Genomic DNA, 56,281 nt, shown 5'->3' with positions numbered 1-56,281 from the left:
GGTGCTGGCGGTGCTCGCGATCACCGGTGAGTACTCGACCGGGTCGATCCGCTCCACCTTCGCCGCGGCCCCGCGGCGGATCGGCGCGGTGCTGGCCAAGGGCGTCGTCGTCCTGGTCGTCGCGTTCATCACCGGTGCGCTGGCCACCCTGCTGTCGTGGGCGCTGATCACCCCGTCGCTCGGCTCCGAGTACGGCATCGACCTGTCGGACGAGATCCACCGCCGGGTGCTGATCGCGATGCCGCTGTACCTGATGGGCGTGGCGTTGTTCGCCTTCGCGATCGGTGCGCTGCTGCGGGTCTCCGCCGCGGCGCTCGCCACGGTGTTCGGTGTGTTCCTGGTGGTCGAGACGCTGTTCGGCGCCTTCCCGAACATCCGCTGGATGGCCGAGGTCAGCCCGTTCCTGCCGTCGAGCGCCGGGTCGCGGGTGCTGTCGACCTCCACCGAGTCGATCGACGCGCTGCGGGCCGCCAGCGACGTGACGGTCCTGACGCCGTGGCAGGGCTACGGGGTGCTGATCGCGTGGGGCGTGGTGCTGCTGGGCATCGCCCTGGTGCTGCTCCGCAAGCGCGACGCCTGAGCCATCGGCGATGACGACCACCACGACGCCCGTCCCCGAGCCCACCGGCTCCGGGGCGGGCGTCGTGGCGTCCCCGGGCGCGGACTTCACCGAGTTCGACGCCCGGCGGATGAACCGGCTGCGGCGGTTCTTCGCCCGGAGACCGCGCGCCTCGGACGTGCTGGTCTGCGTGATCGTGCTGATCGACACCGGCACCACCGTGGCCTTCGACTCCGACGGGCTGGCGGTGTGGCGGATCGCGGTGGCCGGGTTGCTCGGTCTCGCCGCGATCGGGACGCTGTGGTTCCGCCGGCGGTCCCCGGTGGTGGTGCTGGGTCTGCTGGCCATCCTGGCGGCGGGCAACGTGGCGGTCACCGGGCGGATCGGCGGTTTCGCGCTGGCGATCGGCTTCGGCGTCTACGCCGTCGCCGCGAGCCGGACCGCGCGGATGACCTGGTGGATCGTCGGAGGCGCGCTGCTGCTCGCCGGCCTCACCCTGGTCGCGGCGGACGGGAGCGCGGTCACCGGGCAGCACACCGACGGCGCGATCACGTTCGGCGCCTCCCAGGACCTGCGGGTCGACGCCACGACCGACATCTCGAACCTGGTGTTCACCAGCCTGATCGCCCTGGTGATCGGCACCAGTGTGAGCAGTCGGCGCACCCACGTGAACGGGCTGCTCGCCCGGCACCGGGAGCTGATGGCGGCCGGTGAGCAGCAGGCCACCCTCGCCGCCGCCACCGAGAAGACCCGGATCGCCCGGGAGATGCACGACGTGGTCGCGCACGGCCTGACCGTGATGGTGGCGCTGTCCGACGGCGCCCGGACCGCCATGCGCCGCTCGCCCGAGGACGCCGACCGGGCGCTGGAGCTGCTGTCCGAGACCGGGCGCACCGCGCTGACCGACATGCGCCGGATGCTGGGAGTGCTGCGCGGCAGCGACGCGCCGCTGGAACCGCAGCCCCAGGACCTGGACGAGCTGGTGCAGTCGTTCCGGATGGCCGGGATGACCGTGCACCTGACCACCTCCGGCCCGGCGCTGCCCGAGGACCCGACCCTGGCCCTGACCGTCTACCGGGTGGTCCAGGAGTCGCTGACCAACGCGCTGCGGCACGCCGGGACGCACACCCGCGCCGAGGTGATCGTGGCGCGCACCCGGCAGGAGGTGCTGATCGAGGTCACCGACTCCGGCCCGGTCGGCCTGCCCGGCGAGCCGCTGATGACGCCCCGCTCCGAGCGCCTGCGCGCCCGGCTCTCCGGGGACGACGCCGTGCTGCCGGTCCCGCCCCGGCCCGGTCGTGGGCTGGTCGGCATGCGCGAGCGCGCCGCGGTCTACGGTGGCACCGTCTCCGCCGGGCCGCACCAGAACGGCTGGCGGGTGCAGGTGCTGGTGCAGATCGACGATGCCGAGGAGGACCGGTGAGCGCGATCCGCGTGCTGCTGGTGGACGACCAGCCGCTGCTGCGGATGGGCTTCACGCTGGTGCTGCAGGACGAGGACGACCTGGACGTGGTCGGCGAGGCCTCCGACGGCGCGGAGGCCGTGGCCCAGGTCGCCGCCCTGCGCCCCGACGTGGTGCTGATGGACGTCCGGATGCCCGGGACCAACGGCATCGAGGCGACCCGGCAGATCGTGGCCTCCGGCGCCGACGCGCGGGTGCTGATCCTCACCACCTTCGACCTGGACGAGTACGCGTTCGCCGCCCTGCGCGAGGGGGCGAGCGGCTTCCTGCTCAAGGACGCCCGGCCGGGTGATCTGATCGCGGCGATCCGGTCGGTGGCCAGCGGGGACGCGGTGATCTCACCCCGGGTGACCCGGCGGATGCTGGAGCTGTTCTCCGGGGAGATGCCCGGGGTGGGACAGACCGCCCCGGCCGTCGCCGACCCGAAGCTGGAGTCCCTGACCGCCCGCGAGCGGGAGGTGCTGCTCGCGGTGGCCGAGGGCCTGTCCAACGCCGAGGTCGCCGAACGGCTGTTCCTGTCCGAGGCGACGGTGAAGACGCACGTCGGGCGGATCCTGACCAAGCTCGAGGTGCGGGACCGGGTGCAGGCGGTGGTGCTGGCGTACCGGTCGGGGCTGATCGAGGGCTGAGGCTCAGACCTCCCCGAGCGCCTCCTCCGGCGTCAGCTCCGCGGTGCGGGCGGCGGCGTCCGCCTCCCGGCGCGCCCACGGCAGCGACTCCCCCACCGCGTGCGCCATCCCGTGGCCCTTCCAGACGAACGCGACCACGCCGATCACCAGCACCCCGGCGCCCACCCAGAACGGCAGCACGTCGCTGACCGGGTGCAGCAGGCCGGCGATCACCGGTGCGGGGGCGGCGAGGCCCCAGCGGACCAGGTTGAACGCGGCGGTCGTGGTCCGGCGCTCCTGGCCGCCGATGCCCAGTGCCAGGTCGGTCAGGTTCGCGTTGGCGATGCCCATGCAGACCCCGGCGAGCACCAGCACGACGATCGACTCCGCGGTGCCGACCGAGGTGGCCAGCAGCACCAGGGCGACCAGCAGCCCGCCGAGGGCGGTGCCGACGGTGGCGACCGCGCCGATCCGGTGCGCGAGCCGGTGTCCGATCACCAGGATGCCGAGCGCCAGGCCGATGCCCCAGGCGGTGAACACCAGGCCGAGCGGGATCACGCCCAGGCCGAGGAACACCGGGGTGTAGCCGAGCACCACGAAGAACACGAAGTTGTAGGCACCGGTGACCACGCACAGGGTGCGGAACGCCGGGCGGCGGAACGGGGTCATCACGTCCCGCAGGGTCAGTGCGCCGGGCGCCTCCGCCGGGTCCTTCAGCCGGGTGATCGACACCGCGAGCGCCACGATCATGAACAGCCCGCAGGCCGCGAACGGGATCCGCCAGGAGATCCGGCCGAGTAGACCGCCGAGCAGCGGGCCGACCGCGAAGCCGAGGCCCACGCAGGTCTCGAACAGCTCGACCACCCACTCGCGGTCCTGGGCGAGGGCGACCAGCAGCACCATGGCGGTGGCGAAGAACATCGCGTTGCCCAGACCCCAGAGCCCGCGCAGTACGGACAGCTCCAGGATGTTGCCGGAGAGCGCGGCCAGGATCGCCGCGACCGCGACCACGGTCACGCCCGTGGCGAGGATCTTGCGGTAGCCGAACTTCCCGGTGGCGATCACGGCGGGGATCATGCCGACCGCCATCACCAGCAGGTATGCGGTGAACAGCAGCTCGATCTGCCAGGTGGAGGCGCCGATCTCCTGACCGATGACGGGCAGGATCGGGTCCACGATGGCGATGCCGGCGATGGCGAAGAAGGCGGTCAGCGCCGTGGCGTAGATCGCCGTCTTGTTCGGTTCGGGATGACGGCTGGGCACAGCTCTCCTCGGAAACGCGACGGTGGGATTACCTGCATCATACAGCTGTTATGCCAGGATCGCGTGTCAGACTTGGCCCGACAGGGGCCCGAAGCCGCCACGAGGGAGATCATGTCGCCGACCGAGGACGCCGTCAGCACCGTCGAGGCCGAGGTCGCCATGCTGCTGAGACTGGCCGAACGCAGCCGCCGGTCGTCGCCCCGCCGACTCCACGAGCTCGACCGCTCCGCCTACCTGGTCCTGGGCGTGCTGACCGCCGACGGGCCGTGCAGCGTGAACTCCATCGCGGACGCCCTCCGGCTCGACCCCTCCACCGTCACCCGTCAGGTACTGGCGATGGAGCGCGCCGGGCACGTGTCCCGCAGCGCCGACGACGCCGACCGCCGGGTCACCGTGGTCTCCGCCACCGACGCGGGGCGCGACGCCCTGGCCCGGACCCGGGAGATCCGCGGCGGCATCTACCGGGAGGTGCTCGCCGGGTGGACCGATGCCGAGCGGAGCACCCTCGCAGCCGCCCTGCACCGGCTCAACGCCGACCTCGACGACTGGGGCCGTGCCCACGCCGGCTGATCCCGGTCCGGATACGCATCCACACCCGCATCCGCATCCGCACCCGCATCCGCATCCGCATCCGCCGAGAGTGCACGAATGCCGGCCTCCCGGGCGCTGAGGTCGGCATGCGTGCACTCTCGACCCGCCGGGTCCGGGTGCGCGAGGTCACAGGGGCGCAGTCGGGTAAGGGTGACCTAAGGTGGACCGGCGGCCGGGACGGCCGTGACCACCGAGGGAAGGGAAGCGTGGATGAGCGCGCCCACGCAGCAGAGCACCGGACACCGGGGCGGACCCCGTGGCCCGCGACCGGGGATGCCCGCGACCGTGCTGACCAGCGAACGCCTGACCCCGGAGATGGTCCGCCTGACGCTCGGCGGTGAGCCGCTGCCCACGCACTACCGGCCGGACCCGCACGCGGACTCCTACGTGAAGCTGCTGTTCGTGCCCGGGTCGACCGACCGCACCGGTGCCGAGCTGCTGTCCGCGTGGACCCAGCCGGACGGACGGATCGACCTGGACGCGGCCCGCGAGGCGCTCCCGGCCGAGCAGCAGCCGCGGATGCGGACGTACACCGTGCGTGACTGGGACGGCACCCGGATGGTCGTCGACCTGGTGGTGCACGGCACCGAGGGTCTCGCCGGACCCTGGGCGGACGTCGCCGCCCCTGGTGACGTGGTGATCGTGGTCGGCCCGGGCGGCGGCTACTCCCCCGACCCCGACGCGGACCACCACCTGCTCGCCGGGGACGCCAGCGCGCTGCCCGCCATCGCGGTCGCGTTGGAGCGACTGCCCGAGGACGCCCGCGGCGACGCCGTGATCGAGGTTCCCGGCCCGGCCGAGGCCCAGTCCCTGACCGCTCCCGCCGGGGTCCGGCTCCACTGGGTGACCGGGGAGCCCGGCGCGCCGGGTGCGTCCCTGATCCGCACGGTGCGCGACCTGGTCTGGCCGGAGGGCCGGGTGCAGGGCTTCGTGCACGGCGAGGCCGGAGCGGTCCGCGAACTGCGCCGCTACCTGCGCGTCGACCGGGCCGTGCCGATCGCGGATCTGTCCATCTCCGGCTACTGGCGACTCGGCGGCGACGACGAGGCCTGGCGCGCGGGCAAGCGCGAATGGCTGCGCGCCATCGAGGAGGCCGAGGCCGAAGCCGGTCTCTGACGCCCGCTCCCGGGCCGCCACTCGTCGAGAAGCCAATTCGCGTCGGACAAACCGCCCGCCGAGCGACAGCACGTGGCTTCTCGACGACGGTGGCCGTCGCGATGGCGGCGGGTGGCGAGGGGCGAGGGTCAGGAGGTGGCGGTCAGGGGGCGGTGCGCCAGGGCGAGGCCGGGTCGGTGTCGCGGGGGTCCGCGACCACGCGCACCGCGTAGGTCGGGATCGCGCCCGGCACGGTGCCGAGGTACTCGTGGCCGGTCATGTGACACCACACCGGCAGGTCGATCGGGGCCACCGGGTCGACCGTGCTCAGATGCACCACGTCGCCGGCGGGCAGGTCGGCCACCCGGGCGCGCAGCAGGATCAGGAGCCTGGCGCAGCCGAGGTCGCCGCCGTCCAGCCGATGGGTGGTCACCGCGTGAGGGTATCCGTCCGCGGTGACCACCCGGCGGCTCAGGCCCGGGCCAGCAGCACCTCGTGCACCGCCGACAGCACCGCCTCCGGCAGGTCCAGCGCCGCCAGATGGGCGAGCCGGACGTGCAGCGGTCGGTCGGCGACGGCGACCCGGTAGGCCTGGGTCTTCAGGTCGTAGCCGATCCGGGCGACGTCGAGCACCCGGAACAGGGTGGTGTCGACGTCGGGGGCGGTCAGCGCGACCCGGGTGCCGGTGCAGAGCTCCAGCACCGCGGCGGCCGGGACGTCGCGGACGGTCAGGCGCGGTCGACCGGACTCGTCGTGGTCGCGTTCGACCGGGACGGGGACACCGTCCGTCCGGGCCCAGTGCTGGACGGCCGCTGCGTCGACCACGGCGTCACCCTCGGCCGTCCGGCCGACCGGACCCGCCGGACGCGCCGAACGCGCCGAGCTCGACGGACCCGCCGGACCCGCCGGACCCGCCGGACCCGCCGCGTGCAGCGTGAGCGTCCAGTCCCGGCGCGCGGGCAGCAGACCGACCTCGCCGGAGGCACGCACGGTCAGGGTCCCGGTGGCGTCCGACCAGGTCAGCGACGTCCGGGCGACCGCACCGTCCGGCTCGCCGTCGTCCTCGACCAGGACGAACCGGCCGTCCGCACCGGGCACCACGTGCAGGTCCAGGCCGACCGGTGCCACCGGGTCGTTCGCCGGGAGGTCGGCGGCGTCCAGCGGCACGATCGCCCCGGGCGCGGCCAGCACCGGCAGGGTGTCCAGGTCGCGGTGCAGGTCGAGCAGGCGTCCGCCGTCGTAGACCCGGTCGGTGAACAGGTCGACCCAGGTGCCCTCCGGCAGCCAGCTGCGCACCGCTGCGGTCCGGGTCACCGGGTCGGCGGGCCGGGTGATCGCGGCGACCAGCAGCTCGGTGCCGAACAGGTACTGGTGCCGGGCGGAGTAGGCCTCGTCCACCTCCGGCCAGCGGTGGTAGAGCGGGCGGACCAGGGACTCGGCGTGCTCGGCGGCGCGGTGGTTCATGGTGTGCAGGTAGGGCACCAGACGGTGCCGCAGCCGCAGGAACCGGGTCTGCACCCGCTCGGCGACCTCGTCGAAGGACCAGGGCTCCTTGCTGGTGAACGGGTTGTCCGAGGAGTGCAGTCGCATGATCGGGGAGAACACCCCGAACTGGACCCAGCGGGTGGCCAGCTCGTCGTCCTTGGTCCCGCCCATGTGACCGCCGATGTCGTGGCTCCACCAGCCGTAGCCGATGTTCGCCGCGGTGGCGGTGAACTCCGGCTGGAAGTCCAGGGAGGCCCAGCTGATCGTGGCGTCGCCGCTGAAGCCGACCGGGTAGCGGTGGCTGCCGGGCCCGGCGTAGCGGGAGAAGGTCAGCCGCCCGTTGTCCAGGAAGTGGAAGTGGTTGAGCATCCAGAGCGGGTCGATGCCGGCGACCCGGCTGTGCGGTCCGGACTGCCAGTCGACCCACCAGAAGTCGACGCCGTCGGACTCCAGCCCGCGGTGCAGCACGTCGAAGTAGGCGGCGAGGAACTCCCGGTCGGTGACGTCGAAGGCCACCGGGTCGCCGTCCGGCTCACGGCCGAGGGCGGCGCACATCGCGGCGTAGGCGTCCTCGTGCGCGCGGACCCCGTCGGCGGGGTGCACGTTCAGCGTGACCCGCAGGCCGTGTGCGTGCAGCCAGTCCAGCAGCGCGCCGGGGTCCGGGAACAGATCACGGTTCCAGCTGTAGCCGGTCCACCCGGAGCCGAGCGCGGGGTCGACTTCGGTGACGTGCCAGTCCATGTCGATCACCGAGACCGAGAACGGCAGCCCCGCGGCGGCGAACCGCTCCATCAGTGCGCGGTAGCCGTCCGCGGTGTACCGGTGGAACCGGCTCCACCAGTTGCCCAGCGCCCAGCGCGGCAGCAGCGGGGCCGGACCGGAGACCGCGTGGAAGGCCCGCAACGCGGCGGCGTAGTCGTGGCCGTAGCCGAAGACGTACAGATCCGCGCGGGAGCCGTCCCGGGGGGCGACCCAGCCGTCGTCGGTGAAGACCATCGAGGACGAGTCGTCCAGCACGGCGTAGCCCTGGCGGGAGATCACGCCCCCGTCCACCGGCACGGCACCGTCGGCGAAGTCCAGGGTGCGGGCGGTGCCGCCCAGGCCGTCGGCGGGCTCGCCGTAGCGCCAGACCGAGTGGTACGCGCTCAGCCCGCCGAGGACCTCGACCTGAAGGCCGGCGGTGCTGAACGGTCCGCGGTCGTAGGTCAGGCGCAGGCGGCTGGTCACGACCTCCAGCACCGCGCCGCGGTCGATCACCCGGAAGTCCGGCACCGGCAGTTCGCGGTGCTGGGCGAAGGTGCTGGGCCGGTCCTCGAACACCCCGTCGCCCGCGTACTCCAGGCGCAGCAGCCCGTCGGTGAGCACGGTGATCCGGAACCGGTCGCCCTGGATCGTGGCCCGGGGGTCGGCCACGGACTCGACAGCGAGCGCGGTCATCCCTTCACCGCCCCGCCCATCCCGGCCCCGCGCAGGAACATGCGCTGGAACACCAGGAAGATCAGCACTGGGATCAGCGTCGAGATCGCCAGGGCGGCCAGGAACACGTCCAGCTCGATGTAGTCGGCCAGCGCGGGCAGTCGCACGCTCAGCGGCTGCCTCGTCGGGTCGGGGAGCACCAGCATGGGCCACAGGAAGTCCTTCCAGGCGGCGATCACCGCGAACACCGAGACCACGCCCAGGATGGGCCTGCTCATCGGCAGGACGATCGACCAGAACAGCCGGAACGGGCCGGCGCCGTCGACCCGGGCGGCCTCGAAGACCTCCCGGGGCAGATTGTCGAAGAAGCGCTTGACCAGCACCAGGTTGAAGGCGGAGGCACCCGCGGGCAGCCACACCGCCCAGAACGAGTTCAGCAGCGAGCGGCCGAGCAGCGGCGGGTCGAGGATCGTGAGGTAGAGCGGGACCAGGAGCACCACGGCGGGGACGAACAGCGTCGCCATCACCAGTGCGTTGATCACGGCTCCGTAGCGCGGGCGGAGCACGGACAGCGCGTAGCCGCCGGTGGTGGCGACCAGGAGCTGCATGAACCAGGACCCGGCGGCGATCACCACCGTGTTGCCGAAGTACCGGCTGATCTCGACCCGGGTCCAGGCGGTCGCCAGGTTGGCCCAGTCCGCGCCGTGCGGGAAGAAGGCCAGGGGCTCGCGCAGGGTGTCCTGGGTGGGGGTGATCGCGGCCTTGGCCAGCCAGAGTAGCGGCGCCAGCCCGATCACCAGCAGGGCGATCAGCAGGACGAACTGCACCACGGTCATCCCGCGGCGGACCGCCGGTCGGCGCCAGTCGGCCTGGGACAGGATCCCCCGGTCGTCGGGGTCGGCGGGCCGCGGGCGGCGGGTCCGGGTCAGGACGCCGGCCTCGGCGGAGGTGGGACCGGTGCTCCAGCGGCTCATGACGCGCTCCAGGATCGGGTCAGGCGCAGGTACACCGCGGACATCACCGCGAGGAAGGCCGCCAGCATCAGGCTGAGGGCGGTCGCCGCGCCGTAGTCGCCGCCCAGGCTGTTGCCGAAGGCGTAGCGGTAGATCAGCAGCAGCACGGTCAGCGTCGAGTTGGCCGGACCGCCGTCGGTGAACAGGAACGGCTCGAGGAAGACCTGCGCGGTGCCGATCACCTGCAGGATCAGGGTGATCAGCAGGATGCCGCGCAGCTGCGGCAGGGTGATGTGCCAGATCTTGCGCCAGAGTCCGGCCCCGTCGACCTCGACCGCGTCGTAGAGCTCGGTCGGCACCCCGGTCAGCGCGGCCAGGTAGATGATCACCGTGCCGCCGGCCGCGGCCCAGGTCGCCTCCAGCACCAGCGAGGGCATGGCCCAGCCCGCGTCCTGCAACCAGGGGAACGGCCCGAGGCCGACCCAGCCGAGGATGGTGTTGAACACCCCGGTCGGTGAGGCGTCGTAGAACACCTTCCACAGCAGCACCGCGACCACCGGCGGGATCACCACGGGCAGGTAGGCCAGCGCGGAGAACAGCCCCTTCATCCGCTTGACCTCGCTCATCGCCACCGCCGCGATCAGCGGGATCGGGTAGCCGAACAGCAGCGCCAGCACCGCGAACCAGGCCGTGTTCCTGATCGCGGTCCACAGCAGCGGGTCGTCCAGCACGTGCCGGAAGTTCTCCAGCCCGACGAAGGTCGGCGCGGTGACCAGGTTGGTCTGCTGCAGGCTCATCACCACCGACCGGCCGATCGGGAACCAGCTGAAGAAGCCGAAGACGATCACCAGCGGCAGCAGGAACACCAGGGTGCTCAGACCCCCGCGGCGCACCCAGGTCACCGGGGAGCGGCGACGACGGGGCGGTGGCGGGGTCTCGTCGGTGGGGGCGCGGTGCTCCGCGCGGGTCAGGGTGGTCACGGGTGGTCCTTTCGACCGGGTCCCGGGGCCGGTGTGCGGCCGGCCCCGGGACACGAGCTCACTGCCGGGCGAGGATCGACTCGACGGAGGTCTGCGCGTCGGCGACCAGCTGGTCGATGTCCGCGTTCTCCTGGGTCAGGACGGTCTGCACCACCGGGTCGAGCGCGGCGTAGACCTCCTGGGTGGCGACGCCGGGCTCGGCGAGCAGCGGCTGGTCGAAGATCGCGTCGGTGTACGGCGTCATCTGGTCCAGCGGGACGTTCACGTACTCGGAGATCCAGCCCTGCTGCTCGTCGTAGGTCGCCTGGTCGAAGATCGGCAGCTGCGGGGCGCCGACCGGCTGGCCGGACTCGGCGGTGGTCTTGGCGTCCAGCACGGCCGCGTCCTGGTCGGTGAGCTTCTGCATGTAGTAGAAGTCGATCCACCTCACCGCGGCGGCCTGCTCGGCGGCCGACGCGGTGGCGGAGACGGCGGCCAGCGTGCCACCGCCCAGCACCCCGGCGTCGTCGCCCTCCAGCGGGATGACGGTGACGCCGTAGTCGTCCGGGTTCATCGCGTTCTGGGTGAACAGGTTGCCGTAGTTGCCGCCACCGGAGACGTACATGCCGATCTTCCCGGCGGCGAAGTCCTGGTTGATCGAGGACCAGTCGTACAGGAAGTTCGCGCCCATGGAGTCGTCCTCCCAGCGCAGGTCGTGCAGGTAGGTCAGCGCGTCCTTCATCTGGTCGGTGTCGACGGTGGCGGTCACGGTGTCATCAGCCCCGTCGCCCCCCACGTCTTCCACCCGGCCGCCCAGCGCGTACACCAGGGTGGTGAGGATCCACCCGCCGGTGTTCGACTGGGTCATCTGCGCGTACCCGGCCTGGCCGGTCGCGTCGGCGATCGCCCGGGCGTCCTCGCGGACCTCGTCCCAGGTGGTCGGCGGGGAGTCGGGGTCCAGGCCGGCCTGGGTGAACAGCGTGCGGTTGTAGTGCAGTCCCTGGCCGTAGGCGGCGATCGGCACCGCCCACTGGTCGCCGTCGGCGTCCTGACCGGCCTCGGCGACGTTCTGGTTCAGGCCGTCGGCCCAGGGCAGCTCGTCCACCAGACCGGAGACGTCGGCGATCTGGCCGCGCTCGATCAGGCCGCGGCCGTCGGTGAACGGCACCACGAACACGTCGGGCAGCGTGCCGCCCGCCAGCTGGGCGGCGAAGGTGGTGCCGGTCCAGGTGTACTCCTGGGTGGTTACCGTGATGTCGGGGTTCTCGTCCTCGAACTGGGCGATCCGGTCGTCGATCGCGGCCAGGGCGTCGGCCTCCAGGCCCTCGTCGATGGAGACGGTGAGCTCCACGGGCCCGTCCGACGCCGCGGCGTCGTCGCCGTCGCCGGAGGAGCACGCGGTCAGGGTCAGAGCCAGTGCGAGCGGAATCGCGGCCAGGGCCGCCGTACGGGTGGACGTCATCGTCACTCCTAGGTCGGGTCCGGCGCGGGGTCCGCCGGTGGCAGGGATTACATTTAGCGCTAAACCTCGTAGGGTGTCAACGCCCCACCCGCCCGTCACCCACCCGCGGAGCACACCGGTGAACCACGTCACCCTCAAGGACATCGCCCGCGAGGTCGGCGTCAGCGTGATGACCGTGTCCAACGTGGTCAACGGCAATCGCGGCCGGGTCTCCCCGGCCACCACCGCCCGGGTCGAACGCGCCATCGCGGAGCTCGGCTACGTGCCGAACGCCGCCGCCCAGTCCCTGGCCGCCCGGCGGACCCGACTGATCGGCCTCCTGCTGCCCACCGGGACCGACGAGGCGTCCCTGCTGGCCAGCCCGCACGACGTGGCCGTGACCGGCGCGGTCGAGGCGGCGCTGCGGCACCGCGACCACCACCTGATGCTCCGCGGGGTGGGCACCGCCCGGCAGGTCCAGGACTCGGTACGGCGATGGAGTCTGGACGGCATCGTGCTGATGGGCTTCACCGACGACGAGGTGGGCGCGCTGGCCCTCCCCGCAGGCCTGCCCGCGGTGGTGGTCGACGCCACCGCCGGCGGGCCGGTGGCCCACGTCCGCTCCGACGACCGCTCCGGCGGGCGCCTGGCCGGCGAGCACCTGACCGGCCTCGGCCACACCCGGCTGCTGATCTGCGGCCCGACCGGCACCACCAGCCGGGTGGTCAGCGAGCGCGTCGCGGGCTTCCGGGCCGCCGCCGACCGCGAGGTCCGGGTGGTGGACGCCCAGACCACCTACGACGACGGCGTCGCGCTCGGCCTCCGGCTCGCACCGACGGTCCGCGCCGGGGACGTCACCGCGATCTTCGCCACCGCGGACATCCTGGCCGCCGGGGTGATCCGCGGGCTGACCGACCAGGGACTGCGGGTGCCGGAGGACGTGTCCGTGCTCGGCTACGACGACGCCGACCTGGCCCGGTACGTGACGCCCCGGTTGAGCACGATCGCCCAGGACACCACCCGCAAGGGCCAGGTCGCGGCCGAACTGCTGCTGGAGCTGGTCACCGGCGAGGCCGCCGGGCCGCGGTCCGAGCTGATCGCGGTCTCGCTGACCGCCCGCGAGTCCACCGGGCCCGCACCGGCCTGACCCGTGCACACTGGGGCGATGAACGCGCGCCCGACCAACGTGTCGATCACCATGCCGCCGGAGCAGGTCACCGGGGTGCACGCCGACTTCGTGTCCGCCTGGCACACGCCGGACGTGTTCGTCCTGGACTTCGCGGCCATGGTCGGCCCGGGGCGGCCGGGCGAGGGCGCGGACGGTCAGCCGGTCACCCAGGTCGACGCCCAGGTGATCGCCCGGGTGAAGCTCCCGCCGAGCCAGGTGTTCGAGATCATGAAGGCTCTGGAGCAGCAGCTGTCCGCCTGGGAGTCGGAGACCGGCCGGCGCCCGACCGAGCCGTCATAGCGACTCCTCGCGTGCCGCGATCACCCGGTCGATCGCGTCCCTCTCCTCCTCGGTGAGGCTGCCGAGCCGGGTGCGGACCACGTCGACGTCGACCCACAGGTCCAGGGCCAGCTCCTCCTCGCTCATCGCCCACACGATCGCCTCGGCCAGCTGGTCCAACGACACCAGCTTCGCCGCGGCGACCTCGTCGATCCGGCGCTCCACCGCGGGGCTCTGGCACCCCGTGTCCCCGGCGCTCAGGTGCTCGAGCTCGTGCGCGATGGTCGAACGCCGCTGGGCCTGACGTTGCCGCCGGTCCATCCACACCGTCTCCCCGTCACCGAGCGCGAGCACCCCGTCCGGGAGCTCCACCCACTGCACGTCGACGTGCGTCATCGCACGCAACGCACGCCACGGGTGGTACATCTCCATGGTCCCGACGTTATCCCCGTGCTCCGACATCACCGCTGGTCAACCGGTCACTCCTGGGTGTCGGCCGGCCGGTGCAGCGAGCCGCGGCGGGCCGCGGCGGCGCCGACCTCCGGCACCGGCTTGCGACGCCGGGCGTCCAGCTCGTCCAGCAGCGCGGGAGCCGGAGCGGCGCCCGGCGCCCGGGCGGCGAGCCGCTGCGCGAGCTCGTGCAGCAGATCCTCGTCGGAGACCCGGGACGCGTCGTAGACCACCACCGTGCGGCCGACCGGGATGCCCATCGCCTCGCCGATCACGCCGAGCAGCACGTCCCGGTCCACCGAGAGCGCGGCGGCCAGGCCGTCGACGGTCTCCCGCGACGGGAGCATCCGGAGCTCGTCCCGGTCGTCGTTGAGCAGATTGCTCAACACCTGCTTGGACACACCGGAGCGCTTCGCGAGGTCGACCGGCTTCCAGCCGCGGCGGTCCATCTCGCCCTGGACGTACTGACGTAGCGCGTGCATGGGGTTTCCTTCCCTGGGACTCGACCGGCGACCGGGAGAGGACCGGGCCGGACGGCGCGAGGGCCCAGGGTAGTCAACCCCGGACGATTCCTCGTCAAGCAGTGTGCGACCGGGCTCATCGGCTGCACGGAACCCCACTGTGCCCGATCGGCGCGATGCGCGTCAACCGTAGCGCGACGACTGGTCCTGTGCTGATTGACATGGCGGCGGTCGCGGCGGTGCAATGGAGCCCTCAGCCGTACCGACCTCAGGGGGCACGTCATGCACCTGCGCGACCCGCGCCAACTCACCCGCTACCTCGACGCCGGGGGATACACCCAGGCCGACCTCGGCCGCCGCGCCGGCGTCTCGCGCCAGTTCATCCACATGCTCACCACCGGCAGTCGTCGCGGATGCTCCGAGCCGGTGGGGGCACGCATCGAGGAGGCGCTGCACGTGGTGCCGGGCACCCTGTTCGCGCGCACGCAGTCGCCCGATGCGCGACCGACGGTCAACCGATGAACCCGCAGCTGCAGCCCCGGGAGGACGACGAGCCGTGGCAGCACCACGGCGCCTGCGTCGGCCGCTCCCCCGCCCTGTTCGAACCGGACGACCGTGGCACTCCGCATCCCGGGGCGTGGGAGCTGCCCCGACGGATCTGCGCGAGCTGCCCGGTGCGGGAGCTCTGCCTGGCCGATGCCCTCGACCCCGAGCGCCGCGCCGACCACGGCATGCGCGGCGGACTGACCCCGACCGAACGGCGCGCACTGCGCACCCCGTGACGACCCACGACCCACGACCTCTGGGAGGACCCATGACCCCGTGCCTGACCGGCTGCCGGACGACCGGCGCGCACCACGAGACCTGCCCGGGCACCGACTGCGCCGGTTGCCTGCCCCGACCCGCCGTGCACGGCCGCCTGTGCGGCTGGTGCTGGTCCCGGCTCACCGAGGCGATCGACCGGGTGCCCGCCCTGCTCGCGCACCTGCGCGAGATCGGGGAGCCCTCCGCACGCTCCCGCTCCTACGACCGGCCCACCCGCGGGCACGCCGACCCCAGCACCCTGACCGTGCTGCCCGCCCCCTGGCTGGCGGCCGACGACCTGCTCGGACTGCTCGAGTCGTGGGCCGGTCTCGTCGCGGACGAGCACCCGCGGACGACCCGGCGCACCGGCGACGCGGTGAGCTGGCTGACCGGGTACCTGCCCTGGTGCGCCGGGCAGGAGTGGGCCGGCGAGCTCCGTCGGGAGGTCTGCGAGACCGTCGACGCGCTGCGGCACCGCTACCCCGCCGCGGACGAGCCGGTGCGCGCCCAGCAGCTCGACCGTCCGTGCCCCGCCTGCGGACTCTTCGCGCTCTACCGCACCCCGCCCCGGGCCCCGGGCGATCCGGTACGGGTGGAGTGCTCCGACCCGGACTGCGCCCGGGTGTTCTCCGAGGACGAGTGGGAGGCGATGTGCCGGTGAGCGAGCAGTGGGCACGGGTCGACGACGCCGCCCGGGCGGTCCGGGTGCTGCCCGGCACCATCCGGGTCTGGGCCAGCCGCGGGAAGGTCCGCAGCGACGTCTTCGCAGGTCGGAGGGTGGTTCACCTCGGCGACGTGCGGCGGGCGGAGAAGAATTGGCGTGATCGGATCGCCGCCCCGTAATGTCGATCTCACGCGGAGCTCTGCCCGCAGGACGATCCCCCGAAGCCCCGACCTCGACTCCCGAGGCCGGGGCTTCGTCGTACCCGGATCCGTCCACCCGGACATGCGCCCGGCGCATGTCGCCCACCCACACCCACATCAAGGAGGACGCCTCCATGGCCACCCCCGAGTACATGCAGACGAACAACACCGACCTGGTCCGCCTGGTCAAGAACGGCGCGATCTTCATCCGGAAGGCGGGCAGCGCCACCGCGCCGACCGGCGTGAACTGGACCCCGACCGAGGACGACGGCCGCCTGGGCTACTACTCCGACGCCGGGTTCACCCTGTCCGCGGTGCCGGGCGACGAGACCACGATCGCCGCACACAACGGCGACAGCGTCTTCGCCGAGTTCGCCCCGGGCTACTGGACGCTGACCTTCTCCGGTCTGGAGGCCAACGCGCAGAACGCCGAGGCCTACTTCGACACCGAGGTCGCCGCCGACGGCTCGCTGGAGGTCACCTCGGCCGCCGCGTCCCGCCGCTACGACATCGTCACCGTCGGCCTGGACCAGAACGACGCGCTGGTGCTCGTGCACTACCCGAACGTGCAGATCAACGCCCGTGAGGACATGGCGTTCAACCGCACCACGCTGCTCGCCTACGGGATGACCTTCCGGACCTTCGCCGGTGCCGCGGACGCGCCGTACCACTTCAAGGCCTGGGGCTTCGTGCAGGAGCAGCCGGAGACCACGCCCGAGGGCTGAGCTCCGGCCCCGACCCCGCCGGGCCGGCTGACGGCAACCAGCCGGCCCGGCGGACCCGTTGCCACGTTGCCAGCACCCCAGGAGCACCCCATGACCGAGTACCTCGAGATCTCCCCCGCCAACGACATCGTGTCCGGTGCCGACCCGTTCCGGTTCGCGATCGACGGCGAGCGGTTCGAACTGCCCGCCCTGATGTCCGCGGACATCCCGCTGGGCCTGATCCCGGTCGTCCTCACCCTGCGCACCGAGTCGGCCGCGGACTCCGACACCCAGTTCCGGGTGATCGGCGCCTTCGTCAGCTGGCTGCAGGAGGACCAGCCGAAGATCTGGCAGGTGATCAAGCGTCAGCAGACCCCGCTGGCCTGGGTCGGCGGCCTGATCGAGCAGTGGGCGCAGCACTCGCGCCTGGACCCCTCGCAGCCGGTCTCTGGGCGCTGATCCGAGACCACAGACCGGCGCTCGAGTACGACTGGCGCAGCCGCTTCGGCCTGGGCGTCTCCGCGTTCCTACGACGGGAGATGACCTGGGCCGAGGCGTGGGCGCTGACCTCTCAGATCCTCCGCGACCCCGACTCCCACACCGTGGCGTCGCTCCTCGACTGGTCCTACGTGCCCGGCCCCGCCCGGCAGATCGGCGTGGACCTGTTCGAGGGCTACCTCAACGCCCACCGCGGCAAGCACACCCGGCCGCAGACCCTGCCCCGTCCGTGGGCCGCCGGCACCACGCCGGCCACCGGGCCGCTCCGGCCCCTCACCGAGGAGGACCACGCACAGCGTGCCCTGCTCGACGACCTGCTCTTCGGCCGTGATGCCGCGGGGCCTACCGACCACGACGGCCACGACGCGCCGTCGTCACACTGACTCAAGGAGGGCGGAGTGAGCGAGAAAGCCGCGGTCACCAGCCAAGACATCTTCCCACGCACTGTGTCGAAGGAGGTGGAAGCCGAGGTCGCCGGGTCCTTCGACCGGGCGGTGAACTCCGCCAAGGACCACTTCACGAAGCTGTTCAACGACATCCCGAACGGGGCGAAGCAGGCGGCCAGCTCGATCCAGACCCTGGTGCCGCAGGCCGCCGAGGCTGCCGTACAGCTGAGCGCAACGGCCTTCTCGAAGCTGGGCGACCTCGCCTCGGCGGGCTTCGGGACGGCGCTGGGCGGGTTGTCCACGCTGGGCAGCAAGGTCTTCGCCGACGTGTCCTTCGGGGACGCGTTCTCGGGTCTGGACGAGTCTCTCAGCCGGATCGGCACCAACCTGACCTCCGGGCTGATGCCCGCCGCGGACGCGGCACTCGGCGGGCTGGTCGGGATGCTCGGACCGGTCGAGGACGCGGCCAAGAACGTCGGCGACCAGTTCGCCGCACTGGGCTCCGGGGCCCCGATCGGCGACGTGCTGCCCCAGGTGGTCGAGTCGGTCTCCGCCGCGCTGCCCGGGCTGGCCTCCGCGGCGACCGAGATGGTGAACACCCTGGCCGGCACCGTCTCCGAGATGGCGCCGGCGTTGCTCACCGCGATCTCGGACCTCCTGCCGCAGGTGGCGACCACGCTGATCGGGGCCCTGCCCGGACTGGTCACCGCCGGGCTCGATCTGTTCAACGGGCTGGTCACCGCGCTGGTGGACACCCTGCCGACCCTGATCGACACCCTGGTCGGCGACGTGCTGCCGCAGCTGATCACCACCCTCGGCGCGATGCTGCCGCAGCTCCTGGAATCGGCGCTGACCCTGTTCACCGCGCTGGTCACCGGGCTGACCACGATGCTTCCCCAGCTGATCGACTCCCTGGTGAACGACGTGCTGCCCACCCTGATCGACACCCTGGTGAACGTGGTGCTGCCGGGCCTGATCGACACCCTGATCACGATGCTCCCGCAGCTGATCACCGGGGCGATCTCCCTGTTCCAGGCCCTGGTCGACGGGCTGAACACCGCCCTGCCGATGCTGATCGACACCCTGCTCACCGTCGGGCTGCCGACCCTGCTGGACACGTTGGTCACGATGCTGCCCCAGCTGATCCTCGGCGCGATGGACATGTTCCTCGCGCTGGTCACCGGGCTCACGGACATGCTGCCGACCCTGGTCGACACGCTGCTCACCGTGGTGCTGCCGAACCTGCTGACGGCACTGGCCGCCATGCTGCCGCAGCTGATCGTCGGAGCGGTGACGATGTTCTTCGGGCTGATCGACGGGCTGGGCCAGGTCGTGCCGCAGCTGCTCCAGGCCGTGATCGGGATGCTGCCGCAGCTGGTGACCTCGTTGGCCACCGGCGTGGTCCTGATGCTCGCCGCCGGTGGCGATCTGATCCGCGGCGTCCTGCAGGGCGTCGAGGACGTGTGGCCGACCGTCCGGGACTGGTTCACCGGACTGCCGGACCGGATCCGGGGCTTCGTCGGCGATGCCGGCGAGTGGCTGAAAGAGATCGGCATCAAGATCGTCGAGGGCCTGATCAGCGGGGTGACCGGGGCGTTCGACCGGGTCAGGGACGCCTTCGGCCGGCTCACCGACATGATCCCGGACTGGAAGGGCCCGGTCAGCCGGGACAAGGTCCTGCTGGTCGGTGCCGGGCAGCTCATCATCACCGGCCTGGTCGACGGCCTGGAGTCGGAGTACGGCGCCGTCCAGCGCTCGCTCGGCCGGCTCACCGCGTCGATCAGTCCGACCGTCGAGGCCTCGCTCGGGGCCGTCGACACCCGTGCCTGGGGGCGGAACGCCAACCGCGCCGGCACAACATTCAACATCACGACGCCGGACCCGCTCGCCGCTGCCGCGGCCGTGGCGCGCCGGCAATGGCTGCAGGAGGTGTGATGCGACCGCTCTCGCGTGAATACGTGACCATCGGGGATCTGGTGATCAGCGGCCGGGACGACGAGGCCGGGGTCAGCATCGTGCTGGGCGACCTGGACGGGGCCGCGGGCTCACCCGCACCGACCCTGGCCGCCACCCAGCGCACGCTGGGCCACGGGGTGTGGACCGGCGGGTCCTTCCTGGGCGGCCGGAGCATCGCCGTCTCGGGCTGGATCCACGGCGACGACCCGGAGGCCGCCGCGGCAGGCCGGGACCGGCTGAAGTCGGCGATCACCCTGGACCGCACCGAGCTGGTGCTGGTGGACGGGACGGACCGGCGGGCCAGCACGGTCCGCCGTGACGGCGAGGTGATCATCACCCGGATCACCGACCGGACGTTCAGCTGGTCGGCCCAGGTGATCGCGGAGGACCCGCGCTGGTACGGAGCCGAGCAGGAGCGGTCCACCGAGGTCGCCTCCTCCAGCGGCGGACTGGCGGTGCCGTTCACCGTCCCGTTCTCGATCGCCTCGACCGTGTCGAGCGGCGAGGTGTCGCTGACCAACGACGGGACGATCGCCGCACCCGTGACGGTGCGGTTCGACGGTCCGCTGACCGGGCCCTCGGTCCGGCACGCGCAGACCGACCGGACCGTGGCGCTGTCCTCGGCGCTCAGCCTGGCCGAGGGCGAGCACCTGGTGGTGCAGATGGACGACCGCCAGGTGCTGGCGCAGGGCACCGCCTCGCGCTCCCGGCTGCTGACCCGGCGGGAATGGTCCGAGGCCCTGCCGGGCCGGAACACCTGGGTGTTCGGCACCGCCACCGCCGGGCCCGGCGCCCGGATGACCGTGACCACCCGATCGGCCTGGGAGTGAGCATGGGACACCAGTGGATCGCCACCGAACTGCGCACCGGACGGATCATCTGCGACCTGCCGGGCTTCTCGGTCGGATCGGTGGCCGTGCGGCTGTCCGACTACAGCACCGCGAACGGCGTCCTGCCGGTGAGCGGCGCACCGACCGAGTGGGAACGGGCCACCACGCCGCTCGGCTCCGCGCTGGTGCTGGTGGACGACGACGGCGACCCGGTCTGGGGCGGGCTGGTGCTCAAACGGCTCCGGACCGCCGGGGACGAGGTCACGATCACCCTCGGCACGATGGAGACGTACCTGGGGCGGCGTTACCTCGGCACCCTGAGCTACACCGCCCGGGAGCAGTGCGCGCTGGCCGCGGACCTGGTCACCCGGTCCGTGCTGGACGGCAGCATCGCCCTGCGGGTGCAGACCCGGCCGGGCAGCACCACGCGGACCCGGAGCTGGACGCACGACTCCGACACCACGGTGCTGGACGCTCTCGACGATCTGTCCTCGGCCTCCGGCGGACTGGAGTACACCGTCGGCTGGAGCAAGGAGGCCGAGACCGACGGCGCCCTGCGCTACGTCCCGGTACTGCTGATCGCCGACCGGATCGGCACGTCCGCCGGCGCACTGCCCCCGGCCGCGGTGCTCGACCTGCCCGGGGTGCTCACCGCCCTGGAACTGGTCGAGGACTGGGCCGACGGCAAGGGCGCGAACCGGGTGATCGCCACCGGGACGAGCTCGACCACCGGCGGCGCCCGACCGGAGTCCGCCGCCCAGGTGCACCCGGATCCGGACCGGCCGACGGTGGAGCACCGGTGGTCACCGGGCAGGACGACCTCGACCGCCGTGCTGGACGAGGCGGCCGCCGGGGCCCTGGCCGTGCTCCGGGACGGCGCCCAGTCGTTGGCCCTGACCGCCCGGGCGGATCGGGCCCCGCTGCTCGGCGTCGACTGGGCGCTCGGCGACGACATCGGCTACCACGTCGATCCCGGCGTGCCGTCCTTCCCGCGCGGGCTGGACGGGGTGGCCCGGTGCATCGGCTGGACGCTCGACCTGGATCCGGCCGCCCCCACCGTGGTGCCGGTGCTCGCCGACACCGAGGCCCTGATCACGATCGAGGAGGACTGACATGCCGGGCGGAATCGCCGCACACCACCCACCGGGCGAGGACCATCTCACCCGGCAGCTCGCCGCCCTGCGCGCCGAGCTGCGACGCCTGCGGGCGGGACCGGGCACCACGACCGGGACCGCCACGGTGGCGACCACCGCCCGGTTCGCGGCCCTGCCGACCGAGGTGCGTCTGGACTCCGTCGATCCGGGCGCCGGCGACGGACTCGTCGGACCGGTGCTGTCGCTGCCGGCCGACGGCCCCGTCCGGGTCACCGTCGACTGCGACCAGGTGCTGATCGATCCCCGCGACGGCACCGCGACCGCCGGGCTGGCCTGGGGCGTCGAGGACTCCCCGACCGCACCCCTCGTGGCGGATCCGGGGCCTCGCTCCGCCCTGCTGCGCACCGACGGCGGCACCGTCGGCGGATCGCTGCACCGCTCCGGCACCGCCGAGGGCGGCGTGATCGTCGCCCAGGCCTGGGTCCGTCGCACCGACCCGGCCGCCGCCGTCTCCTTCGGCCCGTGCACCCTGCGGGTCGAACCGCTCTGACCCACCCGTTCCCCCACATCCTCAGGAGGTTTTCCCATGGCACACGCCTGGCCGCTCGACTCCACCGACGGCATCACCCCCACCTACACCGGCCGGTCGCTGCGACTGGCCCAGGTCTCCCCCTTCCTGGCCGGCGCCACCGCCGACCGCCCGTTCGGCGTGCGCTCCGGCGTCCGCCCCGGCACCTCGCCGGACACCGTGACGGTCAGCGGCTCGACCTGGACCGTGCACCCCTGCGCGGGCGTGATCGACCCGCACCTGTCCGCCTCCGCCGGGCCGTACTCCTGGGCCGTCGCCGAGCCGGAGTCCGGCACCGTCCCCGCGGCGTCGCAGGTCTACACCCGCTGGGACCAGGTGTACCTGGTGATCGACGACCCCGCGGAGACCGACTCCGAGGTCACGCCGACCGCCCGGATCGAGTACCGGGTCGGCGAGCCCGCCGCCACCCCGGCCCGGCCCACCGCACCGGAGCGTTCCCTGCTGCTGGCCCGGATCATCGTGCCGCCGGCAGGCGCCGCGCCGAGCGTGGTCTGGGAGGCCCTCTACCTGGCGGCCGCGAGCGCACCGATCCGGGTGCGCTCGACCACGGAGGCGAACCTCCTGGTCTCCACGCTCGGCGCCTCGAAGGAGAATCCGCTCTGGGTGGAGCACGTCGGCGACAGCAACACCGCGAACGGCCAGATGTGGCGGCACGACGGCACCGGCTGGTCGGTCCAGCCGGTTCTCACCTCCTCGCAGGCCAAGCGGATCGTCGGTCCCATGGGCGGCACGTTCACCCGGGTCCTGACCGCTGGCTCCGGGTCCTTCACCCAGAGCTTCGGCCCGTTCGCCGTCCAGTCCACGGTGCTGGTCCAGAACGGCGACGCGGGAGCCCAGAACTCGATGTACGTCGTCGGGACCGCTCTGGCCAATCTGGTGCCGTCGACGGGTAGCACGGTCACCATCCGCTACGCCGGCGCCGGCGCCGGCAGCGCTCGCTTCAACTGGATCGCCGTGCCCTACGGCAGCTGAGCCACCACAGGAGGGACGTCATGACCACCGACCCCCTCCTGGCCTCCTTGCTCACCGCGCTGCTCGGCGCCGGGGGGCTCGGTTCCCTCGGCGCCGTCGCGGGTGCCCGGTGGCAGCGTCGCCGCTACCAGGCCGACGCCCGTCTGGTCGAGGCTCAGGCCCTGGCCACCGAGGAAGAGACCAAGGACGCGCACTGGGAGCGCCAGGTCCGCATCCTCACCGGGCACATCATCGAACCGCTGCGCGCGGAGGTCGGCGGCCTGCGGGCCGAGGTCCGGCAGCTGCGCGCGGAGGTGGACGTGGTGCGCACCCGGTACTGGCGCGCCATCACCCACATCCGGACGCTGATCGCCTGGGCCGGGGCACTCGGCCACTCCTCGGAGGAGCTGCCCCCGCCGCCCCCGGAGATCAGCGCCGACATCTGACCCCGAACCCTCGCACGGCCCCGCCCGGTCCTCACCGGCGCGGGGCCGTGCCGTGTCTGGAGGAGACATGAGCTGCACCCCGATCGACACCTGGCCCTTCGACCCCGACGGCCCCCAGCCGCAGGTCCCGCAGGATCCGGACTGGACCCCCGAGGAGGAGGCATGACCACCGCCGCGCAGGTCCTGACCGTCGCCCGTTCCCAGCTCGGCACCGTCGGCGGCGCGGTGTACCAGCGCGCGCACGGCGTGAGCAGCGGTGCCTGGTGCGCGTACTTCGCCACCTGGGTGCTGCGCCAGGCCGGACTGGCGGAGCACCCGTGGACCGGCTGGACCCCGAACCTGGTCAGCTGGGCCCGAGCCCGCGGCCGGTGGAAGAGCGCCGACCCCCGGCCAGGGGACCTGGTGCTGTACATGTGGCCCGGGGTGTCCGCCGCGGGCCGGGGCGTGCCGGCGGTCTGCCACACCGGCATCGTGGAGTCGCGCACCGGCTCCGGGATCTTCGCGATCGAGGGCAACACCTCGGCCGGGACCGCCGGGTCCCAGTACAACGGGAACCGGGTCGCCCGACGGGCGCGCTCGTCCGCCATCGTCGGGTACGTCGACCTGCAGAACCTCTACGACGGTTCGCCGGGCCCCACCGTGAGCGCGTCGATCGCCGAGGACGGGGTGCGCGGGCCCGCGACGGTCACGCGCTGGCAGCAGGTGCTCGGCACCCCGGCGGACGGAGTGGTCTCGCGGCCGGTGTCCACGCTGATCCAGGCGGACCAGCGGTTCCTGAACTCGGCGGTCCCGGCCGGCAACATCCGGGACCTGACCGGTGGCACCGCCCTCGCGGTGGACGGCATCGAGGGCTCCGCCACCATCCGGGTCCGCCAGTTCTGGCTGTTCAACACCCAGGGTCAGTCCCCGACCGCCGCCGACTTCGACGGGATCGCCGGACCGACCACCACCCGCCTGCACCAGCGTGCGCTGAACCGGGCATCGATCGCCTCCGGGAGGTACTGATGAAAGAACTGCTGCGCCGGATCGTGGCGCTGGAGCCCGTCGCCGTGCAGGCGGTGGCTCGGGCGGTGTTCGTGCTGGCCGCCGCGATCGGGCTGGGCGTCTCCGCCGAGGTGCAGGGCCGGGTGCTCGCCGTGATCGCCGCGCTCTACGCGCTGATCGAGGCGGTCACCACGCTGTGGGCGCGGTCGAGGGTCAGCCCGGTGGACCGGGTTCAGGGCTGAGTCTCCAGCAGCACCAGGTCACCGGTGGCCCGGGTCATCGCCACGTACCGGTCGACGGCTCCCTCGACCCCGGCGCCGAACCGTGCGGGGTCGACGACCACGACCAGGTCGAACTCCAGGCCCTTGGCCAGGGCCGGGGACAGTGAGCTGACCCGGCCGTCGGTGGAGCGGTACCCGGGGGCGCCGATCACTGCGGCTGTCCCCTCGTGCGTCGCCAGCCACTCGTCGACCATCGCGCCCAGTCCCGCCGCCGGCCCGTGGCGGACCGGGCGCCCGGTCTCCCGCACCGAGGTCGGGACATTCGCCTCCGGCACCGCCTCCCGGATCGCCCGCTCGGCCTCGGCCATCACCTCGGCCGGGGTGCGGTAGTTCACGGTCAACGCTGCCACCTCGACCCGGTCGAGCCCCACCCGGTGCAGGCGGTCGGCCCAGGACTCGGCGAAGCCGTGCCGGGCCTGGGCCCGATCGCCGACCACGGTGAGGCTCCGGGACGGACAGCGGGAGAGCAGCATCCGCCACTCGGCGTCGGTGAGCTCCTGCGCCTCGTCCACCACCACGTGCGCGAACGGCCCGGCCAGCCGGTCGGGTTCGGCGACCGGCAGCACGGTGTCGTCGACCAGGGCGTCGCGCAGGTCGTCGTCGCGGAGCATGGTCATCACCCTCAGCGTGGAGTCGTCGGCGGCGATCAGGTCGTCGATCACGTCGGACATCCGGGCGCGCTCGGTGGCGACGGTGGCGTCCCGCGCCTCCTGGTGGGCGGACTGCTCCGGGTCGCCGAGCCGCATCCGGGCCGCGTCCAGCAGCGGCAGGTCCGGCACCGTCCAGGCCCGCGGGTCGGCGCGACGCAGCACCGCCCGCTGGTCCGCGTCGAGCCAGGGCGCGCACAGCCGCAGGTAGGCCGGGACCTCCCACAGGTCGGCCACCAGGTCGTGCGGGTCGAGGATCGGCCACCAGCGGTCCAACCCGGGACGCAGTGCCTGCCGCGCCCGGGTCACCGAGACGTCGGCCCGGTCCCGGACGACGGCGACCAGCGCATCCCGCACCTGGTCCCGGGCCTCGTTGTGCGGAGTGCCCGGTTCGACACCGTCGATCGCCTCCGCCCAGTCGGCGGGGCTGAGCCGGACGTCGTCCAGCACGGTGGTGCCGTCCTCGGGCGGGCGCTCGTAGAACCGCACCGCCGGCTCGATCGCCGCCACCATCCGGACGTCCGCCTTGAGCCGGGCCGCCTCCGGGTCGAGCTCCTCGAGCGCACGAGCCCCCTCGGGCACCAGGTCGCGCAGCGTGCAGGCGGTCACCCCCTCCTCGCCCAGACCGGGCAGCACGTCGCCGACGTAGGACAGATACGGCCGGCTCGGTCCGACGAACAGCACCCCGCCGCGTCGATGCCCCCACCGCGGGTCGGCGTACAGCAGATACGCGGTGCGATGCAGGGCGACCACCGTCTTGCCGGTGCCCGGACCGCCGTCCACCACCAGCGCCCCCTGAGAGCCTGCGCGGATGATCGCGTCCTGATCGGCCTGGATGGTCCCGAGCACGTCCCGCATCCGCGCCGACCGCGACCCGGCCAGGCTGGCGATGAACGCCGACTGGTCGTCCAGCGCCGCGTGGTGGTCCCACTGGCCGGCGTCGAAGACCTCGTCCCAGTAGTCGGTGATCCGGCCCTCGGTCCAGCGGTACCGGCGACGACTGGCCAGGCCCATCGGGTCGGCGTGCGTGGCCCCGAAGAACGGCTCGGCCACCGCGGACCGCCAGTCGACCAGCAGCCGCCGACCGTCCGGGTCGGTGAGCCCGATCCGCCCGATGTACACCGGAGCGGAACCGTCGGCCGGCACCATCCGGCCGAGGCAGAGGTCCAGCCCGAACCGCCGCAGCAGCCGCAGTCGGGCATTGAGCCGGTGGATCTCCTGGTCACGTTCCAGGGCCGCGGTGCCGTGCCCACCGGGAGCCCGGCGGGCGGCGTCCAGCCGCGCGGTCAGGTCGGCGATCGATCCGGTGAGGGTGTCCTCGATCGCGGCGAGGCGACGCTGGTCCTCGGCGATCAGGGCGGGGTCGGACTTGGCGGCACGGATGGCGGGCAGGTCGAAGACAGCGGACACGGGTTCCTCCGGTCGGACCGCGCCACGGTGGCGGGTCCGGCCGGAGAGTCTGGACCGGCAGGGGGGCCTTGCCGCAAGACCCCTGCCGCGCTATAGCTTGGTAGTGGCGGAGGTGCCCCCGGTGGGGTTCGAACCCACACTGGATCGGGTTTAAGCCGACTGCCTCTGCCGATTGGGCTACGGGGGCGCGCACTCATCCTGCCGCAGACACGACGACGCCCCGCACATCACCGGGATGTGCGGGGCGTTCGAGCGCAGGTCAAGCCTTGGCCGGGGCCTTCGCCTCCGTGCCGGGGACCGGGCTGTGGTCCTCGGCCGGGGCGGCCTTCGGCTTCGGCGGCACGGACGCGGCGCGGAACTCCGCGCGCGGGTCGTGGATCGACCCCAGCGGGACGACCTCGCGGCGCCACAGCAGGTTGGCGGTCCACCCGGCCATGATGTTGATCTTGCGGTTCCAGGTCGGCATGGCCATCACGTGGTACGTGCGGTGCAGCACCCAGGCGAAGAAGCCGCGGACCTTGATCTTGCCGAACATCTGGGCGACGCCCTTGTACATGCCGAGCGAGGCCACCGCCCCGACGTTCTTGTGCTTGTACTCGGTCGGCTGCGCGGAGCGGAGCACCAGCGCGAGGTTGTCGGCCAGGTGCTTGGCCTGGCGCAGCGCGTGCTGGGCGTTCGGCGGGCAGAACGCGCCCGGGTTGTACAGGTCCGGCACGGCGGCGCAGTCACCGGCGACGTAGGCGTCCGGGACGATGTTGCCGGTCTCGTCGGCGATCTGCAGGGTGGCCAGGGCCGTGACGCGGCCCAGCTTGTCCAGCGGCAGGTCGGAGTTGGCCAGCACCGGGTTGGCCTTCACACCGGCGGTCCAGACGATGGTCTCGGAGTCGAACTCGGTCTTGTCCGAGAGCACCACGTGGCCGTCGACGCAGGAGTTCAGGAAGGTGGACAGGAACACCTCGATGCCGCGCTTGCGCAGCTGCTCCAGGGTGTAGCCACCGAGCTCCTCGGACACCTCGGGCAGGATGCGGCGCGAACCCTCGACCAGCACGAAGCGCAGGTCGGACTCCTCCAGCGAGGCGTACTGGCGCACGGCGTCGCGGGCCATGTCCTCGACCTCGGCGATCGCCTCGACCCCGGCGAAGCCGCCGCCGACGAAGGTGAAGGTCAGCATCCGCTTGCGCAGGTCCGCGTCCCAGGTGGAGGACGCCAGGTCGATCCGGCCCAGGACGTGGTTCCGGACCGCGATGGCCTCCTCCACGTTCTTGAAGCCGATCGCCTCCTCCGCCAGACCGGGGATCGGCAGGGTGCGGGCGACCGAGCCCAGGCCGACGATCAGGTGGTCGTAGGTGACCCAGTACGGGTCGCCCTCCTCCGGGGTGATCTGCACCGTGCGGTCGCCGTGCTTGATCTCGGAGACCTTGCCCTGGAGCACGTCCACGCCCTTGAGCGCCCGCACGTGCGGCGCGACGACGTGGCGGGCGTCGATCGACCCCGCGGCGGCCTCCGGCAGGAACGGCGCGTAGGTCATGTACGGACGCGGATCCACCATCACGATGGCGGCCTCGCGGTGGCCGAGACGCCGGCGCAGGCGCTGGGCCGAATAGAGCCCGACCGTCCCGCCACCGAGGATCAGGATGCGGGGCACCTTGCGCGGCTTGGCGCTCGCGGACGCAGAGGACTGAGGCATGCCTTCTACGGTAGTTCCGCGGATGTGCCCGGGTCGACTCAGGACTGCGTGATTCTGGGCACAAAGTCCTACGGGTTGCCCACCGCCTGCGCGAGAGCCGTCGACTTGGGCGACGTCACGCCCGCGAATGTAGGACTTCAGTCCCTGGTGAGCTGGGTGACCTCGGGCGCCTTGGCGAACGGAATGGGCGGCTGCTGCAGTTCGGCACCCGCAACGAGCGGGAAGCTCCCGTTCTGCAGATCCCCGCCGTAGTCGATCGCGGAGTCCGGGGCCCCGTTCAATGGGTAGACGTTCCACCGGTTCCGGCCGTCGAGGTCCTGGCTCGGGTAGAACGTCCACGCCTCCGGCACCCCCGGCAGCGCCAGCTGGGCGGCGTAGGCGTACCGGTTGGCGTTGGAGGGGTCCGCTGGTGCGACGAGGGTGTCGTTGAGCCCGCCGGGGAACGCGAACGGAGTGTAGGCCTGCGCGACGGACTGCTCGGTCACGTGCGCACGAAGCTGCCTCACCATGGGCGCGTCACGTGCCTCAGTGGATCTGCTCCAGCAACAAGGTCGTACGAGGAGACAGGATCATGTTCCATAGTGCCGACCATGGAAAAGTAGTCCGAAGGTGCGTTGTCGTCCCGGCAGCAGCATCGATGGTCAGCGGAGGCGAGGTTGTCCAGTCCATCTTCGTCTGAACCTCGTGGACGCCCGGCTCGACCTCAAGCTCGACGGTCTCTCCCGGTCGGACGTAGCCGGCCGTTCTGCCGTCGACCAGGACCTGCACCCGCCGAATACCACCGGCGGTGTCGTCGGTCCGAGAGATTGCCAATCTTGCGTTTTCCATGTCAGCCATCATGACGTAACCAAGCTCGCGCCGGCGGCACCCGCGATTAACCCGCTGACTCCCCACTGAGCGCCGGCGGCTCCGTCAGCGGCGCGTCCGCCCGGTGTCGTCTTCGTGCTGGAACAAGCACCTGTCGTGAACCCGGCCGCCAGCGTGGAACCGACTGATCCGCCTATCACCGCTCCTCCGGGACCATCGGTCAGCCCGATTCCTGCAGCGAGTCCTGCAACGTTGCACCTGACGCTCTCTGCCCGGTGGGGTCGACGTAGTTGACGGGGTTGTTGGTGGCGTAGGCGCACCGGTCGGCGTTGGACGGGTCCTAGGGAGCATCCGGGGGCGTCCATCTGCCACTGGTCACTATCGTCGGTCCGGCGAGAGCTGCTCCATCGCCCGCCGAACGATCCATCAGCGCTTGTTGCTGGAGTTCTCGACCTGTCGGCGTATTCCGCTTGAGAGGTTCCACGCACCGACGCTCGTCACAGACAGCCCGATGATCCGTAGGAGCAAGGGCTCCGCCTGGACGCACAGCGAGACGCCAGCGATCAGGACGAGGAAGCCCACAATGATCTGAAGTGCCCTCACAGCGACCTCCGCGGTCCGCGGTCGGGATGTCGGTCTTCGTCTTTGACGTTCAGTTCTGCGCTTGCTGGATCTATGCACCGTAGACCGCTGACAGGTGGCGGGCGTCCCTCAGCTCGTGCTCATCAGCGCAGGGCCGGAGGCGGCGGCACCGGCACCAATGAGAGCCCATCCTGCTCCTGCGAGCCCGTCCAGCGCTCTTCCGCCTCGTGTTCGTCGCGTGCTGGAGCAAGCCCCCTCAACAAAACCAGCGCCTATCCCGGCACCGAGAGCCCCTCCGACGCCGATTCCACCTACACCTGCAGCTGCACCAAGTCCCGCTCCGACGATCCCTCCCAATAGCCCGCCCGCGATCCCTGCGCCAGTGCAGCGGATAGAGGCGAGCCCGGTGGGGTCGGTGAAGTTGACAGGGTTGTTGGCCGCGTAGGCGTACCGGTTGGCGTTGGACGGGTCCAGTGGCGCGTCCAACGTGTCCATCTGTGTCCAGCGTCCCTCGCCGGCGTCGTAGTACCGGGCGCCGTTGAGGGTCCACCCGGTGACCCGGTCGTTGAGCCCGCCGGTGAACGCGAACGGGGTGTAGGCCTGCGCGACGGACACCCCACCGAACTTCCTGCGCTACTTCTTGCCGCGCCCCTTGATGAACAACCACAAGAATGAACCGACGACAACAAGCAAGAAGACAGTAATTGTCAATACCGGCCAGCGACCAGCTGCGGAAGTCATGGCAAATTCTCCATTCAGCCGTTGGCGGCAATACCGGCGCCGATTCCAAGAGCAGTGTAGCCCGATTCGACTCCCAATGCCGCCGCTCGGGAGACGCCGAGGAAGTGGCCAGCTGCCCCGAAACCAGCGGTAACTGTTCCGAAGACCCCAGCAACGACCGCTCCTCGCTTGTTGCCGGCGACGAGGTTGGATCCGACGTCTGCAGCGGTACCGATCGCCGAGAGTGCGGCACCCGCGGCGAGGGGTGCACCCAATCCTGTCGCGGCGAGTCCGATGACGCTCGCTGTAAAGCCAACGGCGCTCAGGACGGCCGATGCGGAGATCCTGCCGGTGGGGTCGACGTAGTTGACGGGGTTGTTCGCCGCGTAGGCGTACCGGTTGGCGTTGGACGGGTCCAGTGGCGCGTCCAACGTGTCCATCTGGGTCCAGCGTCCCTCGCCGGCGTCGTAGTAGCGGGCGCCGTTGAGCGTCCACCCGGTCACCCGGTCGTTGAGCCCGCCGGTGAACGCGAACGGGGTGTAGGCCTGCGCGACGGACTGCTCGGTCAGCTCGGCGACACCGTAGGGGTCGTAGGCCCAGGCGTCGGTGGTGGTGTTGGACTGGGTGACGATGGTCAGCGGGGAACCGAGGTTGTCGTAGATGTACATCGACTGGCCCTCGAGGTCGCCGCTGGCGCCGCGCATGAGCAGCGGGGTGCCGTTGGCGTCGTTCTCCAAGTAGACCCGGGAGCCGGAGTGGTACACGGACTCGATGACCGGCTTGCCCTGGGCGTTGGTGCGCCCGTAGGCGTACCGGTAGGTATAGCCGCCGTTGGGGTCCTTCTGGCCGACGAGTTCGTTGTTGCCCAGCCCGGCGTACTCGTAGGTCGACACTCCGTCGGCGTTGTCCACGCTGGCCAGCTGGCCGCCGGGGGTGTACTCGAGTTCCCCTGCCTCGGGGTCCTCGATCAGGTTCCCGGCGCCGTCGTAGACGAAGCCCGCGGTGGTGGTCTGGCTGGCGGCGTTGTAGGTGCGGGTCTGGGTGCCGTCGGGGCCGGTGGCCGTCAACCGGTTGCCGCGCGCGTCGTAGGTGTAGGAGTACACCTCGGCGGGGATCGGGTTGCCGTCGGGGTCGGTGCCTGCCGAGACGTTCACACCGGTGAGCCGGTTGGCGGCGTCGTAGGTGTAGGCGGCGGCCTGGCCGGTGAGGTTGTCCCGGCGCCACTGGATCAGCGAGCGGTCGTCGGCGGGTGCCCCGGTGCAGTCGGGAGCGGCCGTTCCCGCGGTGTGGCAGTAGGTGATGTCGACGACCGGCGTGATGTCGCTGCCCCACAGCGCCGACTCGGCCGTGATCCCGCTGACCCGCCCGGCGGCGTCGTAGTCGGTGTGCGAGTGCGCGGCCCAGGCGGTGTTGTCCTCGTTCGTGCGCATCCAGGTGTCGGTGCGCCGGCCCTTGTCGTCGATCGCGAACCGGGTCCAGGCCTCGTCGCCGTTCAGGCGGGTGACCTGGGCGATCTGCACCCCGGCGTCGTCGTAGAGGTACTCGGTGACGCCGCCGTCGCTGGTCGTGGTCTTCAGGCGGGAGGACTTGTCGTACCCGTACTCCACGGTCTCGTCGTCCATCGAGTGCACCCGGGAGGTCAGGCGGGACAGCCCGTCGTAGGAGTACAGGGTGGTGCCCGAGACGTCCTCGCGGTAGCTCAGCCGACCGGCGGCGTCGTAGTCGAAGGCGATGTCGGGATGCTGGGTGGTGCTGGCGTAGTCCACGCCGAGCAGCAGATCGAGGTCGTCGTAGCTGTAGGTCGTGGTCTCCCCCGCGCCGTCGGTGGCGGTGGCCAGGCGCCCGTAGGCGTCGTAGGTCATCTCCCGGACGCCGAGGGTGGTGCCGGTGGGCGGGGCGATCGAGATCAGCTGGTGGTCGGCGTCGTAACCGTAGCTGGTCGGGTTGCCGGTGTTGCCCGGGGCGGTGGCGGTGGCCACGGTCCCGTCGGGGTTGTAGGTCAACGTCGCCTCGGCGGCCAGCGCGTCGGTCGAGCTCAGCTGGTTGCCGGTCCCGTTGTACGTGTACAGCGAGGAGTTCCCCGCGTCGTCGGTCATCGCCGACGGCGAGTACTTCGACGCGGCATCGGTGTTCGCGTACTCGTACGTCGTGGCCGCCCCGCCCTGGGTGGTGACATCGGTCAGCGACTCCCCGTCGTTGGCGTCGTAGCCGTAGCTGGTGGTCTGCGCCCCGGTGCCCGAGCCCTGCACCTGCGTGGCCGGGTCGATGTTCGGCGTATAGGTGGCCGACCGCTCACGGCCCTCGGCGTCGACCGTCTTGGCCACCCGGCCGAGCATGTCCGAGGTGAGGGTGTACGTGGTGTGCGGGCCCGCCTGCGGGGATCCCGGCCCGTCGGACTCGGGGTCGGAGACCAGCGTCTCGGTGTCCGAGGTGTAAGCGAACCGGGTCCAGGAATCCCCGAAGTTCTGCGCGACCGTGATCACCCGGCCCCGGTCGTCGTAGGTGAACTGGGTCGCCGGCCGCCCCGGTGCCGTGACCTCGGTGAGCAGGTGGTCGACATAGGTGAAAGTCGTCTCCCGACCCACGGCGTCGGTGGCCCGGACCAGGTCACCGGCCGCGTCGTACTCCAGGCCGACCGTGCGACGCTCCCCGGACGGTCCCTGCGCGAGTTCCACCAGCCGCCCGGCCTCGTAGCCCAGGTCGACCGCGAGATCCGCGCCACCGCGGGTGGCGCTCACCGAGGTGGGCAGGCCCGGCCCCGCGCCATAGGTCAGCGTGTGGGTGTTCGCGTTCCGGTCGGCGACCGAGGTCGCATGGCCGTCCGCGCCGAAGGTCCACTTCTGCTGCGAGGCATGGTCGGTCAGCGTCCAGCCTCCCCCGGCCACGGCGACCAGATCCGCCGTGATCCCAGCCGGCGCGGTGAATCCGGCGACGCCGGCCAGGAAGGTCACGGCCTGTCCCGATCCCGACCAGAGCACCGCCGAACCGTCGGGCTCGGTCGTGATCCGCATCGACGAGCCGACCAGCCAGCCCCACCCCGTCGGCGAGGCGGCCTGATCCTGGGCCGCACCCGAGCCGATCGCCAGCGAGTTGTACGCCAGATCGACCGGGAAGTCGCCGGTCACACCCGGGGCGGTCAGACCGGCGGTCGTCACCGACAGGTTGCCCGTGCCCACATCCACACTCGCGCTGGTGCGATCACCGAGCTGGAAGGACACCGTCGTCGCGTTCTTCCGGCCGCCCGCACCGAGCAACGGCTGCACCGTCACCGTCTGCAGCGCCGAGACCGCCGAGCACGCCGTGGCGTCGCACGCGGCGACCTGCCACTCCACGCCCTGACCCGCGGGCAGCGCCGGCAACGTCACCCTGGCCTGCCCGCCCGAGACCACCGGGACCCGCGTCCCGTCGACCAGGTCCCAGGTCGCCGCACCGGACCGCCGGGCGAAGAACTGCCCGTCCACCGTGCCGCCGTCCGGATCCGAGACCGTGGCGACCAGCGCCGGGGTGTGCGTCGCCGAGTGTTCGACCACCAAGCCGCTCGGATCGGAGGGGCCGGCCGCCATCGCCGGGGCGCCCGTGATCACCAACGCTCCGACACTCACTGCCACGACCGCATGCCACCGACCCCGCATCACAGGCCCCCTCAGGCTCGGGCTCCCGCCGCACCTGGGCCGGGTCGCCGCGACATGCGTACCGTGACAAGCGCCGCAATACCGGCGAAACGGACAGCGTTCACCCGACCGGCGCACTCACGGCACCCGGGTCGACCCCTCCGCCAGCCATCCGGGTGAAATCTCCCAAAACACCCAAATCGGGCACTCCGGGTGCCTACGGTGCCGTGAGGAGCATCCGCGAGCGCTCCCCGACCCGGATGCCGGGGCTGCGCTCGCCGGACGACCCCCGCCACGGCCGCACCGCGGCTCCCCCGACCAGGAGGTCCGCGTGCCCGATCTCGTCACCGTCGTCGTCCCCACCTACAACGGGGCGACCCACCTCGGCGCGACGCTGGACTCCCTCCAGGCGCAGGACCATCCCGGCGTCCAGGTGCTGGTGGTCGACGACGGATCCACCGACGACTCCGCGCGGATCGCGACCGCCCATCCCGTGGTGGACCGGGTGATCCGCCAGCCGAATCTCGGGGTCGCGGTCGCCCGCAACCGGGGACTGGCCGAGGCGAGCGGGCGCTGGGTCGGATTCGTCGACCAGGACGACCTCTGGCACCGGACCCGGGTGAGCACCCTGCTCCAGCTCGCCGAGGACACCGGCGCCGGTGCGGTGGCCTCGACCGAGCGCGCGTTCTCCCTGGAACAGGACCGGTCGGCCCTGGCCGCGCTGGCCGACGGACGGGAGGACTGGGCCGCCGAATGGATCGGAGCGGGCGAGGAGAAGGCGCTCTGGGACGCCCCGGACACCACCGGCACCCGGGACGTCACCTCGATCGCCTTCGACCGGGTGCGCCAGGCGCCCGCGACGCTGACCACGTCGGTGCTCTACCAGCGGACGCTCGCGATCAGCGCGGGCGGATGCGCGCCGCACGCCCGCGCCCTCGACGACTACCTGCTGCTCTACACCGTGGCCCGGATCGCCGGCCCGATCCCCCGCATCGACAGCGGCGACCTGTTCTACCGGGTGCACCCCGCGTCCACGACCACGGTCTCGCCGCTGGTCGGCCCCTACCTGTCCACGACGGCGGCCCTGCGACTGGGCGGTGCCGGCCCCCAGGGCGTCCCGGAGTCCGACTACCTGGATCACCTGCTGTTCGGCGTCGCGCGGTCCGGGCTGTCCACCGCGGACCAGCTGGCGCTCCTGCTGCTGTCCACCACCCCTCGTCGACGCTGGCGCTGGCTGGCGCGATGGGCAGCGCGGCGGGCGCACCTGCGCTGAGGTCGCCACGCTCCGCCGGCCTGCTGCCTGCATCCTTCGGTGGCATCGCATCGGTGCCACCTTCGGCCGCTAGAGCCGGGTGATCCGCCGTTCCTAGCGTGGCGGTCATGACGACCACTCCGACCGTCCTCGGACCGCGTGAGCCGGCAGCCACCGGCGGCCCGCTCGCGTCCGTCCGGACGCATCCCCTGATCTCGTTCTTCGTCCTCGCGAACGCCCTGAGCTGGCTCGCATGGCTGCCGTACGTCCTGTCCGGGAACGGACTGGGCGTCTGGGCGTTCCGGTTCCCCGAGATGCTCGGGACCAGCCAGGTGACCGGGGTGCTGCCCGGTGCGTACCTCGGCCCGATCACCGCGGCGTTCCTGGTGACCGCGGTCGCCGACGGCCGCGCGGGGCTGCGCGCCTGGGCCCGGCGGCTCTGGCGGTGGCGGGTCGCGCCGCGCTGGTACGCCCTCACCCTGCTCGGCGTCCCCGCCGGGATGCTGCTGACCGGGCTGGTGTTCTCCGGCGGACGAGCGGTGGCACCCCCGGCCGCCGCACTGCTCGCCTACGTCCCGGTCCTGCTGTTCCAGATGGTGACCACCGGACTGGCCGAGGAGCCCGGTTGGCGGGACTTCGCCCTGCCGCGGCTCCAGGCCCGGCACTCGCCGCTGCGGGCGGCCTTCGTGCTGGGCCCGCTCTGGGGACTGTGGCACTTCCCGCTGTTCCTGACCGAGTGGGGCGGCTACCCCGACGCGTCCTGGACCCGCCCGGTGGTGTTCCTCGCGTTCTGCGTCGCGTTCAACATCGTGATGTCGTGGGTGTTCAACCGGACCGGTCAGAGCCTGCCGCTGTCCATGCTGATGCACGTCGGCGCCAACACCTTCGCCTCGGTGCTCTGGGCCGAGATCTTCCCGACCCTGGACGGCGAGCTGCCGCTGATCGCGATGGCCACCGGGGCCGCGGTCGCCGCCCTGGTGATCGCGGTCGCCACCCGCGGCCGGCTCGGTCACCGGCCCGCTGAGCCCGGCGCCGAGTGACCCCGGCAGTCAGGCGCGCTCGGCGACGCTCCAGGCGATGCCGTCGAGGATGTCGTGCTCGGAGGTGATCACCTGGGCGAGCTCTCCCCCGGCGGCCTCGACCTCGTGCCGCACGCGGAGCACGACCTCGCGCCAGACCAGCGCACCGGCGGCGATCACGTCCACCCGACCGGGGTGCATGAAGCCGAGCGCCGCACGGGACTCCCGGTCCCGGGCCATCAGGTCCTCGCAGGCGGCGACGACCTGGTCGACGGTGAGGGCGGCGCCGTCGATCCGGTCGGGCTGGTACCGGTCCAGGCCGAGCGCGTGCGCGGTGACGGTGGTGACCGACCCGGCGACGCCGACCAGGGTGCGGGTCCGCCCGACCGGGACCTCGGCGAGGGCGACGTCCAGGGCGGCGTGCACGTCGGCGACCGCCGCCCCGACCTCGTCCGCGGTCGGCGGGTCGGTGCGCAGGTGCCGCTCGGTGATCCGCACGCAGCCGATGTCCATCGAGTACGCGGCGGACGGGGTGTCCTCGCCCAGCACGACCTCGGTGGATCCGCCGCCCAGGTCGATCACCAGGTAGGGACCGGGCTGGGCCAGGACACCGGTGGCGCCGCGGAAGGACAGGGCGGCCTCCTCGACGCCGCCGATCACCTCGGGCTCGACCCCGAGCGCGTCCCGGACCCCGGCGACGAACTCGTCCCGGTTCTCCGCGTCCCGGGAGGCGCTGGTGGCCACGAACCGGATCGCCTCGACGCCCAGGTCCGCGCAGATCGCGGCGTAGCGGCGGGCGGCGTCCAGGGTGCGGGCCATCGCCTCGGGCGCGATCCGGCCGGTGCGGTCGACACCCTGGCCGAGCCGGACCACCTCCATCCGCCGGTCCAGGTCCACCAGGGTCCCGGCGACGGGGTCGACGTCCGCCACCAGGAGGCGGATCGAGTTGGTCCCACAGTCGATGGCAGCCACACGCGTCACGTCGGGCATCCTTCCATCCCGGCGTGCCGGGGTCGTGCGGTGGTCAGGTCGTACGGTCGGAACCCGCTCAGCAGGTGCAGCGGTCCGGGCGCCACGTGTCGCGCAGCCGGACCAGCACCTCGTCGCCGACCGGGTTCACTCCGGGGCCGGCGGCCAGGGCATGACCGAGCAGCGCGTGCAGGCACTTCACCCGGGTCGGCATGCCACCGGCGGAGATCCCGGCGATCTCCTCGACCTCGCCGAGCTCCGCGCGATCGGCCAGGTAGGCCAAGTGCGCGCGCCGGTAGGCGGCGGCGACCGGCTCGGTCCGGACCCACTCGGTCAGGCCGACCATCTGGCCGGTCGCCTCCAGGGTGCTGGCACCGGCGACCGCCTCGGGACCGGTCAGGTAGTACGTGGTGGGGAACGGGCTGCCGTCGTCGAGCCGCGGGGAGGTGCGCACCACCAGCGGGCGACCGCACACGCACCGCGCCGCGACGCCGACGACGCCCCGGGCCGGGCGGCCGAGCTGCTCGCGCAAAACGTCGCGGTCCTGGTCGGTGACCTCCGGACGGCTGCGATCGGCCCGGGGCACGTCGGCGGGGTCGGGGAGGGCGACGGGCTGGTCGGTCACGGGGTCCTCACGGGGTCGGGCGGCGCTCACTCGCTGGGCGTCGGCTCGGGGACATTCTCCCCCGTCCCGGCGTCCGTTCCGTCATCGGTGCCCGCGACCCCCGCGACCTGCACCGAGTCCCAGATCTGCGCGTACCAAGGCCGGGTGGGATCGGCCTCGACCGCCGGACCGTCCGACGCGTCGGCGCTGGACGACTGCTCCGGGACGGTCTCCGGGTCGGCCACCCGCAACGCCTGCTCGCCGGGCATGACGAACGCCAGCCGCTCCCGGGCCTGCGCCTCCACGTAGGCGGGGTCGGACCAGCGGTCCAGCTCCGCCTGCAGATCCTCGTTCCGCTGCTGGGCCGCCGCGACCTCCGCGCGGGACTGCTGCAGCTGGACCTGCTGGTTGAGGTACTGCCGGAGGGTCGGGAACACCAGGATGAAGGCGACCGCCAGCACGATCAGCAGGACCAGCGCCCGGACGCTGAACAGCCGGGGCACCCGCTGCTGCACCGACTCGGTGCCGCCGCCACGCCCACCGGATCCGGTCCGCGCGGCCGGGCGCGCGGAGGACGGGCGGCTCGCCGAGGACTTCGGTCCGGCGGACCGGGCCGGACGGACCCGGGGCGGGACCGGACGGGGTGCTCCGCCGGCCGGACGCAGGGTGGCCGGACGCTTCTCCTGCTCGGCGGGCTGACCGGCCGGACGACGCCGCTCGACGGCCTGGTCCCCCGGCTCCGGCGCGCGCCCGGCACCCGGACGGGGTGCGACGGGGCGGCGCGGGGCAGACATACCCGTGATTCTGCCGTGTCCGGACCCCGCACGCGGGACGCGGACCGCTGCGTGTTGGTGAAGACCCCGTGGACGCACCGGAGGCCGGCGACCCGAGATGGGTCACCGGCCTCCGGTCACTGCGTGAGCTGAGCGCTCAGGCCTTCCAGCGCGGGAAGGCGGTGGCGCCGGCGTAACGACCGGCGTCGTCCAGCTCCTCCTCGATCCGGAGCAGCTGGTTGTACTTGTTGATGCGCTCGCCACGGGCCGGGGCACCGGTCTTGATCTGACCGGCGTTGGTGGCCACCGACAGGTCGGCGATGGTGACGTCCTCGGTCTCACCGGAGCGGTGCGAGGTCATCGTGGTGAAACCGTTGCGCTGGGCCAGGGTGACGGCGTCCAGGGTCTCGGTCAGGGTGCCGATCTGGTTCAGCTTGACCAGCAGGGAGTTCGCGGCCTTGAGCTCGATGCCCTTGGCCAGGCGCTCCGGGTTGGTGACGAACAGGTCGTCGCCGACGATCTGCACCTTGTCGCCGACCTTGCCGACCAGCTCGGTCCAGGTGCCCCACTCGTCCTCGGACAGCGGGTCCTCGATGGAGACCAGCGGGTAGTCCGCCACGAGCTGCTCGTAGAACGCGACCATCTCGGCCGGGGTCTTCGCCGCACCCTCGAACTGGTAGGCGCCGTCCTTGAAGAACTCGGTCGCGGCGACGTCCAGCGCCAGACCGACGTCCTTGCCCGGGACGAAGCCGGCCTGCTCGATGGCGACCAAGATCAGGTCCAGGGCGGCACGGTTGGACTCGAGGTTCGGCGCGAAGCCGCCCTCGTCGCCCAGGCCGGTCGACAGGCCCTTGCTCTTCAGCACGGACTTGAGGGAGTGGTAGACCTCGGCGCCGGTGCGCAGGGCCTCCCGGAAGGTGGTGGCGCCGATCGGGGCGACCATGAACTCCTGGATGTCCACGTTGGAGTCGGCGTGCGACCCACCGTTCAGGATGTTCATCATCGGCACCGGCAGCACGTGGGCGTTCGGGCCGCCCACGTAGCGGAACAGCGGCAGGTCGGCCGAGTCGGCGGCGGCCTTGGCCACGGCCAGCGAGACGCCGAGGATGGCGTTCGCGCCCAGCTTGCCCTTGTTCGGGGTGCCGTCGAGGTCGATCAGCGCCTGGTCGACCAGGCGCTGCTCCGAAGCCTCGAAGCCGATGATCTCCGGGGCGATCTCGTCGATGACGGCGTTGACCGCGCCCTCGACGCCCTTGCCCAGGTAACGGGACTTGTCGCCGTCACGACGCTCGACGGCCTCGAATGCACCGGTCGACGCGCCGGAGGGGACGCCGGCACGCGCGATGGTGCCGTCGTCGAGGGCGACCTCGACCTCCACAGTGGGGTTGCCGCGCGAGTCGAGGATCTCGCGGGCGCCGACGGCCTCGATGGTGGCCATGCGTGCTCCTTCGAATGCGGATGGGTATGCGACCTCAGCCTAGTGCCGAGTTCCATGAGCGTCGTCGGGACCTTCGGTGAACACTCGTCCCGACCTGGGGTGCGCCGGTCAGAGCGCCTGCACGATCGCCTCGACCTGGGTCTTGGCGTCGCCGAACAGCATCGCGGTGTTCTCGCGGAAGAACAGCGGGTTCTGCACCCCGGCGTAGCCGGTGGCCATCGACCGCTTGAACACGATGACCTGACCGGCGTCCCAGACCCGCAGCACCGGCATCCCGGCGATCGGCGAGTGCGGGTCGTCCAGCGCGGCCGGGTTCACGGTGTCGTTCGCCCCGATCACCAGCACCACGTCGGTGTCCGCCAGGTCGTCGTTGATCTCGTCCATCTCCAGGACGATGTCGTAGGGCACCTTCGCCTCTGCCAGCAGCACGTTCATGTGGCCGGGGAGCCGGCCGGCCACCGGGTGCACACCGAACCGGACCTGGACGCCCTGGGCACGCAGCCGGGAGACCAGGTCGGCGACCGGGTACTGGGCCTTGGCGACCGCCATGCCGTAGCCGGGCGTGATGACCACGGTCCTGGCTTCCTTGAGCAGCTCGGCGACCTCGGCGGCCTGGATCTCGGTGTGGACGCCGTGCGAGCCGTCGTCGGCACCGCCGCCCGGGGCGGGCGCGCCGCCGTCGGAGCCGAAGCCGCCCAGGATCACGCTGACGAACGACCGGTTCATCGCCCGGCACATGATGAAGCTGAGGATGGCACCGGAGGAGCCGACCAGGGCGCCGGTGATGATCAGCAGGTCGTTGCTCAGCATGAAGCCGGTGGCCGCGGCGGCCCAACCGGAGTACGAGTTGAGCATCGACACCACGACCGGCATGTCGCCGCCGCCGATCGCGGCGACCAGGTGCCAGCCGAGGGCCAGGGCGATCACGGTCATGGCCAGCAGCGGCCAGATGCCCGGCTCGACCAGGAACCAGGTCAGCAGACCGGCACAGGCGACCAGCGCGCCCAGGTTCAGCCAGTTGCGGCCGGGCAGCGTCAGCGGGCTGGACTTCATCCGCGCGGAGAGCTTGAGGTAGGCGACGATCGAGCCGGTGAAGGTCACCGCGCCGATCAGCACGCCGAGGAACACCTCGACCAGGTGCACGGCGTCCGGCTGAGCGTAGAAGATCTGCCCCGACAGCGGCGCGACGGCGATCGGGTGCGCGACGGCCTCGGTCAGGTAGGAGTTGATCCCGACCAGCACCGCGGCCAGACCGACGAAGCTGTGCAGGATGGCGATCAGCTCGGGCATCTGGGTCATCTCGACCCGCTGCGCGCGCCGGACGCCGACCGCGGCGCCGACGATCAGCACCAGGGCGATCAGCACCAGGGTGACCAGGGCGTCGCGCTGCGACTGGTCGACGGCCAGCACGACGGTGGCGGCCAGGGCGAGCACCATGCCCACCATGCCGAGGATGTTGCCGCGACGGGCGGTCTCCTGACGGGAGAGCCCGGCGAGTGACAGGACGAACAGGACGGCGGCGATCACGAACGCCGCCTGGACGGCGGAGGTCAGCATCTCAGGCGTCCTCCTTCCGGAACATGCCGAGCATCCGGTACGCCACCAGGAAGCCGCCGAAGATGTTGATGCTGGCCACGGTCGCCGCGATCACGGCCAGGATCGTGACCCAGAGGTCGTCCGAGCCGATCTGCAGCAGCGCGCCGACCAGGATGATCCCGCTGATCGCGTTGGTCTGGGCCATCAGCGGGGTGTGCAGCGAGTGCGTCACCTTGCTGATCACGTAGTAGCCGACGAAGCACGCCAGCACGAACACGGTGAAGTGGCTGAGGAAGGCGCTCGGCCCGAACGTCATCGCCAGGCCGAGCAGCACCGCGCCGATCGCCAGCCCGGTCATCTGGCGCTGCCCCGTGCGCCGGGCCTCGGCCCGCTCGCGAGCGGCCTTCTCCGCCGGGTCCTCCACCGGGGCGGCAGGGGCGGCGGGCTGGGCGGCGGACACCTGCACCGGCGGCGGGGGCCAGAGCACGTCGCCGTCGTGCGCCACGGTCATGCCGCGCTGCACCACGTCGTCCAGGTCGAGCACGAGCTGCCCGTCCTTGGCCGGGGTGAGCAGCTTCATCAGGTTGACCACGTTGGTGCCGAACAGCTGCGAGGTGTGCCGTGCCATCCGGCTGGTCAGATCGGTGTAGCCGAGGATCGTGACGCCGTTCGCGGTGACGACCTTCTGGCCGGCGACGGTCAGCTCGCAGTTGCCGCCGCCGGAGGCCGCCAGGTCGACGATCACGCTGCCCGGCCGCATGGCGGCGACCATCTCGGCGGTGATCGTGCGCGGGGCCTTGCCACGGACCAGGGCGGTGGTGATCACGATGTCCGCCCGGGCGGTCTCCGCGGCGTACATCTGCGCGGTCATCCGCTCCTGCTCGGCGGTCAGCTCGGAGGCGTACCCGTCGCCGGAGACCTCCTGCTGGGCGACCGCGGCCTGGACGAAGCTCGCCCCCATCGACTCGATCTGCTCGCCGACCTCGGGCCGGACGTCGAACGCACGGACCTGGGCGCCCAGACTGCCCGCCGCACCGATCGCGGCCAGCCCGGCCACCCCGGCGCCGATCACGAACACGGTGGCCGGCGGGGTCTTGCCCGCGGCGGTGACCTGGCCGGTGAACATGCCGCCGAACTCCTCGGCGGCCTCGATCACCGCCCGGTAGCCCGCGACGTTGGACATGGTGGAGAGCACGTCCAGGGCCTGCGCCCGGGAGATCCGCGGCACCGCGTCCAGTGCCAGACCGGTGACCCGCTGCTCGGCGAGGGCGTCCACCAGCTCGGGGTGCGCGGCCGGGGCCATGGTGGCCACGACGGTCGCCCCGGGACGCAGACCGGCCACCTGCGCGGCGGTCGGGGCGTCCACCAGGGTCACCACGTCGCTGGACCAGACCGCGTCCGCTTCGGCCACCAGCGCACCGGCGTCGGTGTAGGCGGCGTCCGGGAATCCGGCGGCCTCCCCCGCGGCGGACTGGACGACGACGTCGTACCCGAGCGCGCCCAGCTGGGCGACGGTGGCCGGGGTGGCGGCGACCAGGCGCTCGCCCGGCCTGCTCTCCTTCGGCACGCCGATCCTCATCGGCTCTCCTTCTGATCGAGGGCGCGCGGGTCGGTGTCCGCGTCGCAGCCCGGGCCATCCTGCCGAGCAGCTCGGTGATCAGGCCCGGGACCATGGGCCCAGCGACCCACCCTAGGCGGCCGAATCGGGCGGATCACCAGGTCGGACGTCTCAGTCGGTGGACTCCGCGGCCCGCAGACCGGCCTCCCACTCGCGGGCGGTCCGGCGCAGCTCGCCCTCCGCGTCCAGTCCCTGCTGCTGCGCCTCGATCACCAGCGCCAGCAGCCGCGAGCCGATCGAGCCGTCGGCCGGCGCCGGCACGTCCAGGTCGGTGCGGTGCGCGCGGGAGCCGATCTTCTGGGTGCGGGCCAGTGCGCCGAGGCCGAGCGGGATGCCGTCGAACACCGAGTCGCGGGACTTCTCGGCCTTCTTGATCCGCTCCCACTGCCGGTGCACGCCGTCGGGGTCCTCGGCCTGCGCGTCGGCGAACACGTGCGGGTGACGGCGGATCAGCTTGGCCACGAGGTCACCGGCGACATCGTCCACGCCCCATGGGTCGTCGGCGTCCTCCTGGGCGATCCGGGCGTGGAACACCACCTGGAGCAGCAGGTCGCCGAGCTCCTCGCGCAGGTTGGCGCGGTCGTCGTTCTCGACCGCCTCGGCGACCTCGTACGCCTCCTCGATGGCGTAGGGCACCAGGGAGGCATGGGTCTGCTCGGCGTCCCAGGGGCAGCCGCCGGGCGAGCGGAGACGGTCCATCACCGCCACGAGCTCGCGCAGCGGGTCGGCGGTCACGAGGCGGCAGTCCCGGTCTGCACGATCCACGGGTAGCTGGTCGGGGCGTAGGTCCCGGCGCTGACCTCCTCGCCGTACCGCGGGTTGAAGGTGAGGTCGAGTGCGGCGGTGGCGTCGGTATACTCGGTGACCAGGGCGCTCTGCTGGTCGCTGGACAGATCGCTCAGCGCGGTCGCGATGGTCTGGAACCGGGTGAAGGACAGCGCGGAGTCGCTCAGCTCGACCGGCGTGACCCCGGCCTGCTCGGCGGCGGTGGCGTAGCCGTCCTGGAGCTGGGAGTCGGTGTAGGCGATGCCGTACTCGGCGGCGACCTCGGTCAGGGTCGGCTCGTTGGCCAGGGTGAGGATCACCGAGCCGCGCACCAGCTGGTCGGTGAGCACCGGCTGCAGCTCGGTGACCACGCTGTCGACGTCGCCCTCGCTGATCGCGCGACCGTCGACCACCGCGGCGGCCCCGGGGGTTCCGCCGCTGCAGGCAGCCAGGGACGCGGCCAGCACGCCCGCTCCGATGATCGCGCCGAGCCGGTGACGGGTGGACATCCGTGGTCTCCCAGGGGTGGTAGGTCTGCTGCTGCTCACCCGCATGCTAGGCCCTGCGGCCGACTCACCGTGCAGTCCCGACCGAGGCCGCCGCCGACACGTCGCCGAGGATGACCGCGTCGATCAGCTCCCGCACCCAGTCCAGGATCGCGCCACCGTGCAGCGGCTTGCCGCCGATCCGGGCGGTCATCGGGAACGGCACCAGGACGGTGCGCAGCGCGGGCTTGAGCACGGTGCCCGGGTAGAGCCGCTTGAGCCGCAGCTGCGCGGACTCCGGCAGCTCCACCGGCGCGAACCGGACGAACTTGCCCTGGGCGGTGATGTCGCTGAGTCCCGCGCGCCGGGCGTGCAGCCGGAACCGGGCGACCGAGAACAGGTTGGACACCGCCTCCGGGATCGGCCCGTACCGGTCCACCAGCTCGGCGGCGATCTCGGCGAGGGCGGCCTCGTCGGTGGCGTTCGCCAGCTTCTGGTACGCCTCCAGCCGGAGCCGCTCGTGCGCGATGTAGTCGTGCGGGATGTGCGCGTCCACCGGCAGCTCGATCGTGACGTCCGGCTGCTCCTCGGGCTGGTCCCCACGGTAGGACGCCACCGCCTCGCCGACCATCCGGATGTAGAGGTCGAAGCCGACGCCCTCGATGTGCCCGGACTGCTCGCCGCCGAGCAGGTTCCCCGCGCCGCGGATCTCCAGGTCCTTCATCGCGACCGCCATGCCCGCGCCGAGGTCGGTGTTGGCGGCGATGGTCGACAGCCGGTCGTGCGCGGTCTCGGTGAGCGGCTTCTCCGGCGGGTACAGGAAGTACGCGTAGGCGCGTTCCCGGCCACGACCGACCCGGCCGCGCAACTGGTGCAGCTGGGACAGGCCCAGCCGGTCGGCGCGCTCCAGGATCAGGGTGTTGGCGTTGGAGATGTCCAGGCCGGTCTCCACGATGGTGGTGCAGACCAGGACGTCGAACCGCTTCTCCCAGAAGTCCGCGATCACCTGTTCCAGCTGGTGCTCGTGCATCTTGCCGTGCGCGACCGCGATCCGGGCCTCGGGTACCAGCTCGCTCAGCCGGGCGGCGGTCCGCTCGATCGACTCCACCTTGTTGTGCACGTAGAACACCTGGCCCTCGCGGAGCAGCTCACGACGCAGGGCGGCGGCGATCTGCTTCTCCTCGTACGGGCCGACGAAGGTCAGCACCGGGTGCCGCTCCTCCGGCGGGGTGGCCAGAGTCGACATCTCGCGGATGCCGGTGACCGCCATCTCCAGGGTGCGCGGGATCGGCGTGGCGGACATCGCCAGCACGTCGACGTTGGTGCGCAGCGCCTTGAGGGTCTCCTTGTGCTCGACGCCGAACCGCTGCTCCTCGTCGATGACGACCAGGCCGAGGTCCTTGAACCGGATCTCCCCGGTGATCAGGCGGTGGGTGCCGATCACGATGTCGATGCTGCCGTCGCGCAGCCCGTCGACCACGGCCTCGGACTCGGCCTTGGTCTGGAACCGGGACAGCGCCTTCACCGTGACCGGGAAGCCGGAGTAGCGCTCGGAGAACGTCTCCAGGTGCTGCTGGACCAGCAGGGTGGTCGGCACCAGGACCGCGACCTGTTTGCCGTCCTGCACCGCCTTGAACGCGGCGCGTACCGCGATCTCGGTCTTGCCGTAGCCGACGTCGCCGCAGATCAGCCGGTCCATCGGGACGGACTTCTCCATGTCGGCCTTGACCTCGTCGATGGTGACCAGCTGGTCCGGTGTCTCCACGTAGGCGAAGGCGTCCTCCAGCTCGCGCTGCCACGGGGTGTCCGGGCCGAAGGCGTGACCCTGGGTGGCCATCCGGGCGGAGTACAACCGGATCAGCTCACCGGCGATCTCCTTGACCGCCTTGCGTGCCCGGCCCTTGGTCTTGGTCCAGTCCGCGCCGCCCATCTTGTTCAGGCTGGGCGCTTCGCCGCCGACATACTTGGTGACCTGGTCCAGCTGGTCGGTGGGCACGAACAGCCGGTCGCCCGGCTGGCCCCGCTTGGAGCTCGCGTACTCGATCACCAGGTACTCACGGGTGGCCGCGGCCGCGCCGGTGCCGATGGTCCGGGAGACCAGCTCGACGAACCGGCCGACGCCGTGCGCCTCGTGCACCACGAAGTCACCGGGCCGCAGCTGCAGCGGGTCGACCACATTGCGCCGCCGGGACGGCATCCGGCGCATGTCCTTGGTGGAGCTGCCCGCGCGCCCGGTCAGGTCGGACTCGGAGAACACCGCGAGCTTGAGCCCCTCGGCGACGAATCCGGGGCCTAGCTGCGCCGGGGTGACCAGCACGACGCCGCCCTCGGGCTGCTCGGACAGGGAAGGGACCAGGCGCGCCGGCACGTCCGCGGCCTTGAGCTGCTCGGTCATCCGCTGGGCGGGGCCGTGTCCCTCGGTGGCCAGCACCAGGTGCCAGCCCTGCTGCTGGAGGGCCCGGACGTCGTTCACCGCGCGGTCGACCTCGCCGCGGTAGCGCTCGACCTCCCGGGCCGGGACGACCACGGTCTGGTCGCCCTCGGTGCGCAGATCGAGCACGTCACCGCCTTCCGCTGCCTCCACGCTGTCCGCGTCCAGGGTGAACGGGCTGAGCGTCCACCAGCCGAGTCCGCGCACGGCGGCCAGGGCGCGCACCTCGGCGAAAGAGGCGAACGAGGCTGCGGACAGGTCCAGCGGGGTGGCGGCACCCGCGGCCGCCGAGGTCCAGGCGGCGGCGAGGAACTCCTCGGTGGTGGCGACCAGGTCGTGTGCACGACGACGGACCCGCTCCGGGTCGGCGACCACCATCAGCACGTCGTCCGGGACCAGGTCGAGCACCGGGACCATGCCGTCGACCAGGGCCGGCGCGAGCGACTCCATGCCCTCGACCGCGATGCCCTGCGCCATCTTCTCCAGCATCTCGACCGCGCCGGGCAGCTGGGCGGTCAGGTCGAGCGCGCGGGCCCGGACGTCCTCGGTGAGCAGCAGCTCGCGGCAGGGCGGGGCCCACAGTCCGTGCTGGGCCACCTCCAGCGAGCGCTGGTCGGCCACCGAGAACCAACGGATCTCCTCGACGTCCTCACCCCAGAACTCCACCCGCATCGGGTGGTCCTCGGTGGGCGGGAACACGTCCAGGATGCCGCCGCGCACCGCGAACTCGCCGCGGCGTTCGACCATGTCGACCCGGCTGTAGGCGGCCGCGGCCAACCGGTCGGCGACCTCGGTCAGATCCGCGGTGTCACCCGGGTTCAGCGCGACCGGCACCAGCTCGCCCAGACCGGCGACCACCGGCTGCAGCAGGGCGCGCACCGGCATGACCAGCACCCGGATCGGGCCGGTGTGCCCGGGCTCCGGGTCCGGGTGCGCCAGCCGGCGGAAGACCGCCAGCCGGCGGGCGACGGTGTCCGACCGCGGCGACAGCCGCTCGTGCGGCAGGGTCTCCCAGCTGGGCAGCACCGCGACGTCGTCGTAGGCCAGGTAGCAGCGCAGGGCTGCGGCCAGCTCGTCGGCGTCCCGGCCGGTGGCGGTGACCACGACCAGCGGACGCCCCCCGCGCTCCGGGACCGCGCCGGACATCGCGGCCAGCAGCGGCGGACGGATGCCCGGCGGCCCCACCACGTCCAGCTCACCGCGGGCACGGACGGCCTCGACCGCGCGCGCGAGGGCGGGGTCGTCGAGCAGCAGCGGCAGGAGGCCTGCGACGTTCATGGAACCCCTTCGAGCGGGAGAGACAGCACGACGACCCCGAGTCCACGACGGACCCGGGGTGCGCGGCGATTCTACGAGCGGGCACCGACACACCGCCGCTTCACCCGGATGGACGCGGCGAGACGCTTGACAGCAGGTGTGACGTTTCGCCCTAATTGTCCCATTCCTGCGATCGCGCGGACGGAGGGGCGACGACGTGACCGCAGCACCTGAGCGGAGCGATGCGCCGCCGGTGCTCTGGAGTCTCAACGGACTCCGGGCCGCCGGGGCGCTCCTGGTCATGCTCTACCACGTCAACGCCTGGAACCTGCAGGTGATCCGCGGCACCAGCGCGGGCTTCACCGGCGTCGGGCTGTTCTTCGTGCTCAGCGGGTTCGTCCTGACCTGGACCGCCCGTCCGGGCACCACGATGGGCGCGTTCTGGGTCCGGCGCCTCGCCCGGATCTACCCGAACCACCTGGTCGGATTCGTGCTCGGGATGGCGGTCACTGTCGTCCTGACCGGTGCGGTGCCCGCCGCGGAGCGCTTCCTGCCCGGACTCGTGCTGCTGCAGTCCTGGTCACCGGATCGCGATGTGGTCTTCGCGGTGAACGGGGTGGCCTGGTCGCTGTCCTGCGAGATCGCGTTCTACCTGGTGTTCCCGGTGCTGCTGTGGTGGCTGCGCCGGCGCTCCCCCGCGGTGCGCTGGACGGTGGCCTTCGCCGCGCTGGCGACCCCCGCGCTGATCGGGGCGCTCCGGCCCGAGCTGATCCCGGTGCTGTTCCACTTCCCGCCCGCGCGCCTGCCGGAGTTCCTGCTGGGGATGGTCACCGCGCTCGCGGTGGAGGAGGGCTGGCGGCCCCGGGTCCCCGCGACGGCCTCGCTGGCCCTGCTGGCCGCCGGGATCCTGTGCGCCGCACGCTTCGACCTGAACACCGCCGTGGTGACCGCTGTGCTGGCCGCGGTCTTCGCCCCGCTGGCCGCCCGATGCGCGCAGGGCGACATCGCCGGGGGCAACCGGTGGGCGCGGCACCCGGCCGTGATGCTGGCCGGCGCGTTGTCCTTCGCCTTCTACCTGGTGCACGAACTGGTGATCAAGGTGCTGGTCGCCACCCCGCTGCGCGGGCCGGTCACCGTCCCGGTCGTGCTCGTGGTCTCGGCAGTGCTGGCCTACGTCATGTGGCGTGGGGTCGAACTGCCCGGGAGGCGGGTGGTGCTGGCCCGGCTGGCGACCGAGACGTCGGTGCGGCCGGTGGTGGTGTCCGTGCCCCGACGCGGACCGCGGCACGGACGACCGCGGGCGGTGGCCTGGTCCTACCCGGTGCGTCGGGCGATCGGACCGGCGGCGGCGCGGGCCGAACTGCCCGCGGCGACCACGGTGCCCGCCGGGGTGCCGGGGGCTGTGGTCGTGGTGGCGGCCGCGGTCGCCGAGTCCGTGGCCGAGACACCGTCCGCTCCCTGACCGCGGCGCGGACTCTCGGAGACGCGGACCCTCAGACCGGGACCGCGTGCCGTCCCGGCGTGACGAACCGGTCCGGCTCGGGCAGGCCGCCCCGGGCGAAGCCCAGCCCGAAGCCGAGGTCCCAGCACAGCGCGGCCGCCTCGCCGCGGTGCCGGATCCTGGCGGCCTGACCGAGGACCAGCCCCGCCCGGCGCAGCACCCGGAGCGGGCGCGGGGCCACGGGAGGACGCCCGGTGGGTTCGGTCTCGGACCGCTGCGCGGCCAGGGCGCCGTACCGCGCGGACAGCCACCGCTGCCCCATCCCGGTGTTCCGCCCCTGCCGCCACGCACCGCGCAGGCCTCGGCGCAGCCGCATGTGGACCACGACGTCCGGGGCGAACACCAGCTCCGCGCCGGAGAGCTGAGCCCGCCAGCACAGGTCCGTGTCCTGCAGGAAGCGCGCACCGACGTCGAACCCGCCGAGGGCGTGGAACAGATCGGCATGGATGCCCAGGTCGCTCGCGCTGGCGTGCTGGAGCCAGGTCAGCGGGGCGGTGGCCTGCAATCCGGCGTCCTGGGGCAGCGCACGCGACCGCCGGGCAGCGACATCGTTCAGCCGTCGCCACTCCAGGCGGCCGGCCACCAGGGCCGCGTCCTGCAGCGCCGCCCCCATCGCGTCGACCCACCCGTCGCCGACCACGTCGTCCGCGTCGCAGAACGCCAGCCACCGGCCGTCTGCACGCAGAGCACCGAGATTGCGGGCGTGACCGGCACCGCGCACCGCAGAGGCGTCGACCAGACGGAGTCCGGGCCAGTGCCGCGCGCGCTCCCGGACCAGAGCGCGGGTGTCGTCGGTGGAGCCGTTGTCCGCGACCACGACCTCCCACCGCAGGGCGGTGCGCTGGCGCGCCAGGGCGTCCAGTTGCGCGGGCAGGGTCGACGAGGCGTCGCGCGCCGCGATCACCACCGAGAGGTCCATCGACGCGCCCCCTGCAACGAATCGGACAAGTGGGACATAGTGCACCACGTCCACGAGGCCGTGACCAGGGGGACGGCCCGGGTCAGTACCGCTCGGGCCCGTAGTCGATCCGGTAGTGCTGCTCCCGGGGACGCTCCCCGATCGGCTTGGCCGGGACACCGCCGACGACGGTCCACGGTGGGACGTCCTCGGTGACCACCGCTCCGGCGGCGACCACCGCGCCCTCGCCGATCGTGACCCCGCGGACCACCGTCGATCGACTGGCCAGCCAGGCACGGTCGCCGATCACGATCGGTCCGAGCCGCCCGGCGAAGCCCGGATCACGATGGTCGTGGTCGGCCGTGATCAGCAGGACGTGCGAGGCGATCACCACGTCGTGGCCGATCTCGATGCCGCCGCGGGCGTCGATCTGGCAGAACCGGCCGACGTGACAGCGTCCGGCGATCCGCAGGCCGCCCGGCTCGAGCACCTCGGATCCGCCGAACAGGTAGACGTGCTCGCCCAGGTCGGCACCCAGGCGACGCAGGGCGGCGATCCGGAGCCGGTTGCTCGGGATGTCGGTCAGGACGCGGTTGAACAGGAGTTCGCCTCGAGTGCCCATCAGGCACCTCCGCGGAGCAGGGCCGCCACGGCGACCGGGGTGTGTTCGGACTCCACCAGGATGCGACCGGCGGCGGCGCGGCGCAGACGCTCGTCCTGGTCGCGGACCAAGGTCGCCAAGGCCGCGATCAGTGCGTCGGCGCCCTCGACGACCTGCGCGCCGGACCGCTCGAACAGGTGGGCGGCACCGCGGTCGTCGTTGGTGAGCACCGCGCAGGCATGGGCGAAGGCCGCGATCAACGGGCCGCTGACCGCGTAGCGACCGGCACCGTGCGACCAGCCGGAACGTCGCCACCGGACGACGATCGCGGCCCGGGCGAAGGCGGCCCGCACCCCGGCCTCGTCGGTGAATCCCAGCAGATCGACCCGGTCGGCGAGGCCCTGGTCGACGGCGGCCCGAACGAGCGCGTCGCGGGCGTCGTCGGGGCAGGCGCCGACCTGGAGCCGCCAGTCCGCGGGCAGGGTCGCGAGAGCGGGGAGCAGAGGAACCACGTCGTCGGCGGAGGCGACGTAGCCGGGAACCAGGATCACGCGGCGGGCGGCGGGCGGATCGAGCGGGGGCAGGATCGCGACGTGGGGCACCGGCTCGACGGCGCGGGTCAGCCCGTGCGCGGATGCCAGTGCCCGGGCGCCGGAGGGCGACAGGCAGAACACCCGCTCGGCCCGGGTCAGCAGCCCTCGTTCGGCGCGGCGGCCCAGGGTGCCGGAGAGCAGCGCGGCCAGTCGGCGGCCTCCCCGCCGATCCAGCAGCCGGCCGAAGAACGCGCCGCCGGACAAGGCCGGGACGTCGTGCACCATCAGCCAGACCCGCGCACCGCGACGGGTCAGCCACCACGCGGCCCAGAACTCGGCGAGGCCACGCCCGGCCTGCTCGACGACCAGGACCGTTCCGGGGTCGGCGACCGGTCCCCGCAGCCGGCGGATCAGGCGGCCGGCCAGGGGGAAGGACTGCGAGGCCGTAGCGTCCGGCGGGAGCGCGACCGTCTCGGTCGGGGCGACCTCGGCCAAGGCCGTGCGGAACACGGCGGCGTAGGCGGCCACGCCGCTCGGACTGGGCGGCATCCGCGTGAGATGGAGCAGCCGGGCCGGTGCGGGCGTCATCGGCGGCGGCGCAGGGTGTCGCGGGCGGAGACCAGGGCGCGCTGGGCGCTCTCGGCGAGGGCGAGGGCCCGGGCGCGGCGGGGCGGGAGGTCGTCGAGCAGGGTGCCGTCGCGCTCGGCGGCGATCAGGCTGCCGGACAGCTGCCCGAAGGTGTGCAGGGCGGCCACCGCGAAGCCCGCCCGGCCGTCGCGCCAGACGCCGGAGAACACGGTGGCGCGGACGAGCTCGCGCACCAGGGCGATCGGGTCGTCGATCCGGGCCCGCTGGTCGGGGTGGTTCGCGGCGTAGCGCAGCACCTTCTCCTGGGTCTGCGCGATGCCCCGGAAGTTCAGGTGCGCGATCGGCGGCACGGAGCCGGGGGCGTCGACGACCGGGCCGTCGAACACCGGCGGGACGTGGGCGAGCGCCGGTTCCCGGTAGCGGGCGCGGCCGCGGCGCAGCAGGGCGTACTTGGCGCTGCCCTGCAGGCTGTGCCGCAGCATCCGGCCGAAGGCGGAGTTGTCGTAGAACAGCCGGACGCCGGCCAGCTCCGGGTCGTCGATCAGGGGGTGCAGCGTGTCGCGGAAACCCGCGGGCAGGTGCTCGTCGGCGTCCACGAACAGCACCCAGTCCGTCGTCGCGGCCGCCATCCCGCGCTGGCGGACCTGCTCCACCACGGGGGCGTCCGGCACCGCGACCACCCGGGCACCGTGCTCGGCGGCCACGGCGGCCGTCTCGTCGGTGGAGCCCATGTCGCAGACCAGCACCTCGTCGAACCCGGTCAGCAGCGGCAGGCAGTCGCGCAGCAGATCGGCCTCGTTCCGGGAGTACACGACGGCACTCACGCTGCTGCGGCTGGTCATGCGGGCGAGCGTACGTGCGGTTCGCCGTCCCGAGGGACCGCCCGAAGGGTGAATTGGGGCAATTCACGACATCGGGTGCATAACGGACGGCTAGCCTTCGAGCGCAGCGGGGCCACCCGGACCCGGCAGAGGGAGCAGGGCATGCGTCACGTCATCGTCGTCGGGGGCGGCATCGTCGGGCTGGCCACCGCGGCCCGGATCGCGGCCCGCGGGGACCAGGTCACGGTTCTGGACAAGGAGGACGGGCTCGCCCGCCACCAGACCGGTCGCAACTCCGGCGTCATCCACTCCGGTCTCTACTACGCCGAGGGCAGCCTGAAGGCTCGGATGGCCGCCGAGGGCGCGCGATCGATGGCGGCGTTCGCCGCCGAGCACGGGGTGCCGGTCGAGGTCTGCGGCAAGCTCGTGGTCGCGACCGAGGAGTCCGAGCTGCCCGGCCTGCACAAGCTCGCCGCCCGGGCGGAGGCCAACGGTGTGCCGGCGCGGCTGCTCGACCCGGTCGGCGCCCGGGAGTACGAGCCGCAGGTGCGCGCGGTCGCGGCGCTCCGGGTCGAGACCACCGGCGTCGTCGACTACGCCGGGGTGTGCCGGGTGCTGGCCGCCCGGATCGAGGCGGACGGGGGCGAGATCCTGCTCGGCGAGGAGATGCTCGCCGCCCGGACCGTGGGCGACCGGGTCCAGGTGCGCACGACGGCGGCCGACCGGGAGGCGGACGGCCTGGTGGTGTGCGGCGGCCTGCACGCCGACCGGCTGGCCCGGGCCAGCGGCCTGGAGCCCGCCGCGCGGATCGTGCCGTTCCGAGGCGAGTACTACGGCCTGACCGAAACCGCCGGGGATCTGGTGCGCGGCCTGATCTACCCGGTGCCGGACCCCCGGTTCCCCTTCCTCGGGGTGCACCTGACCCGGGGGATCGACGGCCACGTGCACGCCGGCCCGAACGCGGTGCTCGCGCTGGCCCGGGAGGGATACCGGTGGACCGAGGTGTCGGTGCGGGACCTGGGCGACGCGCTGAGCTGGCCGGGGCTGTGGCGGATGGGCGCCCGGAACTGGCGACCGGGCGCGGCGGAGGTCGTGCGCTCGCTGTCGACGGCGGCCTTCGCGCGGAGCCTGGCCCGGCTGGTGCCGGGGATCACCGCGGACGACCTGGTGCCCGCACCGGCCGGGGTGCGCGCCCAGGCTGTCGAGCGGGACGGCGGGCTGGTCGACGACTTCCTGGTGCAGACTGCGCCGCGGCAGGTGCACGTGTTGAACGCGCCGTCCCCGGCCGCGACCGCGTCGCTGGAGATCGCCAAGCACCTGGAGCGGGAGCTGGACCGGGTGCTGCCGAGCCGGGTGGGCTGAGCTCAGGCCGCGGCGACCGAGCGCGGCCCGGTGACCGGGGTGATCCGCACCGGTGCCGGGTCACCGACCGGGGCATAGGCGTAGCCCAGCCCGAAGCCGAGCTCCCAGCACCAGGCGCCGAGCGCCCCGAGGGAGTGCACGCGGGCGAGCGACCCCAGGGTCGCCCCCGCGCGATGCAGCAGACGACGGCCCCGGCCGTACTCGGCGACGACACCGCCCGGATCGCGGGACCCGGTGATCCGATGGGAGACCTCGGCGGCGCGCTCGACCTGCTCGCGATAGCGACGGGACAGCCAGTGCTCGCCGGATCCGTAGTGATATCCCTGGCGCAGCGCCGAGCGGAAGGTGCCGCGGAGCCGGACGTGCACGACGGCCTCCGGCGTCCAGATCAGCGGGACCCCGGCGAGCTGGAGCCGCCAGCACAGGTCGGTGTCCTCCAGGAACAGCGCGTCGGGGTCGAAGCCGCCGACCGCGCGGAACAGCTCCCGCCGCAGTCCGAGGTTCCCGGCACCGGCGTGGGCGAGCCCGAGCTGGGCGGAGTACTGCAGCTCGTCCTGTTGGGGCAGGACCCGGCTGCGGCGGACCCGGGCACTGTTCAACAGCTCGCCGTCGAAGCGCCCGGCCACGAAGGTCCGGCAGGTCAGCGCCCGGTGCATGGCCGCCAGCCAGTCGTCGGCGACCACGTCGTCCGCGTCGCAGAACACCACGTCCCGGCCGGACGCGGCCGCCACCCCGATGTTGCGTGCGGCGCCGGCACCCCGCCGGGCGGAGGCGTCGATCACCCGGAGGCCGGGCAGCCGGTCGGCCCACGCACCGGCGACCGCACGGGTGTCGTCGGTGGAGCCGTTGTCCGCGACCACCACCTCCCAGGTGGCCGCGACCCGCTGCCGGGCCAGGGCGGCGAGCTGCTCGTCCAGGGTGCCGGCCGCGTCGAAGGCGGCGATCACGACGCTCAGGTCCACGCTCATGTCCACAGCTCCCGGATCACGGCACGCACCCGAGGATGCCGGGCCAGCAGGTCGCCGACGGTCGACGGACGCCAGCCCGACAGCCGGTCGAGCAGCAGCGCGGTCGCCTCCGCGCGGTCGAAGGCCGGCATCCGCTCGCCGGGGCCGAGGGTGTCCGGATCGGCACGGGTGTCGTGCAGCAGCAGGATGCCGCCGGGGTGCACCGCGGCGGCGGCCCGGTCGGCGATCACGGCGGCGGGGTCGTCCTGCCAGTCGGCCGCCCAGCCGGACCAGATCACCACGTCCAGCCCGAGCCGCCGCCAGCCGAGCAGCATCGCCGGGGTGTGCGCGCCGTAGGGCGGGCGGAAGAACCGGACCGTGGTGCCGGACAGCCGCTCCACGGTGGCCCGGGCGACGGCGATCTCCGCGACCGCCTGCCGGGCCGGCAGCCGGGTGAGCCGACCGTGGTCCCGGCCGTGCAACGCCAGCTCGTGCCCCTCCGCGACGATCCGCCGCAGCAGTTCGGGATGCGCCTGTGCGGCGTCGGCGAGCACGAAGAAGGTGGCCCGCACCCCGCGTTCGGCGAGCAGGTCGAGCAGCGCGGGGGTGTGCGCGGGGTCCGGCCCGTCGTCATAGGTGAGCGCGAACTCCGCCGCCGGGGTGTCGACGCAGAACGTCGGCGCGATCGCGCTCAGCACACCCCACCCCGGACGAGCCCGCACCGGCCGGGCGGCCGGCGACCCGAACTCGCCCAGATCCCGCCGCAGCACGACCCGCCCGGGGCCTACCCGAGGCCGAGTGCGGGGAAGTTGTCGCTCTTCGGGCGATTTGGGCGACGAGTT

At 72.6% G+C, this 56,281-nt stretch carries 54 protein-coding genes and 1 tRNA gene (1 of these 55 cut by a window edge); 26 read left to right on the top strand and 29 right to left on the bottom strand.

What is annotated here, in order from left to right:
* The 3 genes in view from OGL89_RS01300 to OGL89_RS01290 are tightly spaced (at most 10 nt apart) and all read left to right on the top strand, a layout consistent with a single transcriptional unit that may run on beyond the window.
* Positions 1–580: the 3' portion of an ABC transporter permease gene (locus OGL89_RS01300; RefSeq protein WP_263118032.1), read on the top strand. The gene continues 278 nt to the left of window position 1, outside the view; only the last 580 of its 858 coding nucleotides appear in the window; the start codon falls outside the window, past its left edge; its stop codon occupies positions 578–580.
* Positions 581–590: 10 nt separating this feature from the next.
* Positions 591–1,982 (top strand): histidine kinase, encoded by a 1,392-nt coding sequence (locus OGL89_RS01295; RefSeq protein ID WP_263118030.1) that lies wholly within the window; start codon positions 591–593, stop codon positions 1,980–1,982.
* Entirely contained in the window at positions 1,979–2,650 is a 672-nt protein-coding gene (locus OGL89_RS01290; RefSeq protein WP_263118029.1) for a response regulator transcription factor, read from the top strand. The genes OGL89_RS01295 and OGL89_RS01290 overlap by 4 nt, the downstream gene beginning before the upstream one ends.
* Before the next feature lie 3 nt (positions 2,651–2,653).
* Here OGL89_RS01290 and OGL89_RS01285 read toward each other — a convergent pair whose 3' ends face one another.
* Positions 2,654–3,892 carry an MFS transporter gene (locus tag OGL89_RS01285; protein WP_263118028.1) on the bottom strand — a complete coding sequence of 413 codons (1,239 nt, stop codon included), beginning with the start codon at positions 3,890–3,892 and terminating at the stop codon, positions 2,654–2,656.
* 111 nt (positions 3,893–4,003) lie between these two features.
* Here OGL89_RS01285 and OGL89_RS01280 point away from each other — a divergent pair, with 111 nt between their 5' ends.
* Together OGL89_RS01280 and OGL89_RS01275 are read left to right on the top strand one after the other, a co-directional pair.
* Positions 4,004–4,462 carry a MarR family transcriptional regulator gene (locus tag OGL89_RS01280; protein ID WP_263118027.1) on the top strand — a complete coding sequence of 153 codons (459 nt, stop codon included), beginning with the start codon at positions 4,004–4,006 and terminating at the stop codon, positions 4,460–4,462.
* Positions 4,463–4,693: 231 nt separating this feature from the next.
* Complete coding sequence (locus OGL89_RS01275; protein ID WP_263118026.1) at positions 4,694–5,599, top strand: siderophore-interacting protein; 906 nt, start codon at positions 4,694–4,696, stop codon at positions 5,597–5,599.
* A 142-nt stretch (positions 5,600–5,741) separates the two neighbouring features.
* On the opposite strand, the gene OGL89_RS01270 is transcribed toward OGL89_RS01275, so the two are convergent.
* The 5 genes from OGL89_RS01270 to OGL89_RS01250 are packed head-to-tail and all read right to left on the bottom strand — an operon-like array spanning position 5,742 to position 11,853.
* Complete coding sequence (locus tag OGL89_RS01270; RefSeq protein ID WP_263118024.1) at positions 5,742–6,011, bottom strand: sulfurtransferase TusA family protein; 270 nt, start codon at positions 6,009–6,011, stop codon at positions 5,742–5,744.
* Positions 6,012–6,049: 38 nt separating this feature from the next.
* On the bottom strand, positions 6,050–8,500 hold the full coding sequence (locus OGL89_RS01265) for a TIM-barrel domain-containing protein (protein WP_263118023.1): 2,451 nt from the start codon (positions 8,498–8,500) through the stop codon (positions 6,050–6,052).
* On the bottom strand, positions 8,497–9,453 hold the full coding sequence (locus tag OGL89_RS01260; protein WP_263118022.1) for a carbohydrate ABC transporter permease: 957 nt from the start codon (positions 9,451–9,453) through the stop codon (positions 8,497–8,499). The genes OGL89_RS01265 and OGL89_RS01260 overlap by 4 nt, the downstream gene beginning before the upstream one ends.
* Complete coding sequence (locus tag OGL89_RS01255) at positions 9,450–10,412, bottom strand: sugar ABC transporter permease (protein ID WP_263118021.1); 963 nt, start codon at positions 10,410–10,412, stop codon at positions 9,450–9,452. Before OGL89_RS01255 ends, OGL89_RS01260 begins: the two co-directional genes overlap by 4 nt.
* Positions 10,413–10,470: 58 nt before the next feature.
* Positions 10,471–11,853: an extracellular solute-binding protein gene (locus OGL89_RS01250; protein WP_263118019.1), complete on the bottom strand. Its 1,383-nt coding sequence runs from the start codon at positions 11,851–11,853 to the stop codon at positions 10,471–10,473.
* A gap of 118 nt (positions 11,854–11,971) precedes the next feature.
* Between OGL89_RS01250 and OGL89_RS01245 the strand changes: the two genes are divergently transcribed.
* Complete coding sequence (locus OGL89_RS01245) at positions 11,972–12,979, top strand: LacI family DNA-binding transcriptional regulator (protein ID WP_263118017.1); 1,008 nt, start codon at positions 11,972–11,974, stop codon at positions 12,977–12,979.
* 18 nt (positions 12,980–12,997) lie between these two features.
* Positions 12,998–13,300, top strand: coding sequence for a DUF3467 domain-containing protein (locus OGL89_RS01240; RefSeq protein ID WP_263118016.1), 303 nt, complete (start codon positions 12,998–13,000; stop codon positions 13,298–13,300).
* Here the strand turns inward: OGL89_RS01240 and OGL89_RS01235 are convergent.
* Together OGL89_RS01235 and OGL89_RS01230 are read right to left on the bottom strand one after the other, a co-directional pair.
* Positions 13,295–13,711, bottom strand: a complete 417-nt coding sequence (locus OGL89_RS01235; protein ID WP_263118015.1) for an ImmA/IrrE family metallo-endopeptidase — start codon at positions 13,709–13,711, stop codon at positions 13,295–13,297. The two genes, OGL89_RS01240 and OGL89_RS01235, sit on opposite strands and share 6 nt — an antisense overlap.
* 47 nt (positions 13,712–13,758) lie before the next feature.
* Positions 13,759–14,211 (bottom strand): helix-turn-helix transcriptional regulator, encoded by a 453-nt coding sequence (locus tag OGL89_RS01230; RefSeq protein ID WP_263118014.1) that lies wholly within the window; start codon positions 14,209–14,211, stop codon positions 13,759–13,761.
* 261 nt (positions 14,212–14,472) lie between these two features.
* Between OGL89_RS01230 and OGL89_RS01225 the strand changes: the two genes are divergently transcribed.
* The 15 genes from OGL89_RS01225 (at position 14,473) to OGL89_RS01155 (ending at position 24,538) form a co-directional block, all read left to right on the top strand.
* Positions 14,473–14,712, top strand: coding sequence for a helix-turn-helix transcriptional regulator (locus tag OGL89_RS01225; RefSeq protein WP_263118013.1), 240 nt, complete (start codon positions 14,473–14,475; stop codon positions 14,710–14,712).
* On the top strand, positions 14,709–14,972 hold the full coding sequence (locus OGL89_RS01220) for a WhiB family transcriptional regulator (RefSeq protein WP_263118012.1): 264 nt from the start codon (positions 14,709–14,711) through the stop codon (positions 14,970–14,972). The genes OGL89_RS01225 and OGL89_RS01220 overlap by 4 nt, the downstream gene beginning before the upstream one ends.
* A 32-nt stretch (positions 14,973–15,004) precedes the next feature.
* Positions 15,005–15,655: a hypothetical protein gene (locus OGL89_RS01215; RefSeq protein ID WP_263118011.1), complete on the top strand. Its 651-nt coding sequence runs from the start codon at positions 15,005–15,007 to the stop codon at positions 15,653–15,655.
* On the top strand, positions 15,652–15,837 hold the full coding sequence (locus tag OGL89_RS01210) for a hypothetical protein (RefSeq protein ID WP_263118010.1): 186 nt from the start codon (positions 15,652–15,654) through the stop codon (positions 15,835–15,837). The genes OGL89_RS01215 and OGL89_RS01210 overlap by 4 nt, the downstream gene beginning before the upstream one ends.
* Before the next feature lie 116 nt (positions 15,838–15,953).
* On the top strand, positions 15,954–16,583 hold the full coding sequence (locus OGL89_RS01205) for a hypothetical protein (protein WP_263118009.1): 630 nt from the start codon (positions 15,954–15,956) through the stop codon (positions 16,581–16,583).
* 90 nt (positions 16,584–16,673) lie between these two features.
* Complete coding sequence (locus tag OGL89_RS01200) at positions 16,674–17,021, top strand: hypothetical protein (protein WP_263118008.1); 348 nt, start codon at positions 16,674–16,676, stop codon at positions 17,019–17,021.
* 80 nt (positions 17,022–17,101) lie between these two features.
* Positions 17,102–17,443 carry a hypothetical protein gene (locus OGL89_RS01195; protein ID WP_263118007.1) on the top strand — a complete coding sequence of 114 codons (342 nt, stop codon included), beginning with the start codon at positions 17,102–17,104 and terminating at the stop codon, positions 17,441–17,443.
* 15 nt (positions 17,444–17,458) lie between these two features.
* Positions 17,459–19,381 (top strand): hypothetical protein, encoded by a 1,923-nt coding sequence (locus OGL89_RS01190; RefSeq protein WP_263118006.1) that lies wholly within the window; start codon positions 17,459–17,461, stop codon positions 19,379–19,381.
* A 23-nt stretch (positions 19,382–19,404) separates the two neighbouring features.
* Entirely contained in the window at positions 19,405–20,232 is an 828-nt protein-coding gene (locus tag OGL89_RS01185; protein WP_263118005.1) for a phage tail family protein, read from the top strand.
* A 2-nt stretch (positions 20,233–20,234) separates the two neighbouring features.
* Positions 20,235–21,344: a hypothetical protein gene (locus OGL89_RS01180; protein ID WP_263118004.1), complete on the top strand. Its 1,110-nt coding sequence runs from the start codon at positions 20,235–20,237 to the stop codon at positions 21,342–21,344.
* A 1-nt stretch (position 21,345) separates the two neighbouring features.
* On the top strand, positions 21,346–21,876 hold the full coding sequence (locus OGL89_RS01175) for a hypothetical protein (RefSeq protein WP_263118002.1): 531 nt from the start codon (positions 21,346–21,348) through the stop codon (positions 21,874–21,876).
* A 36-nt stretch (positions 21,877–21,912) separates the two neighbouring features.
* Positions 21,913–22,887: a hypothetical protein gene (locus tag OGL89_RS01170; protein WP_263118001.1), complete on the top strand. Its 975-nt coding sequence runs from the start codon at positions 21,913–21,915 to the stop codon at positions 22,885–22,887.
* Positions 22,888–22,907: 20 nt separating this feature from the next.
* Positions 22,908–23,312 carry a hypothetical protein gene (locus OGL89_RS01165; protein ID WP_263118000.1) on the top strand — a complete coding sequence of 135 codons (405 nt, stop codon included), beginning with the start codon at positions 22,908–22,910 and terminating at the stop codon, positions 23,310–23,312.
* Positions 23,313–23,474: 162 nt separating this feature from the next.
* Positions 23,475–24,317 (top strand): CHAP domain-containing protein, encoded by an 843-nt coding sequence (locus OGL89_RS01160; RefSeq protein ID WP_263117999.1) that lies wholly within the window; start codon positions 23,475–23,477, stop codon positions 24,315–24,317.
* A complete protein-coding gene (locus OGL89_RS01155; RefSeq protein ID WP_263117998.1) occupies positions 24,317–24,538 on the top strand; it encodes a hypothetical protein in 222 nt (73 codons plus the stop codon). The genes OGL89_RS01160 and OGL89_RS01155 overlap by 1 nt, the downstream gene beginning before the upstream one ends.
* Here OGL89_RS01155 and helR read toward each other — a convergent pair.
* From helR to OGL89_RS01125, 6 genes are all read right to left on the bottom strand, one after another.
* Positions 24,529–26,634, bottom strand: a complete 2,106-nt coding sequence (gene helR / locus OGL89_RS01150) for an RNA polymerase recycling motor ATPase HelR (RefSeq protein WP_263117997.1) — start codon at positions 26,632–26,634, stop codon at positions 24,529–24,531. The genes OGL89_RS01155 and helR overlap by 10 nt on opposite strands.
* Positions 26,635–26,747: 113 nt before the next feature.
* A tRNA-Leu gene (locus OGL89_RS01145) sits at positions 26,748–26,821 on the bottom strand.
* A 72-nt stretch (positions 26,822–26,893) separates the two neighbouring features.
* On the bottom strand, positions 26,894–28,321 hold the full coding sequence (locus OGL89_RS01140; protein ID WP_263117996.1) for an NAD(P)/FAD-dependent oxidoreductase: 1,428 nt from the start codon (positions 28,319–28,321) through the stop codon (positions 26,894–26,896).
* Between the two features lie 137 nt (positions 28,322–28,458).
* Positions 28,459–28,806 (bottom strand): hypothetical protein, encoded by a 348-nt coding sequence (locus OGL89_RS01135; RefSeq protein WP_263117995.1) that lies wholly within the window; start codon positions 28,804–28,806, stop codon positions 28,459–28,461.
* 40 nt (positions 28,807–28,846) lie between these two features.
* Entirely contained in the window at positions 28,847–29,149 is a 303-nt protein-coding gene (locus OGL89_RS01130) for a hypothetical protein (protein ID WP_263117994.1), read from the bottom strand.
* 1,316 nt (positions 29,150–30,465) lie between these two features.
* A complete protein-coding gene (locus OGL89_RS01125; protein ID WP_263117992.1) occupies positions 30,466–34,038 on the bottom strand; it encodes an RHS repeat-associated core domain-containing protein in 3,573 nt (1,190 codons plus the stop codon).
* A 334-nt stretch (positions 34,039–34,372) separates the two neighbouring features.
* Here OGL89_RS01125 and OGL89_RS01120 point away from each other — a divergent pair, with 334 nt between their 5' ends.
* Positions 34,373–35,314 carry a glycosyltransferase family A protein gene (locus OGL89_RS01120; RefSeq protein WP_263117991.1) on the top strand — a complete coding sequence of 314 codons (942 nt, stop codon included), beginning with the start codon at positions 34,373–34,375 and terminating at the stop codon, positions 35,312–35,314.
* Between the two features lie 107 nt (positions 35,315–35,421).
* Positions 35,422–36,333, top strand: a complete 912-nt coding sequence (locus OGL89_RS01115; RefSeq protein WP_263117990.1) for a type II CAAX endopeptidase family protein — start codon at positions 35,422–35,424, stop codon at positions 36,331–36,333.
* A gap of 9 nt (positions 36,334–36,342) precedes the next feature.
* Here OGL89_RS01115 and OGL89_RS01110 read toward each other — a convergent pair whose 3' ends face one another.
* From OGL89_RS01110 to mfd, 9 genes are all read right to left on the bottom strand, one after another.
* On the bottom strand, positions 36,343–37,293 hold the full coding sequence (locus OGL89_RS01110) for a Ppx/GppA phosphatase family protein (RefSeq protein WP_263117989.1): 951 nt from the start codon (positions 37,291–37,293) through the stop codon (positions 36,343–36,345).
* 67 nt (positions 37,294–37,360) lie between these two features.
* Positions 37,361–37,867 carry a DUF501 domain-containing protein gene (locus OGL89_RS01105; RefSeq protein ID WP_263118114.1) on the bottom strand — a complete coding sequence of 169 codons (507 nt, stop codon included), beginning with the start codon at positions 37,865–37,867 and terminating at the stop codon, positions 37,361–37,363.
* Positions 37,868–37,932: 65 nt separating this feature from the next.
* Positions 37,933–38,679, bottom strand: a complete 747-nt coding sequence (locus tag OGL89_RS01100; RefSeq protein WP_263117988.1) for a septum formation initiator family protein — start codon at positions 38,677–38,679, stop codon at positions 37,933–37,935.
* 136 nt (positions 38,680–38,815) lie between these two features.
* Complete coding sequence (eno, locus tag OGL89_RS01095) at positions 38,816–40,096, bottom strand: phosphopyruvate hydratase (protein WP_263117986.1); 1,281 nt, start codon at positions 40,094–40,096, stop codon at positions 38,816–38,818.
* A gap of 108 nt (positions 40,097–40,204) precedes the next feature.
* The gene (pntB, locus tag OGL89_RS01090) at positions 40,205–41,653 is read right to left on the bottom strand and encodes a Re/Si-specific NAD(P)(+) transhydrogenase subunit beta (RefSeq protein WP_263117985.1); all 1,449 of its coding nucleotides are present in this window, start codon (positions 41,651–41,653) and stop codon (positions 40,205–40,207) included.
* Position 41,654: 1 nt separating this feature from the next.
* Positions 41,655–43,211 (bottom strand): Re/Si-specific NAD(P)(+) transhydrogenase subunit alpha, encoded by a 1,557-nt coding sequence (locus OGL89_RS01085; protein ID WP_263117984.1) that lies wholly within the window; start codon positions 43,209–43,211, stop codon positions 41,655–41,657.
* Between the two features lie 150 nt (positions 43,212–43,361).
* A complete protein-coding gene (locus tag OGL89_RS01080; RefSeq protein WP_263117983.1) occupies positions 43,362–43,985 on the bottom strand; it encodes a MazG family protein in 624 nt (207 codons plus the stop codon).
* A complete protein-coding gene (locus OGL89_RS01075; RefSeq protein WP_263117982.1) occupies positions 43,982–44,524 on the bottom strand; it encodes a hypothetical protein in 543 nt (180 codons plus the stop codon). The genes OGL89_RS01080 and OGL89_RS01075 overlap by 4 nt, the downstream gene beginning before the upstream one ends.
* A 64-nt stretch (positions 44,525–44,588) precedes the next feature.
* On the bottom strand, positions 44,589–48,209 hold the full coding sequence (gene mfd / locus OGL89_RS01070) for a transcription-repair coupling factor (protein WP_263117981.1): 3,621 nt from the start codon (positions 48,207–48,209) through the stop codon (positions 44,589–44,591).
* A 196-nt stretch (positions 48,210–48,405) separates the two neighbouring features.
* On the opposite strand from mfd, the gene OGL89_RS01065 reads away from it, so the two are divergent.
* Positions 48,406–49,650 (top strand): acyltransferase, encoded by a 1,245-nt coding sequence (locus OGL89_RS01065; RefSeq protein ID WP_263117979.1) that lies wholly within the window; start codon positions 48,406–48,408, stop codon positions 49,648–49,650.
* A gap of 31 nt (positions 49,651–49,681) precedes the next feature.
* Here the strand turns inward: OGL89_RS01065 and OGL89_RS01060 are convergent, their stop codons facing one another.
* From OGL89_RS01060 to OGL89_RS01045, 4 genes are all read right to left on the bottom strand, one after another.
* Positions 49,682–50,608 (bottom strand): glycosyltransferase family A protein, encoded by a 927-nt coding sequence (locus OGL89_RS01060; RefSeq protein WP_263117978.1) that lies wholly within the window; start codon positions 50,606–50,608, stop codon positions 49,682–49,684.
* Positions 50,609–50,690: 82 nt separating this feature from the next.
* On the bottom strand, positions 50,691–51,209 hold the full coding sequence (locus tag OGL89_RS01055) for a DapH/DapD/GlmU-related protein (protein ID WP_263117976.1): 519 nt from the start codon (positions 51,207–51,209) through the stop codon (positions 50,691–50,693).
* Positions 51,209–52,309, bottom strand: a complete 1,101-nt coding sequence (locus OGL89_RS01050; RefSeq protein ID WP_263117974.1) for a glycosyltransferase — start codon at positions 52,307–52,309, stop codon at positions 51,209–51,211. The genes OGL89_RS01055 and OGL89_RS01050 overlap by 1 nt, the downstream gene beginning before the upstream one ends.
* Entirely contained in the window at positions 52,306–53,151 is an 846-nt protein-coding gene (locus OGL89_RS01045) for a glycosyltransferase (protein ID WP_263117972.1), read from the bottom strand. Before OGL89_RS01045 ends, OGL89_RS01050 begins: the two co-directional genes overlap by 4 nt.
* 141 nt (positions 53,152–53,292) lie before the next feature.
* On the opposite strand from OGL89_RS01045, the gene lhgO reads away from it, so the two are divergent.
* Positions 53,293–54,492, top strand: a complete 1,200-nt coding sequence (gene lhgO, locus OGL89_RS01040) for an L-2-hydroxyglutarate oxidase (RefSeq protein WP_263117971.1) — start codon at positions 53,293–53,295, stop codon at positions 54,490–54,492.
* A 2-nt stretch (positions 54,493–54,494) separates the two neighbouring features.
* Here lhgO and OGL89_RS01035 read toward each other — a convergent pair whose 3' ends face one another.
* Both OGL89_RS01035 and OGL89_RS01030 read right to left on the bottom strand, forming a co-directional pair.
* Positions 54,495–55,460, bottom strand: a complete 966-nt coding sequence (locus tag OGL89_RS01035; protein ID WP_263117970.1) for a glycosyltransferase — start codon at positions 55,458–55,460, stop codon at positions 54,495–54,497.
* Positions 55,457–56,137: a polysaccharide deacetylase family protein gene (locus OGL89_RS01030; protein ID WP_263117969.1), complete on the bottom strand. Its 681-nt coding sequence runs from the start codon at positions 56,135–56,137 to the stop codon at positions 55,457–55,459. The genes OGL89_RS01035 and OGL89_RS01030 overlap by 4 nt, the downstream gene beginning before the upstream one ends.
* Positions 56,138–56,281 lie beyond the last annotated feature (144 nt).

Source organism: Cellulomonas sp. RIT-PI-Y, from assembly GCF_025642745.1.
Classification (GTDB): Bacteria; Actinomycetota; Actinomycetes; order Actinomycetales; family Cellulomonadaceae; genus Cellulomonas.
Note: the sequence above shows the minus strand (reverse complement) of the source record. Positions and strands in the feature narration are given on the sequence as shown.

Bases quoted from the DNA above. Each gene is read 5' to 3' on its own strand.
- OGL89_RS01295 (WP_263118030.1), top strand. From the start codon at position 591: ATGACGACCACCACGACGCCCGTCCCCGAGCCCACCGGCTCCGGGGCG.
- OGL89_RS01280 (WP_263118027.1), top strand. From the start codon at position 4,004: ATGTCGCCGACCGAGGACGCCGTCAGCACCGTCGAGGCCGAGGTCGCC.
- OGL89_RS01275 (WP_263118026.1), top strand. From the start codon at position 4,694: ATGAGCGCGCCCACGCAGCAGAGCACCGGACACCGGGGCGGACCCCGT.
- OGL89_RS01265 (WP_263118023.1), bottom strand. From the start codon at position 8,500: ATGACCGCGCTCGCTGTCGAGTCCGTGGCCGACCCCCGGGCCACGATC.
- OGL89_RS01260 (WP_263118022.1), bottom strand. From the start codon at position 9,453: ATGAGCCGCTGGAGCACCGGTCCCACCTCCGCCGAGGCCGGCGTCCTG.
- OGL89_RS01250 (WP_263118019.1), bottom strand. From the start codon at position 11,853: ATGACGTCCACCCGTACGGCGGCCCTGGCCGCGATTCCGCTCGCACTG.
- OGL89_RS01240 (WP_263118016.1), top strand. From the start codon at position 12,998: ATGAACGCGCGCCCGACCAACGTGTCGATCACCATGCCGCCGGAGCAG.
- OGL89_RS01235 (WP_263118015.1), bottom strand. From the start codon at position 13,711: ATGGAGATGTACCACCCGTGGCGTGCGTTGCGTGCGATGACGCACGTC.
- OGL89_RS01230 (WP_263118014.1), bottom strand. From the start codon at position 14,211: ATGCACGCGCTACGTCAGTACGTCCAGGGCGAGATGGACCGCCGCGGC.
- OGL89_RS01225 (WP_263118013.1), top strand. From the start codon at position 14,473: ATGCACCTGCGCGACCCGCGCCAACTCACCCGCTACCTCGACGCCGGG.
- OGL89_RS01220 (WP_263118012.1), top strand. From the start codon at position 14,709: ATGAACCCGCAGCTGCAGCCCCGGGAGGACGACGAGCCGTGGCAGCAC.
- OGL89_RS01215 (WP_263118011.1), top strand. From the start codon at position 15,005: ATGACCCCGTGCCTGACCGGCTGCCGGACGACCGGCGCGCACCACGAG.
- OGL89_RS01205 (WP_263118009.1), top strand. From the start codon at position 15,954: ATGTCGCCCACCCACACCCACATCAAGGAGGACGCCTCCATGGCCACC.
- OGL89_RS01200 (WP_263118008.1), top strand. From the start codon at position 16,674: ATGACCGAGTACCTCGAGATCTCCCCCGCCAACGACATCGTGTCCGGT.
- OGL89_RS01195 (WP_263118007.1), top strand. From the start codon at position 17,102: ATGACCTGGGCCGAGGCGTGGGCGCTGACCTCTCAGATCCTCCGCGAC.
- OGL89_RS01180 (WP_263118004.1), top strand. From the start codon at position 20,235: ATGGGACACCAGTGGATCGCCACCGAACTGCGCACCGGACGGATCATC.
- OGL89_RS01175 (WP_263118002.1), top strand. From the start codon at position 21,346: ATGCCGGGCGGAATCGCCGCACACCACCCACCGGGCGAGGACCATCTC.
- OGL89_RS01170 (WP_263118001.1), top strand. From the start codon at position 21,913: ATGGCACACGCCTGGCCGCTCGACTCCACCGACGGCATCACCCCCACC.
- OGL89_RS01165 (WP_263118000.1), top strand. From the start codon at position 22,908: ATGACCACCGACCCCCTCCTGGCCTCCTTGCTCACCGCGCTGCTCGGC.
- OGL89_RS01160 (WP_263117999.1), top strand. From the start codon at position 23,475: ATGACCACCGCCGCGCAGGTCCTGACCGTCGCCCGTTCCCAGCTCGGC.
- OGL89_RS01155 (WP_263117998.1), top strand. From the start codon at position 24,317: ATGAAAGAACTGCTGCGCCGGATCGTGGCGCTGGAGCCCGTCGCCGTG.
- OGL89_RS01140 (WP_263117996.1), bottom strand. From the start codon at position 28,321: ATGCCTCAGTCCTCTGCGTCCGCGAGCGCCAAGCCGCGCAAGGTGCCC.
- OGL89_RS01130 (WP_263117994.1), bottom strand. From the start codon at position 29,149: ATGGAAAACGCAAGATTGGCAATCTCTCGGACCGACGACACCGCCGGT.
- OGL89_RS01115 (WP_263117990.1), top strand. From the start codon at position 35,422: ATGACGACCACTCCGACCGTCCTCGGACCGCGTGAGCCGGCAGCCACC.
- OGL89_RS01100 (WP_263117988.1), bottom strand. From the start codon at position 38,679: ATGTCTGCCCCGCGCCGCCCCGTCGCACCCCGTCCGGGTGCCGGGCGC.
- eno (WP_263117986.1), bottom strand. From the start codon at position 40,096: ATGGCCACCATCGAGGCCGTCGGCGCCCGCGAGATCCTCGACTCGCGC.
- pntB (WP_263117985.1), bottom strand. From the start codon at position 41,653: ATGCTGACCTCCGCCGTCCAGGCGGCGTTCGTGATCGCCGCCGTCCTG.
- OGL89_RS01085 (WP_263117984.1), bottom strand. From the start codon at position 43,211: ATGAGGATCGGCGTGCCGAAGGAGAGCAGGCCGGGCGAGCGCCTGGTC.
- OGL89_RS01075 (WP_263117982.1), bottom strand. From the start codon at position 44,524: ATGTCCACCCGTCACCGGCTCGGCGCGATCATCGGAGCGGGCGTGCTG.
- mfd (WP_263117981.1), bottom strand. From the start codon at position 48,209: ATGAACGTCGCAGGCCTCCTGCCGCTGCTGCTCGACGACCCCGCCCTC.
- OGL89_RS01060 (WP_263117978.1), bottom strand. From the start codon at position 50,608: ATGGACCTCTCGGTGGTGATCGCGGCGCGCGACGCCTCGTCGACCCTG.
- OGL89_RS01055 (WP_263117976.1), bottom strand. From the start codon at position 51,209: ATGGGCACTCGAGGCGAACTCCTGTTCAACCGCGTCCTGACCGACATC.
- OGL89_RS01050 (WP_263117974.1), bottom strand. From the start codon at position 52,309: ATGACGCCCGCACCGGCCCGGCTGCTCCATCTCACGCGGATGCCGCCC.
- OGL89_RS01045 (WP_263117972.1), bottom strand. From the start codon at position 53,151: ATGACCAGCCGCAGCAGCGTGAGTGCCGTCGTGTACTCCCGGAACGAG.
- lhgO (WP_263117971.1), top strand. From the start codon at position 53,293: ATGCGTCACGTCATCGTCGTCGGGGGCGGCATCGTCGGGCTGGCCACC.
- OGL89_RS01035 (WP_263117970.1), bottom strand. From the start codon at position 55,460: ATGAGCGTGGACCTGAGCGTCGTGATCGCCGCCTTCGACGCGGCCGGC.